Genomic DNA, 55,724 nt, shown 5'->3' with positions numbered 1-55,724 from the left:
CACGCCCACATCCCGATGAGCGGGCGATCGGAGACGGCGAGATGCTCGCGGAAGGAGGGGCTCAGATGAAGCGGCATTCGATCGTTCCCATCGGTCCGTAGTCGCACAGCACCTGATCGCCGCGAGACACCCACATCGGGCGTGTGAACGATCCTGCCAGGATGACCTCGCGGGCCTCGAGACGCGCGCCGTGCTGGTGGAACTTGTTCGCGAGCCAGGCGACGCCGGTGGCGGGGTGGCCCAGCACGCCGGCGGCGACTCCGGTCTCCTCGATCTCGCCATTGCGCGAGAGCACGCCGGGCACCCATCGCAGGTCGATCTCGTCCGGGCGCCTGTGCACATCGCCGAGGACCATGGCCCCGTAGGCGGCGTTGTCGCTGATCGTGTCGACGATCGTCCTGCCCTCGAGCTCGATGTGCGAGTTCAGCACCTCGAGCGCCGGCACGGCGTAGTCGATCGCGGCGAGGGCGTCGTCGAGCGTGCAGTCGGGCCCCTCGAGCGGATGCTTGAGCACGAACGCGAGCTCGACCTCGATGCGCACGTTCGAGAAGTGGTCGACCGGGATCTCGGCACCCGACTCGTAGACGGTGTCGTCGAACATCACCCCGTAGTCGGGCTCGGTGATGCCGGTGGCCTGCTGCATCGCCTTCGACGTCAATCCGATCTTGCGTCCGACGAGACGGCGTCCCGCGGCGATCTGCGAGTCGCGCCAGACCCCCTGGATCGCGTATGAATCCTCGACCGTCGCGTCCGGGTACCGGGCGGTGATCCGGGGGATCACCGAGTGGGTCCGGTCGGCCTCGGCGAGCTCTCCGGCGATCTGCGCGACGATGTCTGCTGACAGCATCCGTCTCTCCTCTGTGTGCGAACCTGCGTGCGAACCTGCGGATGAATCGATCAGAGCTGGTGGCCGAGCTTGTACTCGCCCTGCTTGTATTCCGGCATGGCCTCGTCGTCGCCGGGTCGCGTGTACGAGAAGCCGTCGGCACCGATCGTGACGGCCATCTCGGAGTCGTCGGTGCGGGCGACGACGGGCTGCGGGTTGCCGTCGAGGTCGAGCACGAGCGAGGCCTCGGTGTACCAGGACGGGACGACCGGGTTGCCCCACCAGTCGCGGCGCTGGTTGTCGTGCACATCCCAGGTGATGACGGGGTTGTCGGGGTCGCCCGTGTAGTAGTCCTGCGTGTAGACCTCGACACGGTGACCGTCGGGGTCGCGGAGGTAGAGGTAGAACGCGTTCGAGACGCCGTGACGGCCCGGGCCGCGCTCGATCGCGTCGGAGCGGCGGAGGGCTCCGAGCTTGTCGCAGATCGCCAAGATGTTGTGCTTCTCGTGCGTCGCGAAGCAGACGTGGTGCATGCGCGGACCGTCGCCGCCGGTCATCGCGGTGTCGTGCACGGTGGGCTTGCGACGCATCCACGCCGCATACACGGTGCCCTCATCGTCCTGGATGTCCTCCGTGACGCGGAACCCCAGATCCTGCATGAACTTCACGGCGCGGGGCACGTCGGGGGTGACCTGGTTGAAGTGGTCGAGTCGAACGAGCTCGCCCGGGATGTGCAGGTCGTAGCGCCACGACATGCGCTCGACGTGGTCGGACTGGTGGAAGAACTCGATGGGGAAGCCCAGCGGGTCGACCACGCGCACCGAGTCGCCGACGCCCTTGACGAAGCCCTCCGGGTTGCGGCGCACGTCGCAGCCGAGCTCGGTGTAGAACGCCACGGCGAGGTCGAGATCCTCAGCCGAGCGCACGCGGTAGGAGAACGCGGCGACAGCGGCGATCGGCCCCTTGCGCAGCACGAGGTTGTGGTGGATGAACTCCTCGGTCGAGCGGAGGTAGATCGCCTCGTCGTCCTCTTCGGTGACATACAGCCCCAGGACGTCGACGTAGAACACCCGCGAGGCCGCGAGGTCGGTGACGACCAGCTCCATGTAGGCGCAGCGCAGCACGTCCGGGGGAGTGCTCTCGGGCGTCGCGATCGGGTTGGCGGTCTCGATCGGAGCCTCCTGGCTCACGTAGTAGCCCGAGGAGGTCAGCGTCTTCGCAGTCTTGTCGGTCATGTCGGGTCCTTGCTCAGTTCTTGCCGAAGGTCGGGTTGTGCGCGCCGCCGAGCGTGATGTGCACGCTCTGCTGGTCGGTGTAGAAGTCGATCGAGCGGTAGCCGCCCTCGTGGCCCAGGCCCGAAGCCTTGACGCCGCCGAAGGGGGTGCGCAGGTCGCGCACGTTGTTGCTGTTCAGCCACACCATGCCCGCCTCCACGGACTGCGCGAAGTTGTGGGCGCGCTTCAGGTCGTTCGTCCAGATGTAGGCGGCCAGGCCGTACTTCGTGTTGTTCGCGAGCGAGAGCGCCTCGTCGTCGGAGTCGAACGGGGTGATGGCGACGACGGGGCCGAAGATCTCCTCCTGGAAGATGCGGGCATCGGGGGAGACGTCGGCGAACACCGTCGGCGCGACGAAGTTGCCCTCGTCGAAGCCCTCGGGGCGGCCGCCGCCGGCGACGAGGCGGCCCTCGGTCTTGCCGATCTCGACGTAGCTCATCACCTTGTCGTAGTGCTCGGGGTGCACGAGCGCGCCGACCTCGGTGGCGGGGTCGTGCGGGTAGCCGACCTTCACGCGCTTCGCCTGGGCGGCGTAGCGCTCGACGAACTCCTCGTAGATGGAGCGCTCGACGAGGATGCGGGAGCCGGCGGTGCAGCGCTCGCCGTTGAGGGAGAACACGCCGAAGATCGTCGCGTCGACCGCGGCCTCGATATCGGCATCGGCGAAGACGACGGCGGGGGACTTGCCGCCGAGCTCCATCGACAGGCCCTTGAGGAACGGTGCGGCGTTGCCGAAGATCAGCTGTCCGGTCGAGCTCTCGCCCGTGAACGAGATGAGCGGCACGTCGGGGTGCTTCACGAGGGCGTCTCCGGCGTCTTCGCCGAGGCCGTTCACGAGATTGAACACGCCCTGCGGCAGCCCGGCCTCCTCGAAGATGCCCGCCCAGAGCGAGGCGGAGAGCGGCGTGAACTCGGCGGGCTTGAGCACCACGGTGTTGCCGGTCGCGAGTGCGGGGCCGAGCTTCCACGACTCGAGCATGAACGGCGTGTTCCACGGCGTGATGAGGCCGGCGACGCCGATCGGCTTGCGGTTGACGTAGTTCATCTGCTTGCCGGGAACCTTGAAGGCGTCATCGGACTGGGCGACGATCAGGTCGGCGAAGAAGCGGAAGTTCTCGGCCGCGCGGCGGGCCTGGCCGAGCGCCTGGGTGATCGGCAGGCCGGAGTCGTACGACTCGAGCTCGGCGAGGCGGGCATCCCGCGACTCGACGATGTCGGCGATCCTGTGCAGCACCCGCGAGCGCTCCCGCGGCAGCATCCGCGGCCAGGGGCCCTCGTCGAACGCGCGCGTGGCAGCGGCGACGGCGAGCTCGATGTCGGCCTTCTTGCCGGCGGCTGCGGTCGTGTAGGTCTTGTTCGTCACCGGATCGAGCACATCGAACGTGTCACCGTCGACGGAGTCGACGAACGCTCCGTCGATGTAGTGCTGGATGTGGTCGGGCAGGTCTGCGGGGATGCGGGAATCGGTCATGACTCGTCTCCTGAGTTGTGGTGAGAACGGGTGTGCAGCGCGTCGAGGAAGGCGTCCCTCGTGCGCAGGCGGTGGTTGCGGGCGGCGAGCTCGATCTCGAGCGGGTCGGCGCCCGTTCGGATCAGCTCGAGGATCTGCGCGTGCTCCTCGACCGAGTGCTGAGCCCGGCCGGGCACGTAGGCGAAGGTCGAATCCCGGATGCCGGACAGCCGCGCCCAGCCGCGGTGCACGAGGTCGAGCAGGTGCGGATTCGGGCAGGGTTCGAAGAGCAGCGAATGGAACTGCCTGTTGAGCTCGGTGAACGCGTGGGCGTCGAGATGACCGAGCATCTGGATCATCCGCTCGTTCACCGCCTCCGCGGCGTCGAGCGCCTCGGCGTCGAGGAAGGGAGCGGAGAGGGCGGTGGCCGAGCCTTCGACCAGCCCGAGCGTCTGCATCGTGTGCGCGTATTCGCTCTCGTCGACGAGGGTCACCCGCGCGCCCACGTTGCGCTCGAACGTCACGAGGCCCTCGGCTTCGAGCCGGCGGATCGCTTCACGCACCGGCACGACGCTCATCCCGAGCTCTTCCGCCAACGATCCCAGCACCAGACGGTAACCGGGGCCGAAGACGTGTCCCGAGATCCGTGAGCGGATCCAGGCGTACGCCTGCTCCGACTTGCTGGAGTTCGCCACCGTCGTCATGAGCCGGCACCGGTGCCGGTGGCGGCTTCGTACTTCTCCCGCCACGCGGCGTTGAGCGGGAAGAGGCCGTCGACCGGATGTCCGGCGGCGACCTGCTCGGCGATCCACGCGTCCTCGATCTCCTGCGCGAGAGCATCGTCTGCGACCTGCTCGGCGAGCGAGGGAGGGATCACGATGACGCCGTCGCCGTCGCCCACGATGATGTCGCCCGGCTGGACCGTGGCGCCGCCGCACGAGATGGTGACGTCGGAGTCCCACGGCACGTGCCTGCGTCCGAGGACCGAGGGATGAGCGCCCTGCGAGAAGACCGGGAGGCCGATCTCGGCGACCGCATCGAAGTCGCGCACACCGCCGTCGGTCACGACTCCGGCGGCTCCGCGGGCGCGGGCGCGGAGCGCGAGGATGTCGCCCAGTGTTCCGGTGGTCGCGTCGCCGCGCGCTTCGATCACGATGATCTCGCCCTCGCCGACGGCGTCGAACGCCCGCTTCTGGGCGTTGTATCCGCCGCCATGGCTCGCGAACAGGTCTTCTCTGAACGGCACGAAACGCAGCGTCTTGGCCGTGCCGACGATCTTGCTGCCGGGGAGGTTCGCAGAGACGCCGTCGATGAAGCACGAGTGGTGTCCGCGCTTGCGCAGCTGCGACGAGAGGCCGGCTGTCGGAGCTTCCATCAGCTTGGCGCGGAGCTCGGGGGACAGCGCGGACGTGGCCTCAGGCGGCAGACCCGCGTCTTCGCGGGAGCCCCATGCCTCGGTGCGCTGCAGGTCGTCGACGGCGGGAAGCGAGCCGACCTCGGCGTCGAAGGGCACATCGCCCTGCGTGACGGTGGTCACCAGGCGTCCCGAGGAGGGGGAGCCCTCGGTATCCGGAGCATCCACCTCGATCTCGACCACATCGCCGGGGACGATCACGGAGGAACCCGCCGGCGTGCCGGTGAGGATGACGTCGCCGGGTTCGAGCGTGAAGTGCTGAGAGAGGTCGGCGACCAGCTGGGCGAGGGGGAAGATGAGGCCGGCGGTGGTGTCGTCCTGACGCAGGTCGCCGTTGACCCAGGCCCGGACACGCAGGGCCGCGGGGTCGATCGCGCGGGCGTCGATCAGCTCGGGGCCGAGAGGCGTGTAGCCGTCGCCGCCCTTGGAGCGCACGTTGGATCCCTTGTCGTTGGCGCGCAGGTCGTAGAGGCCGAGGTCGTTCGAGGCGGTGACCCAGCCGACATGGCTCCACGCGTCATCGAGCGAGACGCGGCGGGCAGGGGTGCCGATGACGAGCGCGATCTCGCCCTCGAAGGCGAGCAGCTCGGTGCCGGCCGGGCGCTCGACCGTGCCCCCGGAGACACCGACGGAACTCGCCGGCTTGAAGAAGTAGGAGGGAGCTGCGGGGCGCCGGCCGCGCTGGTCGGCACGGGACGCGTAGCTCAGATGGATCGCGATGATCTTGCCGGGGCGGGTCATGGATGCCGTCACGGGGCGCCTCCTCGCGCTTCACGTCGACGCCTTGTGCGTCGTATTCGAAATCATATATCATCGTGTCACCCCTCGGCAAGCAACTCGACACACCTCGGACGCGAGCCGTGACAATGCGGTCACAATCAAAGGAGACACCCCTATGAGCGGGCAGTCACAGGCTGGGTTCACACCCACCGGAACCATCGCGACACCGGCCGATCGGCGCCGGGTCGTGTTCGCCACCGTCGTCGGCACCACGGTCGAGTGGTACGACTTCTTCATCTACGCCACGGCGGTCGGGCTGGTCTTCGGGCAGCTCTTCTTCGAGCCGCTCGGCGCGAACAGCGCGTTGATCGCCTTCGCCACCGTCGGCGTCAGCTTCCTCTTCCGCCCGCTCGGAGCGTTCCTCGCGGGACACTACGGCGACAAGCTCGGGCGCAAGACCGTTCTCATGTGGACGCTGATCCTGATGGGAGCGGCGACCGCGCTCATCGGAGTCCTGCCGACCTACGACGCGATCGGGATCGCCGCACCCATCCTGCTGGTGCTGCTGCGCATCCTGCAGGGCATCTCGGCCGGAGGCGAGTGGGGCGGTGCGGTGCTGATGGCCGTCGAGCACGCCCCGAAGAAGAAGCGCGGGATCTTCGGCGCGTCGCCCCAGATCGGTGTGCCGCTCGGTCTGCTGCTCGCGTCGGGAGTGATGGCGCTGATGACGGCGATCGCCCCCGGAGACCAGTTCATCCAGTGGGGCTGGCGCATCCCGTTCCTGCTCAGCGTCGTCCTGATCCTGGTCGGCTACTACGTGCGCCGCAAGGTCGAGGAGAGCCCGGTGTTCATCGAGCTCGCCGAGCGCAAGGAGAAGGCGAGCATGCCGATCGTGCAGCTGTTCCGCAAGCACCTCCTGCTCGTCATCGTCGCCGCCCTCGTCTTCGCCGGCAACAACGCGGTCGGGTACATGACGACCGGCGGATACATCCAGGGCTACGCCACCAACCCCGAGGGCCCGATCGGTCTCGAGCGCGGACCGGTGCTGTGGGCGGTCACCGGCTCGGCCGTCACCTGGCTCATCACGACGCTCATCGCCGGGTGGCTGTCGGACCGCATCGGTCGGCGCACCACCTACATCATCGGCTGGGTGATGCAGCTCGTCGGTGTGTTCACGCTCTTCCCGCTCGTGAACACCGGCCAGGTCGGACTGCTGTTCGCCGGCCTCGCGATCCTCACGATCGGTCTCGGCTTCACCTACGGGCCGCAGGCGGCGCTCTACACCGAGCTCTTCCCCGCCAGCATCCGCTTCTCGGGCGTCTCGATCTCGTATGCGATCGGCGCCATCGCCGGCGGTGCGTTCGCGCCGACCATCGCGACCGCCATCGTGCAGGCGACCGGCTCGACGCAGGCCGTCACGTGGTATCTCGCCGGCATGACGCTGCTCGGCCTCGTGGCGACGCTGCTGCTGCGTGATCGCTCGGGCATCCCGCTGGGGCCGGATCACGAGGAGGAGCAGTCCGTGAGCCCGATCCGCGGGCTCGCCAGGGCCTGACCCGCATCCACGCACGAGCGCACGTCCGCCTGGCGGGCGTGCGTTCATGCGTGTGCAGGAGAGCGTCGGTCCGGTTCTCCGCCGCCGAGCGCTCAGCCGTCGAGCGCGTCGCGGATCGCGGATGCCGAGCGCCTCAGGCGGTCCGCGATCTCGGCGTCGTCGAGGGCGGTCGCGACGTGGACGACCGCGATCGCCGCGGGCCGCTGGCCGCGCAGCACGAGGGGCACGGCGACGGACTGCACGGTGGGGATGACCTCGTCATGGCTCGTCGCATATCCGCGGGCGCGAGCCCGGTCGACCTCTGCGCACAGTGTCGCCCCCGGTTCTCCGGGCCACTGGGGCACCGGGAGCTGCGTGAGGATCGCCTTGCCGGGCGCTCCGACCGTGACGGAGTGCCTGGCGCCCGGTCGCTGGGCGACGCTCGCGATCGCGTGGCGGGGCTCGATGCTCGCGAGCGTGATGCAGTCATCGCCGTCGAGCACGCCGAGGAAGCAGGTCATGCCGAGCTCGTTGGCGATCGCGGTCAGCTCGGGGATGGCCTCGGCCTGCAGATCGTGAGCCACGCCCGCTGCCAGCGCGGCCATGCGCGGTCCCAGGGTCACGGCGCCTGAGGCGTCCCTTCCGATGAGTCGGTGGTCTTCCAGGGTGCGCAGCAGGCGATAGGCGACCGAGCGATGCACGTCGAGTCGCGCGGCGATCTCGTCGATCGTGAGGGGGATCCGCGCATCGGCGAGAACCTCCAGGATGCGGATGCCGCGACTCAGGGTCTGCGAGGCCGGAGTGCCTTCGGGCATGCGTGCGCTCCCTTGCGTTTCGAGACGACCGTCCCTAAGCTGTGTTCAATAGTAGAACGTTGTGTTCGAATATAGAACACGCGCCGTTCGAAGGCAACACCTGACAGAGAAGTCCGGAAGGAATCGACGACGATGCAGTTCCACCACCACGGCTATGTCTCCGGAGACCCCCGCGTGAAGGACGCCGCGGGGCTCGGCGCGGACCGGCCCGCCGACCTCCCCGACGAGATCGATGTGCTGATCGTCGGCTCGGGTCCCGCCGGCATGCTGCTCGCGGCGCAGATGTCGCAGTATCCCGACATCTCCACGCGCATCATCGAGAAGCGCGAGGGTCGTCTGGTGCTCGGGCAGGCCGACGGCATCCAGCCGCGCAGCGTCGAGACGTTCCAGGCGTTCGGATTCGCCGAGCGCATCATCGCCGAGGCCTACAACATCGGCTGGATGAACTTCTGGGGTCCGAATCCCGAGAAGCCCGACGAGATCGTCCGCACGTCGCGGACGGCGGACTACGCCTACGACATCTGCGAGTTCCCGCACCTCATCGTCAACCAGGCACGCGTGCTCGACTACTTCGCCGAGGCGGCGTCGAACGGTCCCGGCCGCATCGCGCCCGACTACGGCATCGAATTCGCCGGACTCACCGTGCACGACGAGGGCGAGCACCCGGTCGAGGTCTCCCTGCGCTACGTCGCAGGGGAGCGGACCGGCGAAGAGCGCACGATCCGCGCGAAGTACGTCGTCGGCTGCGACGGCGCACGCAGCGGCGTGCGCCAGGCGATCGGCCGCACGCACGTCGGCGGCAGCGCTGCGCATGCCTGGGGTGTCATGGACGTCCTCGTGAACACCGACTTCCCCGACTGGCGCACCAAGTGCGCGATCAACTCGGAGGCGGGCAACATCCTGCACATCCCGCGGGAGGGCGGGTACCTCAGCCGGATGTACATCGACCTCGGCGAGGTCGCCGAGGACGACGACCACCGCGTGCGGCAGACGCCCATCGAGGACATCATCGCCAAGGCGAACGCGATCCTCAGCCCCTACACGCTGGACGTGAAGGAGGTCGCGTGGCACAGCGTCTACGAGGTCGGCCACCGGGTCACCGACGGGTTCGACGACGTGATCGACGGGTCGGGTCGCACGCCGCACGTGTTCCTCACGGGCGATGCCTGCCACACCCACAGCGCGAAGGCCGGCCAGGGCATGAACGTGTCGATGCAGGACGGATTCAACCTCGGCTGGAAGCTCGGATCGGTACTGACCGGTCGGGCGCCCGAGGCGCTGCTCGCGACCTACGGTGCTGAGCGTCGGCCGGTCGCGCAGCAGCTCATCGACTTCGATCGGGAGTGGTCGACCCTGATGGCGCGCAAGCCGTCGGAGATCACCGACCCCACGGACCTCGCGACGTACTACCTGGCGACGGCGGAGTTCCCCTCCGGCTTCATGACGCAGTACACCTCGTCGATGATCACCGGCTCGGACGCACATCAGGCACTTGCGGGCGGCTTCCCCCTCGGCAAGCGCTTCAAGTCGGCCGAGGTCGTGCGGGTGGGCGACGGCAACGCGATCCATCTCGGGCACCACGCCAAGGCGGACGGGCGCTGGCGCGTCTACGCGTTCGCGGGTCGCGATGCGGCGACGCTCGACGCGTGGGCCGAGTCGGCGGCTCCGGTGCTCTCCCGGTTCACGCCTGCGGATGCCGACACCGATGCCGTCTTCGACGTCAAGGCGATCTACCAGCAGCCGCACGAGGAGGTCGAGGTCACCTCGGCGCCTGCGCTGTTCCAGCCGAAGACCGGTCCGCTCGGGCTCACCGACTGGGAGAAGGTCTACGCGGCCGGCCCGTCGAAGTGGACCGAGACCGACATCTTCGAGGCGCGGGAGCTGTCGCGCGACGGTGTCATCGTCGTGGTGCGGCCCGATCAGTACGTCGCCGCGATCCTGCCCCTCGACGCGACGGACGAGCTGGCGTCGTTCTTCGAGGGGGCGCTGCTGCCGGCATCCTGAGCCTGCGATCCGGAGGGCATCTGCGATCGCAGATCTCCTCCCCATCGGGCGTCAGTGACGAGCGCAGACTGCTGCGGGCGAGAGTCTCTGGCGGGTGTCGGAGGCCCCGCGTACTCTGAGGGCCGATGGGCGAAGGCGCCCCGACAGGAGGAATGCGCGATGGAGTGGAAGATCGAATTGATCTTCGTCCCGGTCTCGGATGTCGACCGGTCGAAGGAGTTCTACGAGAGGATCGGCTTCCACGCCGATCATGATCAGGTGCCCTACGAGGGCCTGAGGTTCGTGCAGATGACACCGCCGGGGTCGGCCTGCTCGATCGCCTTCGGCACCAACCTGGGCGAGGGACTGCTCCCTGGGCAGCAGAACACGATCCAGGTGGTCGTTCCGGATGCCGATGAGGCGCTGGCGCACCTGAAGGGCCTCGGCGTCGAGGCGCAGGGGGTCGATGAGCAGGCGTGGGGCCGTTTCGTCACCTTCGACGACCCCGACGGCAACACCTGGACACTGCAGGAGCTTCCCGACTACGGCGCGCAGTCCTGACGTGCTGTGATCCGGACGCTCACCGGACGCGCTCGACGAGGGTGAGCAGCGCTTCCGGTGCGCCCTCGGGGAACAGGACGCGGGTGCCGGCACGGATGTCGTCGATCGGCACCCAGCGAACCGGGCTGCCCTCGTCGAGGATGTGAAGCTCGGCGTCGAGGGGCACCGCATCCAGCTCGGCGGATGTCACCGCGAACACATGGGCGATCTCGTGACCGGGCGCGCCTTCGTACGTGAAGATGTTCTCGAAGACGCCGAGTGGCTCGGCGCCCTCGAGAGTGACGCCGAGCTCCTCCATGAACTCGCGACCGAGAGCTTCTGCGGCGGTCTCACCGAATTCGATCCCGCCGCCGATCGCCCGGAGGAAGTCCAGGCCGCGCGAGGCGTCGTGCCCTTCGAGCGCGAGCAGGTGTCCGTCCTTGACGGGCAGGCCGACGGCGATGTTGCGGATGGCAGGCATCTCGGAAGGCTAACGCAGCGGGTGTGTGACGACGGGCTCAGGTCAGGAGGGACGCCCCGCCGGAGACCTCGATTCCGCCGGTCGGCGGGATCGTCACGGTCAAGAGGCTCGGACGACGCACGTGAGCGCCCTGATGGATGCGGACGGTCGTCGCCGGGTGTCCGAGGTCGCGCAGATACGCCCCGACCGATGCAGCCGCCGAGCCCGTCGCCGGGTCCTCGGTGATCCGTCCCACCGGGAAGAGGTTGCGGGCATCGAAGTCGGCGGTGCTCGCCGCGTGCAGCACTGTCGAGGTGCCGAACCACCCCTGCTCGCGCATGAGTGCGGCGACCTCGGCGGGCGAGAAGCGGAACTGATCGAACAGGTCCCGATCACGGAGCACGACGATCGGATGCCAGTTGCCGGCGAACGATTCCTTGGCGGGGAAGCGCTCATCGAGATCCGCCGGGGTGAGTCCGAGCAGCGCGAGGAACCGGTCGAGCACGTCGGAGTCGAGATCGCGCACCTGCGGCTCGACGCTCGTGAACGACACGGTCACCGCGCCATCCCGATCCACCGTCGAGCGCAGCGTCACAGCGCCCGCGTTCGTGTCGAACACGACATCGCCCGGCCCGTCGCGCTCGGCGAGGGCGACCGCCGTCGCGACGGTCGCGTGTCCGCAGAACGGCACCTCAGCCGACGGCGACCAGTAACGCGCCCGGTAGCGCGGCACACCGTCGCCATCGGTGCGTGCGACGAGGAAGGCGGTCTCGGAGAATCCGACATCCACGGCGATCCGCTGCATCTGCTCGTCGCTCAGATCTGAGCCATCGAGTACGACTCCCGCGGGGTTGCCGCCGTCGGGCGTCGCGGCGAATGCGCTGTATCGCAGGACTCCGGAATTCTCGGTCATGACGAGGAGCCTAGCGACTCGGCGAGGTCAGGAATTCACCCGGATGATCTCCTGCTGGTACGGCGCGATCACGTCACCCGAGATGCGCAGGTCGAGCAGCAGGAACCGCCGCGTCGCAGCATCCTCCTGCGTCCATGTGGCGAGTCGAGCGAGGTCTGCGAGCGTCTTCACGACGACGCCCTCCGCGCCCACCGCGGCGCCGAACGCCGCGAAGTCGACCTCGGGGATGCGCATCGGGCCCTCGGCGAGCCCCTTGAGCCCGTAGAGGTTGACCTCGGCACCGTAGGCGGCGTCGTTCCAGATCACGGCGATGCCTCGACCCGCTGCCGCGCGCACGGCCGACTCGAGGTCGGCGATCGCCATGAGTCCGCCGCCGTCGCCCGACGTCAGTACGACGGTCGACTCGCGGCGGGCGAGGGCCGCGCCGACGACACTCGGCCAGCCCTGCCCGATCGACTGGAAGGCGGTGCCGACCATCATCATGCGGTCGGGGGCCTCGACCGGCCAGTACATGTTCGCCCAGCCGATGAAGTGCCCGCCGTCGGAGACGACGACGCGATCGGAGGGCAGGAGCTCGGCGATGCGGCGGGCGGCGGAGCGGGGGTCGAGGCGTCCGTCGGGAGCGAGCTCGTCGCCCTCGTCGTACGCGCGTGCGGCCTCGACGTCGACCGTCTCGCGCCACGGCTGTGCGGGCACAGCGTCGGATGCCGGGTGCGACTCGCCGTGCTGGACAGTCGGAGTCTCGGTGCGGTGCGCCTCCGCTCCGAGGCCGTGCTCGGCAGAACCGCTCTCAGGGGCGGCGCCGGAGCCGAGCGAGCCGACCCGGGCGACGAGCTCCTCGGCCGCCACGCGAGCATCCGCACGCACGAAGCCGCCGACGTGCGGGTGCGTGGCTGCGGGCGCGATGTCGATCTGGAAGACCCTGGTGCCCGGTGCGAAGAGTTCGCCGAATCGCATCGTGAACTGGTTCAGGGAGGCGCCGAACACGACGGCGACATCGGCGGTGCGCACGAGTTCCATGGCGCCGTCGGCCCCGAATCCTCCCGTGACGCCGAGGTCGAACCGGGTGTCGGGGAAGACACCGCGCCCCAGCGCTGAGGAGGCCGTCAGAGCGCCGGTGAGGGTCGCCAGCTCGCCGAGCGCCGCACCGGCCCCCGCGAGCCAGGCGCCGCGACCCGCCAGCAGGAAGGGGCGCGATGCTCCGTGAAGCGCCTGGGCGATCTCGTCGAGCGTGCCCTCGGCGAACTCGCCGCGCGGCGCGAGCGGCGCGGGGATGCGCGGCAGCGGAGCCTCGGGCACCGGGCCGGCCTCGCGTGAGGCCACGTCGTAGGGGATCGCCAGCACGACGGGCACGCGGTAGGTCAGTGCGTGCTCGATCGCGATGACGGTGGTCGCTGCGGCATCCGCGTGCCCGACCGTATAGGTGCGGGCACCGACCGCCGAGGCCAGGGCGATCTGGTCGACGTCCCATGGACGAGGGCCGGACGTCGGCTCGTCGCCCACCACCAGCACGAGGGGGACATGCGCCTGCACGGCCTCGGCGAGTGCTGTGAGGGTGTTCGTGAAACCGGCGCCGTAGGTCGAGGTGCCCGCGGCGATCCTGCCGGACGCGCGGAAGTGCGCATCGGCGGCGACCACTGCGCCCTGCTCATGACGGACGGCCGTGAAGACGGCATTCGTCTGGGTCTCGATCGCGTCGAGGAAGTAGGCGTTGCCGTTGCCCATCACACCGAAGACGGCGTCGATGTGCTGGGCGAGAGTGAGTGCGACGTGCGCGGAGACGGAGGGCATGCGAAAGCCTTTCGAGACAGGGACGGAGAACGTTCGTATTCCGTATGTGTCTCGCCCCCGCGTCATCGTGGGGAGCTTCGTGCCTCTTTTTCAGGCACCGGCGTCGGAGAGCGCCGGACGCGTCGATCCTATCGCGCCCGTGCCGACGCGGCGCCGACTTGCGCGCGTAACACCGCCGAAACCGCGACACGGAAACATGCGGCCATGGAGTCACTGTTCGACGGATACACCTCGCGCCGGTCGCCGCAGCGAGCGGGGGCCGCGCCGTGGGACGAGATGTTCCCTGCCGATGCGCAGCCCGGTGGTGGGGGAGTGCGCCTGCCCTATCAGGACATGTATCCCGCGCTCGCGAGCATGGACGACGCCGAGCTGAGGGCACGGACCGACGCGCTCGCCAGCTCGTACCTCGCGCAGGGGGTGACGTTCGACTTCGCCGGGGAGGAGCGTCCGTTCCCGCTCGACGTGGTGCCTCGCGTGGTCGCCGCCGACGACTGGCGCTATGTCGAGTCGGGGGTGAAGCAGCGGGTGCGTGCGCTCGAGGCCTTCCTTGCCGACGTCTACGGTCGGCAGCACGCGGTGCAGGACGGCGTGATCCCCTCGTCGCTGATCAGCTCCTCCGCGCACTTCCACCGTCAGGCGGCCGGCATCGTCGGAGCGAACGGCGTGCGCATCCATGTCGCGGGGATCGACGTCATCCGCGACGAGCTCGGAGCCTGGCGCGTGCTCGAGGACAACGTGCGCGTGCCGAGCGGCGTCAGCTACGTGCTCGCGAATCGCCGGGTGATGGCGCAGACGCTCCCCGAGCTGTTCACCAGCCTGCGCGTGCGTCCCGTCGTCGACTACCCGGGCCGGCTGCTCCAGGCGCTGCGTGCGGCGGCGCCGGACGGCGTCGATGATCCGACCGTCGTCGTGCTGACCCCCGGGGTGCACAACTCGGCGTACTACGAGCACACCCTGCTCGCTCGCATGATGGGCATCGAGCTCGTCGAAGGACGAGATCTCTTCTGCTCGGGCGGTCGGGTGTGGATGCACACGACCTCGGGGCCGACGCGGGTGGACGTGATCTACCGCAGGGTCGATGACGAGTTCCTCGACCCGCAGCAGTTCCGTCCGGACTCGGTGCTGGGCGCGCCGGGGCTGATGCTCGCGGCGCGCCTCGGCACCGTGACGCTCGCGAACGCCGTCGGCAACGGCGTGGCCGACGACAAGCTCGTGTACACGTACGTCCCCGATCTGATCCGCTACTACCTGGGAGAGGAGCCGGTGATCCCGAACGTCGACACCTGGCGGCTCGAGGAGCCGGACGCGCTGGAGGAGGTGCTCGACAGGCTCGACGAGCTGGTGGTGAAGCCCGTCGACGGATCCGGCGGGAAGGGGCTGGTCGTCGGCCCCGACGCGTCGCGCGAGACGCTGGACGAGTTGCGTCGGTCGCTGCGGGCGGATCCCCGAGGCTGGATCGCCCAGCCGGTCGTGCAGCTCTCGACCATCCCGACGCTCGTGGAGGACGGATTCCGCCCGAGACACGTCGATCTGCGACCCTTCGCCGTGAACGACGGGCACGACATCTGGGTGCTGCCCGGCGGTCTCACTCGCGTCGCTCTGCCCGAGGGGCAGCTCGTCGTGAACTCGAGCCAGGGTGGAGGGTCGAAGGACACCTGGGTGTTGGATCCGTCGCTCTTCACCGGGCCGACGTCGACTCTGGACGGAGACCCGGACGCCGCCGCAGACGAGGTGTCGCTGGCGACCGGGGCGATCGCCGTGGTCGCTCCGGCGCGTGAGGAACCGCATCCGCCCTTCCTCTCGTCTCCGCAGGACGAGGACCTGGACCTGCGTCACCACCAGCAGCAACAGCAGCAACAGCAGCAGCAGCAGCAGGGAGGCGCAGGATGCTGAGTCGCATCGCCGAGGCGCTGTTCTGGATCGGCCGCTACGTCGAGCGCGCCGACGGCACCGCCCGCATCCTCGATGTGCACCTGCAGCTGCTGCTCGAGGATCCGTGGGTCGAGGAGGACACCGCATGTCGGGCGCTCCTGTCGGTGATGGGGACGACGGCGGATGCCGGCACCGTGCTGAGCCGGGACGACGTCGTGCGGCTGCTCGCGCTGGATCGTGAGCACTCCGCGTCGATCGCCCATTCGATCGCGGCGGCGCGGGAGAACGCTCGTCGAGCGCGCGAGATCATCTCGACGGACCTCTGGGAGACGCTGAACGAGTCGAACGCACGGATGCCGCGGCGGATCGCCTCGGACAAGACGCACCCGTTCTTCCGCTGGGTGCGTGATCGGTCGGCGCTGGCCTTCGGGGTCGTCGACTCCTCGACGAGCCGGGATGAGGCCTGGCACTTCTTCGTGCTCGGCCGCTCGATCGAGCGCGCGGACATGACGGCGCGGCTGCTGGCGACGCGGTCGCTGACCGAGGCAGGCGGGCCGAGCTGGACGACGCTGCTGCGCAGCTGCGGGGCGTACGAAGCCCATCTGCGCAGCCACCGGGCGGTGCCCACGGGAGCGTCCGCCGTGGAGTTCCTCCTGATCGACCGGCTGTTCCCCCGATCGGTGCTCTCGAGCATCCTCCAGGCCGAGGAGTGTCTGCGCGGTATCGATCCGGCGGGTGCGTTCGGCGTGCCCGATCGGGCGCATCGCGTCTTGGGACGCATGCGGTCGGAGCTCGAGTACCGACCGATCGGAGACACCGTGCATCGGCTGTCGGAGAGCATGGAGGAGGTCCAGGTGGGGATGTCGGTGGCGAGCGACGCGATCAGGGAGCGGTACTTCCCCTCGATCGCGATGCCGGTGTGGATCGGAGAGGCGCTGTGAGTCGGCTCAAGATCGTTCACCGCACCGGCTTCCGCTACGAGCAGCCGGCGACGGCGTCGTACAACGAGGCGCGGATGCTGCCGCACTCCCGGGACGGACAGTTCGTGCTGCAGGCGACGCTCGACATATCGCCGACCGCGACCCAGCACTCGTACACCGACTACTGGGACACCCGGGTCTCGACGTTCGAGCTGCTGACCCCGCATCAGATGCTCTCGGTCACCGCGACGAGCGTGGTGGATGTGAGGCCGCTGCCGACGGGAGAGGCGGACATCGACTGGGACGAACTGGCAGCCCGGATACCCCAATCGCTCGAACTCGCGGAATGCGTGGCGCAGACGCCTGCCACCGCTCCGGATGACGAGATGCGCGACCTCGCCCTGCACATCGAAGCGGAGGGTGGTGGCGTCGACGAGACGGCCCGGGAGATCTGCCGCACCGTCGGGGAGGCCATGGAGTATCGCAGCGGCGTCACCGGCGTGAGCTCGACCGCCCGCGACGCGTGGCCCACCCGGTCCGGCGTCTGCCAGGACATCGCTCATGTGGCGCTGGGCGTGCTGCGCGCCGCGGGGATCCCGGCGCGCTACGTGTCGGGGTACCTGCATCCCGATCCGACGGCGGCGATCGGACAGGCTGTGACGGGGGAGTCGCACGCCTGGGTCGAGTGGTACTCCGGCGAGTGGCGCGGATACGACCCCACCAACCTCGTCGACATCGGCGAATCGCACGTCTATGTCGGCCACGGTCGGGACTACGCCGATGTCGCACCGCTGCGCGGGGTGTACGCGGGACCCAGCGCCTCCGAGCTGTTCGTCTCGGTCGAGGTCACGCGCCTCGGCTGAGGCGACGGCGTGGCGGGAGTTCGAGTGGTGGTGCAGGAGAATGAGACGATGACGGATGCATCGATCGAGCGCGAGACGCTCACCTGGGACGGCTTCGGATCCGCGACGCGAGACCTCGCGCGCCGGATCCTGGACAGCGGCTTCATGCCCGAGGTCGTGGTGGCCATCGCGCGGGGCGGTCTGCTGCCTGCCGGTGCCATCGCCTACGGTCTCGGAGCGAAGAACTGCGGTGCGATCAACGTCGAGTTCTACACCGGCATCGGCACGGTGCTCGACGCGCCGGAGGTGCTGCCGCCCGAACTCGACATGGCGTATCTCGAGGGTCGACGCGTGCTGCTGGTCGACGACGTCGCAGATTCGGGTCGCACGCTCGCCCTCGCCGTGCAGCTGCTGAAGGACAAGGGTGCCGACGTGCGCTCGGTCACGATCTACACCAAGCCGTCGACGATCATCCAGCCCGACTACGCCTGGAAGGACACCGACCTGTGGATCAACTTCCCCTGGTCGTTCCAGGGCACGGTGCGCGAAGAGGACCTCGGTCTCGCTCCGTCGGCCTGACGGGAATCACCCGCGCAGCAGCGCCCGCAGGGTCTGGATCGTGTCGGCGTCGGCGGGGTTCTTGTCGGGTCGATAGCCCTTGACTCTCGCGAACCTCAACGCGATGCCTCCGGGGTATCGCGGCGAGCGCTGCACGCCGTCGATCGCGATCTCGACCACGAACTCCGGTCTCAGGAACACCGCGCCCTGCGTGCGCCTCGTCTCGAGCGGCGGGAAGTTCTCCGTCTGCCAGCGCAGCAGCTCGTCGGTGAGCCCCTTGAACGTCTTGCCGACCATGACGAGACCGCCGGGCTCGCCGAACTCGCCGGTCGGGTCGAGTGCGCCGAGGTGCAGGTTCGACAGGAGCCCCTGGCGCCGACCCGACCCCCATTCGGCGGCGAGCACGACCAGGTCGTACGTGAGCACGGGCTTGACCTTGACCCAGGACTTGCCGCGGCGTCCCGCCGAATAGGGCGCATCGATCCCTTTGACGAGCACCCCCTCGTGGCCCGCGGCGAGAGCCTCGCGCGACAGCTGCTCGGCCGCTTCGGCGTCGTCGGTGACGATGCCCGGCATACGCCATTCGCCGACGACCCTCTCGAGTTCGGTCAGGCGGGTGGACAGGGGCTCGTCGAGCAGATCGCGTCCGTCGACGTGCAGGATGTCGAAGAACCAGGGCCGCAGCACGAGCTCGCGCGAGACGTCCGCCCCGAACCGCGACATCGTCTGCTGGAACGGCCGAGGGCCGCCGTCTTCGTCGAGTGACAACGTCTCACCGTCGAGGATCAGATCGTGTGCGGGGAGCGCGCGCACGATCTCGACGATCTCCGGCACCCGGTGGGTGATGTCGGCGAGGCTGCGGGTGTAGACGCTCACATCGTCTCCCTGGCGATGCACCTGGATGCGCGCGCCATCGAGCTTGTACTCGACGGACGCGGTGCCGGTGATGTCGAGCGCGGCGGTCGGGGTGGCCGCGGTCGATGCGAGCATCGGCAGCACGGGGCGACCGACCACCAGGCCGACCGCATCGAGTTCGTCCTCCGTGCCGGTGAGTGCGAGCACGGCGGTCTCGCCCAGGTCGCCGGAGAGCATCGCTGCTCGTCGCACCGATGCCGCCGGGCGATCCGCGGCACGGGCGATGGCATCGAGCAGGACGCCGCCGAGCGCGCCCGTGCGCAGCTCGCCGAGCATGGCCCGCGACAGGAAGTCCCATTCGGGAGCCGTCGCTCGCGACGCGAGAGCCGAGAGGATCGCGGAACGCGCCGCGGCCGACCCCGACCCTGACGAGCCGGTCAAGGCCTCGAACGCGTCATCGACATCACGGATCGACAGCGAGGGCTCGGCAGCGTGCTGCACGTCGAGCGCCGCCACTCCGCGCCAGCCGACACCCAGCCGTCCCTGTCGCGGCGTCGCGAGCAGCAGCCCGACGAGGGCGGGCACGTCGGCAGCGTCAGCGCGTGCGAGCAGCCGGGACACGGCGTCGATCTTCGCCAGGCGCGATGCGGTGGCGGTGACCTCTTCGGCGGTGGAGACGAGCTCCGAGAGCAACATGCAGGCAGTCTCGCATCCGCATCCGACATCGGCGACGGCCTTGCGTCCGTCCGTCCTGCCGCAGTAAGCGGATGCGACTCAGCGGCCGCGGAACTCCGGCGTGCGCTTCTCCTGGAACGCCGCGAACCCCTCGCGGTAGTCGTCGGTGTCGCACAGGGCGGCCTGGGCGGCGTTCTCGAGATCGATCGACTCCCACAGCGCCAGGCGCTCGTCGCGGATCCTGGCGACCAGTAGCTTGCTCGCCAGGAAGGCGGCGGTGGCGCCACGCGCAGCGGTCGCCGCGGCATCCGTCGTCGCCTGCACGACCTCGTCGTCGGGCAGCACCCGGGAGAAGAGCCCCGATGACACGGCCTCGGTGCCGCTCATCAGCCGACCGGTGTAGATGAGGTCGAGTGCCCGGTGCGCCCCGAGACGTTCGACGAAGAGGGCGTGGCCGCCGGAGTCGAGAGTGGCACCGAGCGCGGCGAACGGTGACCCGATCTTGGCCGACTCTGCGACGTACACGACGTCGGTGGCGATGAGGAGTCCGAGGCCGACGCCGAGACAGGCGCCGTGCGCCACCGCGAAGGTCGGGGCGGGGAACCGTGCCATCCGCTGCAGCAGCGGGGTCACGAGCCCGCCGAGATACCCGATCACGTCGTCGTCACGGGGGTCGACGCCCGAGATGTCGCGACCGGCGCAGAAGGCCCGGCCCTCGCCCCGCAGCACCAGCGCGCGCACTCCCGCGGCATCCGCCTCGTCGTAGGCGCGGCCGAGATCGCGGAGCGCCTGCTCGTCGAGTGAATTCCGTTTCGTCGGCGCATTCAGGACGACGGTGGCGACGTCGCCGGCGACGGTCAGATCGATCATCCGATGCTCCTCAGACGTCGTAGTCGACCACGATGCGGTCGCTCGTGGGGTGGGATTGGCAGGTGAGGACGTAGCCGCGCTCGAGCTCGTCGGGCTCGAGCGCGTAGTTCTCCGTCATCGTCACGCTGCCCTCGATGACCCTCGCACGGCAGGTTCCGCAGACGCCGCCCGCACACGCGAACGGCGCATCGGGTCGCACCCGCAGAGCGGCATTGAGCACGGACTCGTGCGCGTCGACCGGACTCTCGACGGTCGACGAGACGCCGTCGAGATTCACCTCGATGCGGATCGTCTTCTCGCCCGCGCGCACCTCGACAGGGCGGGCGGCGCGCGCCGGCTCGTCACCCGTCGTGAAGAGCTCGAAGCGGATGTGCTCACGCGGCACACCGACGTCGGCGAGCACCTCTCGGCACAGGTCGACCAGCGAGAGCGGTCCGCACAGGAACCATTCGTCGACGTCGGTCGGATCGATGAGCGCCCCCAGGATGGTGCGCAGCTTCTCCTCGTCGATGCGTCCGGAGAGCACGGGGGCCGTGCGCTGCTCGCGGGACAGCACATGGTGCAGCGTCAGGCGCGTCGGGTAGCGATCCTTGAGGTCGGCGAGATCCTCGAGGAACATCACGTCGAGCGTCGAGCGGTTCGTGTAGAGCAGGGTGAAGCGGGAGGTGTCGGAGCGCGTCAGCACGGTGTGGGCGAGAGCCATCAGCGGCGTGATGCCGGAGCCCGCAGCGATGCCCACGACGTGACGCTGATCGAGATCGTCGAGCCCGGAGGTGAACGTGCCCTGCGGACTCATCACGTCGATCTCGAACCCGGGGTGAAGGCCCGTCTGCGCCCAGGTCGAGAAGAGCCCGCCCTCGTCGCGCTTCACGGCGACGCTGAGCCGGGTCGGGACACCGGCGGCGATCTGCTCGGCCGTGCGGTGCTCGGGTGCGCGGCACAGCGAGTACGACCGGCGCACCTCCGTGCCGTCGAGCGACGTGCGCAGGGCGACATACTGGCCGGGCAGGTGGTCGTAGTCGTCGGCGAGGTCGGCGGGAACCGAGAAGGTCACCTCGACCGAGTCGTCGGTCAACGGCCGCACCTCCTCGACGGCGAGGGTGTGGAAGCGCGCGCGCTTCTTCGTCGGCGCGGCGGCTCGACGAGGCGACGGCGCGGGCGCGGGACCGGAGAGGGCGAACAGCGACATCAGTGCACCTTGAAGTGGTCGAAGGGTTCGAGGCAGGCGCGGCATTCGAACAGCGCCTTGCACGAGGTGGATCCGAAGCGCGAGACCTCGCGGGTGTCCAGCGAGCCGCACCGAGGGCACCGCACGCTGATCGCGAGGCGGATCGGGCCGGACGAGATCGCCGAGCGCCCGGTCGGAGGCGCGATGCCGTACTCGGCGAGCTTCTGCCTGCCGGCATCCGACATCCAGTCCGTCGTCCATGCGGGGGAGAGCACGAGCCGGACCTCGACCCGTGAGTATCCCGCGGCGGTCAGGGCGAGGATGACGTCGTCGCGGATCGTGTCCATCGCCGGGCACCCGCTGTAGGTCGGGGTGATGTCGACGCGCACCACGTCGCCGTCGACGGTGACCGCGCGCAGCACGCCGAGGTCCTCGATCGTCAGCACGGGCACCTCGGGGTCGGCCACGGCCGCGGCGATCCGCCAGGCGGTCGACCGGGGCGCGGTCTGCAGCGTGCCGGTCACCATGACGCTCCCGGATGCCGTCGCGCCAGGACCTGCATCTCCGCGAGGACATGGCCGAACGGACTCGCGTGCGCTCCTCGCCGTCCTCCGGCCGAGGATGCCGCGACGGCGGGAAGCGTCAGCTCGGCCTCGGCGAAGACGGCGGCGACGACGGCGTCGAAGCCCGCTCGCAGCGTCGACGGACGCGCCGCGGCGTCCCCGAGGCGGTCGATCAGGGGCTCGTCGCGGAAGAGCTCGTCGGCATACGGCCAGACGTCGCCCAGCGCGCGGATCATCCGTCGCCGGGATTCGTCGGTGCCGCCGGCGAGCCGCAGCACCCATTGCACCGCGTGGTCTCGGTGGTAGTCGACCTCTTTGAGGGACTTCTCGGCGATCGCCGCGAGGGTCGGGTCGCTGCTCGCCCGCAGGGCCGAGTACAGCTCGAACATGTAGGTCGACACGACGAACTGGCGGGCGATGGTCTGCGCGAAGTCGCCGTTGGGCTGCTCGACGATCCAGGCGCAGCGGAACTCCGGTTCGTCGCGGAAGTACGCGAGATCGTCTTCGGAGCGTCCGTCGAAAGACCCCGCGAAGTGCAGGAACGAGCGGGCATGCCCGAGCAGGTCGAGCGCGATGTTGCCGAGGGCGACGTCCTCTTCGAGTTCGGGCGCGCGGGAGATCCACTCACCGAGCTGCTGCGACAGGATCAGTGCATCGTCGCCGAGCCAGAGCGCGTACTCGGCGATGTCGGCGGATGCCGCCGCGGAGCCGGTTCCGGTGAGCTCGTCACCGAGCCGCAGCTCGTCGACCGAGACGTCCCCGTGCGGGTCGCCGTGGATATCACCCTGGATGTGGCTCACAGGTGCGGCACCCCCTCGGACGCCGTGTAGTACACGGCGTGCCGATAGTTCTTGCCGGCGGGGCTCTCGAAGTAGGCGCCCTTGGCGTCGGGGTCGCTGGTCGTGATCGCCTCGGCGGGCACCGCCCAGATCGACACGCCCTCGCCGCGTCGCGTGTAGAGATCCCGGGCGTTGCGGATGGCCATGTCGGCATCCGGGGCGTGCAGCGACCCGACGTGGACGTGGCTCAGGCCGCGGTTCGCGCGGACGAAGACCTCCCAGAGCGGCCAGGGCTCGCGGGCGTCGGCACCGGGCGTCGCCATCACGCCACCGCCTTCGTCTTCAGCGCCTGCTTGCGGGCGTACTCGGCCGCAGCCTCGCGCACCCACGCGCCGTCATCATGGGCCGTGCGGCGGCGTTCGAGACGCTCGGCATTGCAGGGGCCGTTGCCGCGCAGCACCTCGAAGAACTCGTCCCAGTCGATCTCGCCGATCACGTACTGGCCGGTCTCGTCGTCGAAGCGCAGATCAGGGTCGGGCAGGGTCACGCCGAGGATCTCGGCCTGGGGCACGAGCATGCTGACGAAGCGCTGACGCAGCTCGTCGTTCGTGAAGCGCTTGATCTTCCACTTCATCGACTGCGCGGAGTTGGGGGACTGGTCGTCGGGCGGACCGAACATCGCCAGACTCGGCCAGTACCAGCGGTTCACGGCATCCTGCGCCATCTTCTTCTGCTCGTCGGTTCCCTGCATCAGCGACAGCAGGATCTCGAATCCCTGGCGCTGATGGAACGACTCCTCCTTGCAGACGCGCACCATCGCGCGGCCGTAGGGCCCGTAGGAGGCGCGGCACAGCGGCACCTGGTTGCAGATGGCGGCTCCGTCGACGAGCCACCCGATCGCCCCCATGTCGGCCCAGGTGGGTGTCGGATAGTTGAAGATCGACGAGTACTTGGCCTTGCCGCTGATGAGCTGATCCATCATCTCGTCGCGCGAGATGCCGAGCGTCTGTGCGGCGGAGTAGAGATAGAGTCCGTGCCCCGCCTCGTCCTGGACCTTGGCCATCAGGATCGCCTTGCGCTTGAGGCTCGGCGCCCGGGTGATCCAGTTGCCCTCCGGCTGCATGCCGATGATCTCGGAGTGCGCGTGCTGCGAGATCTGACGGATCAGCGTCTTGCGATAGGCATCGGGCATCCAGTCGCGAGGCTCGATGCGCTGCTCGTTCGCGATGAGCTCGTCGAACAGGCGCTCGTCGTCGGATAGCTCTCCGTCGACGAGGGAGAGATCTGCGGGGCTGGTCATCATCGACTCCTCGGTTTCCGATCCGCTTTACTGACCGGTCGTTAGGTAATTCTGACACGGAGGTCGTCGCGGCGCAAGGAAGACCCCCGATGCGGCGCTCGGCGAGATGCTCGGAGAGTTGCTCAGCGAGAGCGGGAGACGAGGTCGAGGAGGGCTCTGCCGCACGCCTCGGAGGGATCCGGATGCTCGAAACGCAGGGTCTCGCCGGCGATCTCGACCTCGACCACGAAGGTGTCGGAGAGGCGGCTCAGCGCCCGGAAGGTGCCGCGCAGCAGCTCACGCAGCTGATCCTCGCGGGGGAGCCACACCGCGTCCGCGAGGGTCACGGCGTCGAGCGCCCACTCCGTCGTGCCGTTGAAGGCGAGGTCCGTGCCGCTCGGGGTCTGGCGGGCCTCGATCGTCATCTCGCTGACCGTGAAGACATCGGCTTCGGCCTCGAGCTCGACATCGTTCGGAAGATCGAGCTGAAAGCGGTCGCCCTCGGCGGGATGCCACACGAGTCCGGCGTCGCGCAGGGATACGGCCAGTTCTCGGGTGATCATCGTCCCACGCTAGACGACGTCGCCGAGGCTCGGCTCGAATCCGCCTGTGGATGGTGGCGCACCGGGTGTCGGAGGCATCGGGCAGAGTGGAGACATGACTTCTCCCGCCTCTGTCGACACCCGCACTGCTGCGCTCTCGGCTCTGCGCGAGCTGGTCGGCCGCCCGGACGCCGACTTCCACGACGGTCAGTACGAGGCGATCGAGGCTCTGGTCGAGGGGCGCCGCCGCGCGCTGGTCGTGCAGCGCACCGGGTGGGGCAAGTCGGCTGTGTACTTCGTCGCGACGCTGCTGCTGCGCCGCCAGGGGGCAGGGCCGACCGTCCTCGTCTCGCCGCTTCTCGCGCTGATGCGCGATCAGATCGCCGCGGCCGAGCGGGCAGGCGTTCGAGCGGTGGCGATCAACTCGACCAATGCGCACGAGTGGTCGGAGGTCATGGAGCAGCTCGACCGAGACGAGGTCGATGTGCTGCTCGTCTCTCCCGAACGACTCAACAATCCCGCGTTCCGCGAGCAGCAGCTGCCGGCGCTGGTTCGACGGATCGGCATGCTGGTGGTCGACGAGGCGCACTGCATCAGCGACTGGGGGCACGACTTCCGCCCCGATTACCGGCGGCTGCGCGACCTCATCGAGCAGATGCCGCCCGAGGTGCCCGTGCTCGCGACGACGGCGACCGCGAACAGCAGGGTCGTGGCCGACGTCGCCGAGCAGCTCGGCACGGAAGGGGCGTCGGATGCCGCCGGCTCCGAGGTGCTCACGATCCGCGGCCCGCTCGCGCGCACCTCGCTGCGTCTCGGCGTCCTGCGTCTGCGCGACTCCGCCAGCCGGCTCGCATGGCTGCTCAGTCATATCGACGACCTGCCCGGTTCGGGCATCATCTACACCCTGACGGTCGCGGCCGCGGTCGACACCGCCCGGCTGCTGCGCGATCACGGGCACGACGTGCGCGCGTACACCGGACAGACCGACACCGACGAGCGCACCGAGTCGGAAGGGATGCTGAAGCGCAACGAGGTCAAGGCCCTCGTCGCCACGAGCGCGCTCGGGATGGGCTTCGACAAGCCGGACCTCGGTTTCGTGCTGCACCTCGGCGCGCCGTCGTCGCCGGTCGCGTACTACCAGCAGGTCGGCCGTGCCGGTCGTGCGAGCGAGAGCGCCGACGTGCTCCTGCTGCCCGGCGTCGAAGACCGCGACATCTGGCACTACTTCGCGACCGCGTCGATGCCGGATCGGGAGCGCGCCGAGCGGGTGATCGCCGCCCTCGGCGATCAGCCCATCTCGACGCCCTCGCTCGAGGCGATGGTCGACATCCGGCGTACTCCGCTCGAACTGCTGCTCAAGGTTCTCGACGTCGACGGCGCGGTGCGCCGGGTGCAGGGCGGGTGGGTCGCGACGGGACAGCCGTGGCCCTACGACGCCGAGCGCTATGAGCGCATCGCGGCCGAGCGTCGCGCCGAGCAGCAGCACATGATCGACTACGAGCAGACCGACGGATGCCGCATGGAATTCCTCCAGCGCTCACTCGACGACGACACGGCTGCGCCCTGCGGGAGATGCGACAACTGCGCCGGCATCTGGTTCCCGAGCGAGATCGGCGAATCGGCGACGACGCAGGCCGCGGAATCGCTCGATCGCGTCGGTGTCCCGGTCGAGCCTCGTCGCGCCTGGCCGACCGGAGCCGACAAGCTCGACGTGCCGGTGAAGGGGCGCATCCCCGCGGGGGAGCAGGCCGGAGAAGGGCGCGCACTCGCCCGTCTCACCGACCTCGGCTGGGGCGGCACGCTGCGCGAGCTCTTCGCGGCGGGAGCCCCTGACGCGGTGGTGACGCCCCAGGTCCTCGGCGGCTGCGTGCGCGTGCTCGCCGACTGGGGGTGGACCGAGCGCCCCGTCGCGGTCGTCGCCATGCCGTCGCGATCGCATCCGCTGCTCGTCGACTCACTCGCCCGCGGGATCGCCGAGATCGGCCGCCTGCCGTATCTCGGTGCGCTCGACCTCGTGAACGGCGGGCCGACGGGCCAACCCGGTGGCAACAGCGTGTTCCGGCTGGCAGGTCTGTGGGACAGATTCAGCGCGCAGGGCCTCGACGTGCCGACCGGTCCCGTGCTGCTCGTCGACGATCTCGCCGACAGCCGCTGGACGCTCACGGTCGCCGCGCGCACGCTGCGCCAGGCGGGGGCGAGCGACGTGCTCCCGTTCGTGCTCGCGCTGCGCGGCTGACGGCGGGGACACCCGGCTCGAGCCCTACCGCAGGTCGTAGACCCGCTGGTATTTGCCCTCGCTCCGGGGCAGCGTGCCCGGCTCCTCGACCGTCACGTCGACGCTGGTGCCGATGTGCATCTTGATGCGGTGGGTGAGCACCGCAGCGGCGGCATCGCAGTCCTCGGCACTCAGCGACGGGTGTCGCTCGATGCGCACGGTCATCGTGTCGAGCTGCCCGACGTGGTGCAGCTCGAGCACGAAATGCGGGGTGAGCGTCTCGATGCCCATCACCAGCTCCTCGATCTGGGTGGGGAAGAGGTTCACGCCGCGCAGGATGATCATGTCGTCGTTGCGGCCGGTGATCTTCTCCATGCGTCGAAGCGCCGGAAAGGTGGTTCCCGGCAGCAGGCGCGTCAGATCGCGCGTGCGATACCGGATCACAGGAAAAGCCTCTTTGGTCAGCGAGGTGAAGACGAGCTCGCCGAGCGCATCGTCCGGCAGCCGTTCCCCGGTCTCTCCGTCGATGATCTCGGGCAGGAAATGGTCCTCCCAGATGTGCGGGCCGTCTTTCGTGAGCACGCTCTCGCTCGCGACCCCCGGCCCCATCACCTCGCTGAGCCCGTAGATGTCGACGGCATCGATGTTCAGTCGCCGCTCGATCTCACGACGCATCTCGTTCGTCCACGGCTCGGCGCCGAGCACCGCGACGCGCAGCGACGTGGTCGTCGGATCGATGCCCGAGGCTTCCATCGCGTCAGCGATCGTGAGCAGATAACTCGGCGTGCAGAGGATGGCATCCGGTTCGAAATCCGTGATCAGCTGCACCTGCCGGGCGGTCTGCCCTCCCGACACCGGGATCACGGTCGCTCCGAGACGCTCGATCCCGGCATGCGTGCCGAGTCCGCCGGTGAAGAGCCCGTAGCCGTAGGCGTTGTGCACCTTCATCCCCGCGCGGATGCCCGCGGCGTGCAGCGACCGCGCCACCAGGTCGCTCCACCGGTCGAGGTCTCCTTCGGTGTACCCGACGACGGTCGGCCGCCCCGTCGTGCCCGACGACGCGTGGACGCGTCGCACGTCGGCCATCGGCACGGCGAACATGCCGAACGGATAGCTCTCGCGCAGGTCGGCCTTGGTGGTGAACGGCAGACGCCGCACGTCGTCGAGGGTGCGCACATCGTCGGGGTGCACGCCGTGCTCGTCGAACTTGCGGCGATAGGTCGGCACGTTCTCGTAGGCATGCCGGACGGTCCACTGCAGGCGCTGCAGCTGCAGCCGCGCCAGTCGTTCAGGCGAATGAAGCTCGGCCTCGGCACCGATCTCGGCATGTGTTGCGGTCATCGTCGACTCCTTCGTCGGGGACAGAGCAGTGAGCGTGCGTGCGCTCAGGCGGGGTGCGACCGGTTCGTCGTGAGCGAGCGGCCGCGGACCTCGGCGACGACATCGCCCGATTCGTCGGTCACCGTCACGTCGTACAGGCCGTTGCGTCCGCTGACGACACGGCGCACCGCGCGCGCTGTCAGTCGCTGGCCGGCGGTCGTGGATTTCAGGAAGGTGATGTCGGCACCACCCGCGACCGTGACGCGATCGTCCTCGTTGCAGGCGATCGCGAAGGCGGTGTCGGCGAGGGTGAACACCAGTCCGCCATGCGTGATGGCGAACCCGTTCAGCATGTCGTCGCGCACGGTCATCGAGACGACGGCCTCTCCGGGGGCGTCCTCCTCGACGGTCATGCCGAGCATCTGCGATGCGGCATCGCGCTGCATCATCTCTCTCATGCGGCGACGACCTCGGGTGTCGGCTGCTTGTTCACCAGCGTGAGCACGTCGTAGGTGGCGACGAGCTCGTCGCTCTGATTGCGGATCACCGCGTCCCAGCGCACCTCTCCGTACTCGTCCGTCTCACGCGGCGTGATCTGCTTCGCGGTCAGCTCGACGCGGATCGTGTCGCCGGGGGAGACCGGCGTGACGAATCGCAGGTTCTCCAGACCGTAGTTCGCGAGCACGGGTCCGGGCTCCGGATCGACGAAGAGACCGGCGGCCCACGAGACGAGCAGGTAGCCGTGCGCGACCCGTCCGGGGAAGAACGGGTTCGCGGCGGCGGATGCCTCGTCCATGTGGGCGTAGAACGTGTCGCCCGTGAAGTGCGCGAACGTCTCGATGTCGGCGAGGGTCACCTCGCGCGAGCCGGAGACGATCTGGTCGCCGATGCGGAGTTCCGCGAGCGACTTGCGGAACGGATGCCGACCGTCGCTGCGCGCGGCCGCCCCCGCGTGCCAGACACCCGTCAAGGCAGTCAGCATCTCGGGTGAACCCTGCACTGCCGTGCGCTGCATGTGATGCAGCACCGCGCGGATGCCGCCGAGCTCCTCACCGCCGCCGGCTCGACCGGGGCCGCCGTGCACGAGGTTGGGCAGGGGCGATCCGTGCCCGGTCGACGATCGTGCATCGTCGCGGTCGAGCAGCAGCATCCGGCCGTTGAACGGTGCGATGCGCGTGGCGAGCTCCACGGCCTGCGCCGGGTCATGCGTGGCGATGCTGGTGACCAGCGAGCCGCCACCTCGGGCGACGAGCGCTGCGGCCTCGGCGATGGTGTCGTACGTGAGCAGCGACGACACGGGGCCGAAGGCCTCGATCGAGTGCGCCGCATCGGACTGCGAGTCCTCGAAGCGCAGCAGCAGCGGCGACACGAAGGCTCCGTCGGGTGCGGTGCCGGTGCTGCCGTCTGCGCGGCGGACCTCGGGAGCATCCGTCGTCCCGACGACGACCTGCCCGCCCGCCGCCTGCAGGCGATCCACCTGGCGCAGCACCTCATCGCGCTGCCCCGTCGAGGCCAGGGGACCCATGGTGACGCCCTCGGCGCGGGGGTCGCCCAGCACGGTCTTCTCAGCGAGGCGCGCCTGCACGGCGCCGATGATCGCGTCGGCCGAGCCCGCCGGCACGATCGCACGCCGGATGGCCGTGCACTTCTGGCCGGCCTTGCTCGTCATCTCGGTGACGAGCTGGCGCACGTAGGCGTCGAACTCCGGGGTGCCCTCGATCGCGTCTGTGCCGAGCACCGAGGCGTTGATCGAGTCGGTCTCGGCGGTGAACCGCACACCGCCGGTCTGCACCGCGGCGTGGGCTTTGAGGCTCTCCGCGGTCGACGCGCTGCCGGTGAACCCGACGATGTCGCCGAGCCGCAGGTTCTCGAACAGGTCAGGCACGCTGCCGCTGACGAGCTGCAGCGATCCGTCGGGCAGCAGTCCCGATTCGACGAGGATGCGCACCATCGCCTCGGCGACGTAGCCCGTGGGCGTCGCGGGCTTCACGAGCGTCGGCATGCCGGCGAGGAACGCGGGTGCGAACTTCTCGAGCGAACCCCACACCGGGAAGTTGAACGCGTTGATCTGCACAGCGACCCCGGGGAGCGTCGTGTAGACATGACGACCCAGGAACGACCCGTCCTTCGACAGCGGCTCCACGGGGCCGTCGACATGCACGCGGCTGTTCGGCAGCTCGCGGCGGCCCTTGCCCGAGTACGAGAAGAGCACGCCGATGCCGCCGTCGATGTCGACCCACGAGTCGGCCTTCGTGGCGCCGGTACGGGCGGACAGCGCATACAGCTCGTCCTTGCGCTCGGTGAGAGCGAGGGCGAACTGCTTCAGCAGCACGGCCCGCTGGTGGAACGTGAGCGCACCGAGGCTCTTCTGCCCGACGGAGCGGGCGTACTCCAGTGCCCCGGCCAGGTCGAGGCCCACGGACGACACGACGGCGACGACGTCGCCGGTGGACGCATCGCGGACCTCTGTGGATCGCGTGGGTGACGACGGCGTCCACCACTCGCCCTGGACGTAGCTCGGCAGATACTCGGTCATCTCTCCTCGTTCCATGCGTAGAACCCTTCGCCGCTCTTGCGGCCCAGCTTTCCCTCGGCGACCATGCGGCGCAGCAGTTCCGGTGCAGCGAATCGCTCGCCGAGCGTGCGCTCCAGCTCTTCGGCGATGCCGAGGCGCACATCGAGCCCGACGATGTCGGTGGTGCGCAGCGGACCCATCGGATGCCGATACCCGAGCGTCATCGCGGCATCGATGTCGGCGGCCGAGGCGACGCCCTCCTCGAGCATCCGGATCGCCTCGAGGCCCAGCATCACGCCCAGCCGCGACGACGCGAAGCCCGGGGAGTCGCTGACGACGATCGGCGTCTTGCCGAGGGCGGCCACCCAGGCGGTGGCGCTCTCGACGACCGCCCGGTCGGTCGCTGCGCCGCGCACGACCTCGACTAGGGCCGACGCGGGCACCGGATTGAAGAAGTGCAGGCCGAGGAATCGCTCCGGATGCCTGCGGCCCGCAGCGAGATCGTCGATCGAGATCGACGAGGTGTTGCTCGCCAGAACCGCCGACGGGGGCAGCACGGCTTCGGCCCGCGACAGTGCGTCCTCCTTGAGGGCCCGGTCTTCGGGAACCGCCTCGATCGCGAGGTCGACCGCGGCGAAGGCTCCGGGATCGACGCCGGTCGTGATGCGCGCGGTCAATTCGGCCTCGTCGAGAGAGGGGTCGCGGTCGACGGATCTGCGGATGCTGCCGCCGATGCGGGTCAGCGCCGCATCGGCGCTCGCCGCATCGCGCTCGATCACGCTGACGTGAGATCCGGCGAGCAGGAACGCATGTGCGATGCCGGCTCCCATGCGGCCGCCTCCGAGCACGCCGACCCGATTCGGGGCGCTGCCGATGTCGCTCATCGTCTCTTCTCCAGGAAGTCGGTCATGCGGCGGATCTTCTCGGGCGACTCGAACAGCTCGGCCTGCAGTTCGACCTCGATCGCCGGGTGGCCTGCTCGCGGAGTGCGCAGAGCGCGTTTGGTGTGCTGCGTCGCGAGGGGATCGTTCGCCGCGATGCGATCGACGATCCGGTGTGCGGCCGCGAGCAGCTCGTCGGCCGGATGGAGCGACGACACGAGTCCCCACCTCAGCGCCTCTTCGGCATCCAGAGCTCGGCCGGTGAGGAGCAGCTCGCTCGCCCTCGCGTCTCCGGCGATCTCGGGCAGGCGCCAGGTCGCGCCGGCTGCGGCGATGATGCCGAGCCCGGTCTCGGGGTTGCCGATGCGGAGGGACGGCGTCGCGATGCGGATGTCGGCGGCGTAGGCGAGTTCGGCTCCGCCCCCGAGCGCGTATCCGTCGAGTGCGGCGATCACCGGCATCGGGAGATCATGGATGCGGATGAATGCGGTCGCATTGATGGCGCGTCGGGCGTCGTCGGCGGTGCGATCGCGCAGCTGGGCGATGTCGGCGCCCGCCGCGAAGACGCCGTCGGTGCCGGTGATGATCAGCGTGCGCGGCGTCCGCTCGAGCAGCGCGCAGAGGTCGTGCAGCGCGTCGATCGTCGCCTGGTCGATGGCGTTGCGCTTCTCGGGCCGGTCGAGCGTGGCGACCACCCGGTCTCGATGCTCCTCGATGCGCAGAGTCATGTCAGACGCTCCACGATCATCGCGGTGCCCTGACCCACGCCGACGCACATCGTGGCCAGACCGTAGCGCGCGTTCTCGCGCTCGAGTCGGCCGAGCAGTGTGACGATGAGGCGGGATCCGCTGGAGCCGAGGGGATGGCCGAGCGCGATGGCTCCGCCGTCGGCGTTGACGATCGACGGGTCGAGTCCGAGGCGGCGGATGCAGGCGAGGGACTGCGTGGCGAAGGCCTCGTTGAGCTCGACGGCTCCGAGGTCGCCGACCTGTAGGCCCGCCTTCGCGAGCGCTTTCTGCGTTGCCGGCACGGGACCCAGGCCCATGATCTCGGGGGCGAGCGCGGCGGTCGCCGAGGCGACGATCCGTGCGCGCGGACGAAGGCCATGTCGCTCGACCGCCTCGGCGCTCGCCACGATGATCGCCGAGGCTCCGTCGTTCAAGGAACTGGAGTTGCCCGCCGTGACGACCTGGCCGCCTGCGACGACCGGACGGAGTGCGGCCAGCGCGTCGAGCGTGCTGTCCCTGCGCGGGCCTTCGTCGGTGTCGACGAGTCCGCGGCCCGTCTCGACGCCCACGATCTCCGGGGCGAGGCGTCCCCCGTCGATCGCCGAGATGGCGCGCTGATGGCTCAGAAGCGCGAAGGCGTCGGCATCCGCTCTGGTGATCCCGTCGATGCGTGCGACCTCTTCGGCGGTCTCGGGCATCGAGAACGTGGCTTTGTCGCGGGCGCTCAGCCGCGGGTTCGTGAAGCGCCAGCCGATCGATGTGTCAAAGGCCGCGCCGGGCTTGGCCCATGCCCGCTCGGGCTTTGCCTGCACCCAGGGCGCGCGTGTCATGGACTCGACGCCACCGGCGACGATGAGGTCGGCGTCCCCTGCGCGTACGGCGTTCGCGGCGAGTGCGATGGCTGACATCCCCGAGGCGCAGAGGCGGTTGACGGTCAATCCGGGGATCGAATCGGGGAGGCCCGCGAGCAGCACGGCCATCCGTGCGACGTTGCGGTTGTCCTCGCCCGCCTGATTCGCGGCGCCGAGGATCACCTCGTCGATGTCGTCCGCGGGGATGGTGGCTCGCGAGACTGTGGCGGCGACGACGAGGGCCGCCAGATCGTCCGGACGGATGCCGGCGAGTGCGCCTCCGTAGCGACCGACGGGGGTGCGGACCCCGTCGACGAGATAGGCCTCGGACATCGTCATCCTCTCGAACGCCCACGCTGGCGATAATTTCAGACCGATCGGTCAGGAATACGATCTCAGATCCTTCCGCGAATGGCAACTCATCCGGACTGACAGACTGGGCCCATGGCAGAGCCCGGAATCCAGGCGCCGGCCCCCAAGCGCGGCCGGCCAGGTTATGACCGCGAGCAGGTGCTCGCGGTCGCCGTCAAGGTCTTCAACGAGCACGGCTACGACGCGACGAGCGTGGCCGACCTCAGCGCGACGCTGGGGCTGACGAAGTCGGCGCTCTACCATCACTTCGAATCGAAGTCGGCGATCCTCGAGCTCGCGCTGAACGATGCGCTCGATGCGCTCGAGGCCGTCGTCGATGATGCGACCGCGCAGCACTCGCTGGCCTCCGACCGGCTGCGGGCGATCATCCGCGGCGCGGTGCGGGTGCTCACCGAGAAGCTCCCCTCGGTGACGCTGCTGCTGCGCGTGCGGGGGAACGGCGATGTCGAGACCTCCGCGCTGGTGCGCAGACGTGCGTTCGACCAGCGCGTGACCGCGATCGTGTCGGAAGCGCAGACCGAGGGGCTGATCCGTGACGACGTCGATGCGGCGGTCGCCACCAGGCTCATCTTCGGAATGATCAACTCGGTCGTCGAGTGGTATCGACCCGGGGGTCCCGTCGATCCCGACGAGCTGGGGGAGGACATCCTGCGGGTGAGCCTCGACGGGCTGCAGTCCCGCTGAGCGGGCTCAGTCGTCGGCCGGCGCCACGCGGGGAGGCCAGCTGGTCGCTCCGAGCTCGCGGGAGATGTTGCGCGCCGTCTCGCGCAGCGCGTTGAGCACCGCGTCCGAGGCGGGCGCCTGCGATGTGGGCATCACGACGGCGACCGCGGCGACGATGTCGTTCGACGCGTCGGCGACCGGCGCGGCGACGGACGACTCTCCGAGCACGGCCTCATCGGTCTCCGAGGCGCTGCCCCGCTCGGCGATGGCCGGCAGGTCGAGCAGCAGTCGGGCGACGTCGGTGATCGTGTCCCCGGTGAGGCTGTGCAGCGGCCGCTCGAAGACGGTGCGCTGGAAGCCGAGGTCGTGCGCCAGCAGGACCTTTCCCATCGCGGAGGCATGCGCGGGGATCGCCACGCCGGTCTCGAGCATCTGCTGGCTGTCGTCCGGACGCAGGTCGTGGTGGATCACGAGCACCTCGTGGAAGTGCGGCGCCCCGAGGCGCACCGGCAGGTTCGTGCGGCGTGCGAGCTCCTGCGTCCACCGCATGGCTCTGGCCCGGACGTCGAGGGTGTCGAGGTAGACGTTGCTCAGCCGCAGCAGGGTGGGACCGAGCATGTAGCGCTGCCCGCCGCGCTCCTTCGCGACGAGTCCGTGCTCGCGCAGGGACTTGACGATCCCGTGCACGGTCGACGGGGGAAGGCTCAGGGCGAGCGCGAGATCCGTGATGCCGAGATGGCGCGCACCCTGCAGCAGCTCGAGCACTTTCGCTGCGCGATCGATGGCTTGGATCATCGCGGCTCCTCTCTCCGGATCGTCGTCGAGCCGGGCGGTCGCATCGGTCGTCAGGTCGATCTTGACAACTCGACTGCGCCCGAGCATATTCGACATTGACGAATAACTTTCCAATATTGCGAAAGAGCGCCGCCGTAGAGATCAAAGGAGATCGAACGATGAAGAAGCTCATCAACAACCCCGCCGATGTGCTGGTCGAGTCGCTGCGCGGCGTCGAACTCGCGCATCCGGAGCTCTCGGTCGACCTCGAGACGCACGTGATCACCCGCTCGACGCCGAAGGCGGAGGGGAAGGTCGCGATCGTCTCGGGTGGAGGGTCCGGCCACGAACCGCTGCATGGGGGATACGTGGGCCTCGGCATGCTCGACGCCGCCGTCGCCGGCGAGGTCTTCACCTCGCCCACCCCCGATCGAGTGCAGGCCGCCACGAAGGCCGTCGATCGCGGGGCAGGCGTGCTGCACATCGTGAAGAACTACACGGGAGACGTGCTCAACTTCGAGATGGCGGCGGAGCTCGCCTCGATGGAGGGCATCGAGGTCGGCACCGTGATCGTCGATGACGATGTCGCCGTGCAGGACTCGCTCTACACGGCAGGGCGTCGTGGCGTCGGACTCACGGTGCTGCTCGAAAAGCTGGTCGGCGCCGCGGCTGAGGAGGGGCAGGATCTCGATGCCGTCGTCGCCATCGCGAAGCGCATCAACGGACAGGGGCGGTCGATGGGCATGGCGCTCACCAGCTGCACGGTTCCCGCAGCGGGCAAGCCGACGTTCGATCTGCCCGAGGACCAGATGGAGATCGGCATCGGCATCCATGGCGAGCCCGGTCGGCACCGGGAGCCACTGGCGCCGGCATCCGAGATCGCCCGGCAACTCGTGGAGCCGATCCTCGCCGATCTCGACGTCTCAGGTCCCGCCATCGTGATGCTCAACGGCATGGGCGGATCCCCGTTGATCGAGCTGTATCTGATGTACGGCGAGGTGGCCGCGCTGCTCGAGCAGGCGGGAGTGCAGATCGCCCGCAACCTGGTCGGCGACTACATCACCTCGCTCGACATGGCCGGCTGCTCGCTCACGGTGCTGAAGGCCGACGACGAGCTGCTCAGGCTGTGGGACGCACCCGTCAACACCCCCGGACTGCGGTGGGGGGCATGATGGCGGCGATCGACACCGCGGCCCTGGCCGACTGGATCCGGCGGTTCCGCGACGTCATCGCCGAGAAGCGCGAATGGCTCACCGAGCTGGACTCGGCGATCGGAGACGCCGACCACGGCGCGAACATGGCCCGTGGCATGGATGCGGTCGTGGCGAAGCTCGACTCGGGTGTGCCCGACACGGTCGACGAGCTGCTCAAGACCGTCGGCATGACTCTCGTGAGCTCGGTCGGAGGCGCCAGCGGGCCGCTCTACGGCACGCTGTTCCTGCGGATGGGGATGGCTGCAGGGCCCGTGACCGAGCTCGATGGCGCCGGACTCGGCGGCTCGCTGCGTGCCGGACTCGATGGCATCGTCGCTCGCGGCAAGGCCGAGGCCGGCGACAAGACCATGTTCGACGCCATGGCGCCCGCGGTGGACGCGTTCGACGCCGCGATCTCCGGAGGGGGAGACCTGTCTGCCGCGACGGCGGCGGCCGCAGAGGCGGCAGCGTCCGGTCGGGATGCCACCGAACCGCTCGTCGCCCGGAAGGGACGTGCGAGCTATCTCGGGGAACGCAGTGCCGGCCATCTCGACCCCGGTGCGGCGTCGACGACACTGCTGTTCGAGTCCCTCGCCCAGGCGACCGCGGAATCCTCCTGATGATCGGCATCGTCGCCGTCTCCCACAGTGCTCGACTCGGGGAGGCGGCGCTGGAGCTCGCCCTGCAGATGGTGCAGGGCGGGGGAGCGCGAGTGAGAGTCGCCGCAGGCGCCGGAACGGATGCCGACGGCGCGCCCGTCCTCGGCACGGATGCCGTCGCTGTCGCCGCGGCGATCGACGAGCTGGCCGCCGACTGCGACGGTGTCCTGGTGCTTATGGATCTCGGCTCCGCAGTGCTGAGCGCCGAGCTCGCGCTGGAGCTGCGGACGAGCGATGTGCCGGTGCGCCTCGCCCCCGCGCCGTTCGTGGAAGGGCTGCTGGCGGCCGTCGTGTCGGCCGCTGCCGGCGCATCGCTGGACGTCGTCGCGGGGGAGGCGTCGATCGCGCTCGCCGCCAAGAGCAGCCAGCTCGAGGACCCGTCGACGGAAGCCGCTCCGATCGAGTCCGCATCGACCGACCGGTCGGGTGCCGTGACGCGGACGGTGGTCGTGCGCAATGCGCTCGGTATCCACGCGCGACCGGCGGCTCTGATCGCCGAGGCATCTGCGGGCATCGATGTGCGACTGCGTCGACTGCCCGACGGGGCTGAGGCGTCGGGTGCGAGCCTGTCACGCCTGCTGATCCTCGGTGCCAGGCAGGGCGACCGGATCGAGCTGTCGGCACTCGGGCGCGACGCCGAAGGGGCGCTCGACCGACTGGTGGCCCTGTTCGACGACGGATTCGGTGAAGGCACGGACGTCGACGCCGTCGCCTCGGGGTCGGTCGGGGCGCACGCTGCAGAGGCGGCCCCCGAGTCCCCTCCCGTCCGGGCAGGCGACGTGCTGCGTGGTCGCGGCGTGAGCTCGGGCAGGGTCGCCGCCGAGGCCGTGCTCCTCGCCGCGCCCGTGCGCGAGCCGGACGAGAGCACCGTCGTCGCGCCTGGTGATCGGGAGGCCGAGGCATCTGCGATCGAGTGGGCCGCAGTGGCGGTGGCAGACCAGCTGCGGGCGCGCACGAGGGCGGCGACCGGCGAGGCTCGGGCGATCCTCGACGCGTCGCGTCTGCTGGCCTCCGACCCCGAACTGGTGGCCGAGGCGGCGGACCTCGTGCGGTCGCGGGGTCGAACGGCCGCGCGGGCGATCTGGGAGACATCGGCGGCGCACGAGAGAGGACTCGCGGCTCTCGGTGGGCGGATGGCCGAGCGAGCGGCCGACATCCGCGACGTCCGTGATCGGATGATCGCGGAGATCCTCGAGGTCGAGATGCCGGGCGTTCCCGAGCGTGAGGAGCCTTTCGTGCTGGTCGCGTCGGATCTCGCCCCCGCGGACACGGCAGCCTTGGAAGGGGGCAACTGCGTCGCGCTCGTGACGGAGCAGGGTGGCCCCACCTCGCATACGGCGATCATCGCCCGGTCGCTCGGAATCCCCGCAGTGGTCGGAGTCATCGGCGCGACCGGGATCCCGCGCGGTGCGGTCGTGCTCGTCGACGGCGATCGGGGCACGGTCGAGATCGACCCGAGCAGCTCTCGAGTCACCGAGGCGAAGGCCGCGTCGCTCGTGGTGCCGTTCGACGGCGAGGGGGTGCTCGCCGACGGACGGCGCATCCCGCTCCTCGCCAATGTCGGGGGAGCGGCCGAGGCCGTCGTGGCCGCTGCCTCGAAGGCCCAGGGCGTCGGTCTCTTCCGCACCGAGTTCTGCTTCCTCGACCGCGCCGACGCACCGACGATCGAGGAGCAGGTCGACGCCTACCGAGGTGTCCTCGCCGCGTTTCCGGGGCAGAGGGTCGTGGTGCGCACGCTCGATGCCGGCAGTGACAAACCGCTGCCTTTCGCGAACTCCGACGCGGAGGACAATCCCGCTCTCGGCGTGCGGGGACTCCGGATCGCGCGACGGGCTCCGAAGCTGCTGGACGATCAGCTCAGGGCACTGGCGCTCGCCGCGGGGGCGGAGTCGGCACTCGTCGAGGTGATGGCTCCGATGGTGGCCACGGTCGATGAGGCACGCGACTTCGCGGAGCGTGCGCGAGAAGCCGGTCTGGAGACTGTGGGGGTGATGATCGAGACGCCCTCCGCCGCGCTCCTCGCGTCGGAGATGCTCGAGGTCGTCGACTTCGTGAGCATCGGGACCAACGACCTCGCCCAGTACGCGCTCGCGGCTGATCGACTGCTCGGAGAGCTGGGCGATCTGAACGATCCGTGGCAGCCGGCCGTGCTGCGACTGATCGGGCAGGCGGGTGCGGCCGGACGCCGGTGGGGCCTGCCGGTGGGGGTATGCGGCGAGGCCGCTGCCGATCCCGCTCTGGCCGCCGTGCTCGTGGGGCTCGGCGTCACGTCGCTGTCGATGACACCCCGTGCGCTGGGTCGAGTCGCGGCGGCGCTCGCGGGCGTCACGGGCGAACAGTGCGATGCCGCTGCGCAAGCGGTCCTGAGAGCAGCGACGGCTGTCGATGCCCGCGCCGCCGCAGCCGCCGTACTCAACGGAGAGTGACGCGGTCGTCGCGTCGACGACATATGCGCTCTCCGGCATCATTCTGATCTCGACATGGGCGGGCTCCTGGTCGAGGTCGTCCCAGCGCGCCTAGGCTCCAGGAGGGGACGTCTGCATCGGCGAATGACGAGGTCGGAGGATTCAATGGCTGTCTTCATCACGGGTCGAGCGCGAGTGACGCTCGCCTTGATCGGGATCGGTGCCGTGGCCGCCGTGAGCGCCTGCGCCCCGAGTCCCCAGACGTCATCGCCTCCGTCGCCATCGCCGTCCCGGACGACCGCCGCGCCCGAGCCGTATGCCGGACCGATCGTGTTCGTCGGCGACGAGCTCGACGCATTCGCGCTCGCCCCCGAGGAGATCGTGGGGATCGTTCCGGACGCCACGGACGTCGGCGATCCGTCGCCGGTCCTCGAACAGATATCGGACGGAGGAAGCCTCCCTGCGGATCCGCCGATCTGTGACGCTCTCTACGCCGAGCAGTCACTCGGCAGCGTCGGGGCGAGGACGATCGAGTGGCAGGTGCCGACGGATCCCACGAACGGCTTCGGCCGGATGACGATCATGCAGTTCGCCGACGAGGCTCACGCCGAGGGCCGCATGGATCAGCTGCTCCAGGCGGCCGAGCAGTGCGCCGAGTTCGTCAAAGAGGGAACCGTCTCCTTCGATGCCGTGATCCCCGAAGCGTCCGAGAACACCCGGGCCTTCGCGGGCTCGCTGATCGATGCGGCGCTGGACTGGCGGTCGTTCAGCGCGTTCGCCTCGACCGGGAACGTGATCGTGCAGCTGTGGCAGCCTTTCAGCGGCGATCGCGACTTCGACGCCGAGGCGGCGGCGCTGCTGCTTCGGGAACGCGCCGAGGAGGCCCGGTCCGGGCTGGTCGAGGAGCTCACCGAGAACCCGCCCATCGCCGAGACAGACCCGTCCGGCGATCCCGGAACCGCGTGGAGTGACTGGCAGGTCGGAGTCGGCGGCGTGGGTCCGCTCCGACTCGGCGACTCGGTCGAGTCCGCGATCGCCGCCGCCGGCGAGGACGCGCAGGTCGTCGAACCCGAGTACGACGGTGGCCCGTGGAAGCTCATCGCCCCCGCGGAGGCGGGGACGATCCTGGTGCGCCCCGTCGAGGCCGGCGATGCCGTCTGGTCGATCACCGTCGGGAGCGACCGCAGCCTCGGCGACACCGTCGGTGACGGAGCCGCGCTGCCGTCGCGAGGTGATATCCGCCTCGGCGCCCCCGTCGCGGATGCGATGGCTGCATACCCCGGAGGCACCGTGGTCGAGGTCGTGTCGTCGAGCGATCACTTCTACGCCGTCACGACGCGCGACGGGCAGGTCTTCCGTTTCCAAGCCGATCGCGAGGTGCTCGAGGAGGGGGCGACGATCGTCGGCATCACGGTCGAGGACGCGACGGCACGCACGCCGCTGGTCTTCGGCTGACTGCGGGCCGGTCGGATGACCGACCGGCCCGCAGCATGCCGGGAAGACGATGATCAGGCGTGCAGATCCACGCCCTTGGTCTCCTTCACCATCGACACGGCGATGAGGGAGATCACCGCCGTGATGGCGATGTAGACGCCGATCGTCCAGGCCGCCTGGAACTGGTTCATCAGAGCCTCCGCGATCATCGGTGCGAACGCCCCGCCGAGGATGGCACCCAGCGCGTATCCGATCGAGACGCCCGAGTAGCGGACGTTGGCCGGGAACATCTCGGCATAGAGAGCCGCCTGCGGGCCGTACGAGAGCCCGAGCGCGAACGTCATCACGAACAGCGCCACGAAATACCAGAAGATGTTCGCCGTGTCGATCAGGAACCACATCGGCACCGCCCACAGCGCGAGCGCGATGTACCCGATCTGGAAGGTGCGGACGCGTCCGAGACGATCGGAGAGGTGGCCGCCCCAGAGCGTGAAGATGAGCCAGCCGAACGACGCGAGCGTCGTCGCCAGCAGCACGGGAGGACGCTCCATGCCGAGGGCGGTGACGGCGTAGGTGGCGAAGAACGCGATGAGCAGGTACCCGGCGGCGTTGTTGCCGATGAAGATCAGGGCAGTGAGCACGACCTGCTTGGTGTTCTTGCGGAACAGGCGACCCAGCGGCGCGGAGGCCTCCTGACGACGACGACGGAGATCCTCGAAGACGGGGCTCTCGTCGACGGCGCGCCTGATCACGTAGCCGACGGCGATCAGCACGATCGACATCAGGAACGGGATCCGCCAGCCCCACTCGAGGAACGCCTCGGGGGACATCGAGCTCGTCAGCACCCAGAGCGTGGCTGTGGCGAGGATCATGCCGATCGGGACGCCGATCTGCGGGAAGGCGCCGAAGAGCCCCCGGCGGGCCGTGGGGGCGTGCTCGACGGCCATCAGTGCCGCTCCGCCCCACTCGCCGCCCGCCGAGAACCCCTGCAGGATGCGGAGCACGATGAGAAGGATCGGAGCGGCGACGCCGATCGCGGCGTAGGTCGGCAGCACGCCGATCAGCGAAGTGGAGAGTCCCATCATCACGAGCGTGAAGACGAGCATCTTCTTGCGACCCAGCTTGTCGCCCAGGTGCCCGGCGACGATGGCTCCCAGGGGACGGAAGAGGAAGGAGATCCCGATCGTGGCGAAGGAGAGGATCTGCGCGAACCCCTTGTTCTCCTCAGCGATCGGGGCGAGGAAGAGCGGCGCGAGCACGAGGCCGGCTGCTTGCGCGTAGATGAAGAAGTCGTACCACTCGATCGAGGTGCCGACCAGGGTGCTGGCGAGGACTCGCCGCTCCTCGGCGGGCATTCGCGCCGTCGAGGTGCGCGCGGATACTGCTGACGTCATGAAGAACTCCATTGTTCTGCGGGTGCGGAGGAGCGACGCTGCGTCACCCCGAGCTACTTACCGAATGGTCGGTCAGTAATTGACGAGAGTAGCGCACGGTGGTCGGGCGACCCAAGCCCCACATCTGCGACCGCGCGACTCAGACGCCCTCACACCTTGCCGAACGCGCGCAGCGGATGCTCGATGAGCTCCGTGACGCGGCGGAGGAAGCTCGCCGCATACCCGCCGTCGCACACGCGGTGATCGAACACCAGTGACAGTTGAGCGACGCGGCGGGCGACGATCTGACCGTCGATCACCCACGGGCGCTCGATGATGCGACCGATGCCGAGGATCGCGACGTCGGGGTGGTTGATGATCGCGGCCGAGCCGTCGACCCCGAGCCCGCCGTAGTTGTTGAGGGTGAACGTCGACCCCCGCAGCCGCTCCGGAGGCATCGCCCCCGAACGCGCCGTCGCCGACAGCTCGCGCAGCGCGACATCGAGCTGTTCGACGGTGAGCTCGTGCGCCCGCGGGATGACGGGCACCAGGAGGCCGCGCTCAGTGTCGGCGGCGACGCCGAGGTTGAGGCCGTCGAAGGAGATGATCTCCGATCCGTCGTCGCTCAGGCGGGAGGCGAGCACCGGATGCTCCGCGAGCGCGAGCACGACGAAGCGTGCCACGAGGGCAGTGATCGACGGTGCCCTGCCGCCGGCCGGTACCATCTCGGAGCGCAGATTCCAGAGCTCGGTGGCATCGACGTCGACCCAGACCGTGGCCTCGGGGATCTCGGAGCGGCTGCGGGTCAGCCGTGCGCTGACCGCCTTGCGCAGCGGGGACATCCGCTCACGGGAGACGACGGCGAGGCCATCGAGACGTTCGGCGTTCGCGGACTGCGGCTGGTGATCATCGCGGCGATGCTGCGCCGCTGCCCCGTCGACGGCGTCGTCGACAGCGGCCGCCAGCACGTCGGCGCGCGTGACGGCGCCGTCATGGCCGGTCGGGGTGATGGCGTGGACGTCGAGTCCGAGGTCGCGGGCGAGTCGTCGCACCAGGGGAGAGCGGACGGCCACGGGCCGCCGTTCCGAAGCATTCGCGTCCGGCTTCTCGCGTGGCATCTCGGATGCCGCCGTCGCCTTCGGGCGCCGTCGGCCGGTCGCGCCGCGCTCCGTGGTCCCATAGCCGATCAGGACGTTGCCGGACCCTGCGCGCTCCTCTTCGCGGTACGCCTCCTGCTCCGGATCGCCGGCATCCGCACGGAGATCTCCTCCCGCATCCGTGTCCGGAGCGTCCGCCGAGGAAGGATCCGCAGAAGAAGAAGAGGCGCCGTCGGCGACCTCGAGCACCGGCGCTCCGACGTCGATGGTCTCGCCCGGTTCTCCGTGCAGTGCGGTGACGACGCCGGCGAAGGGCGAGGGCAGCTCGACCACGCTCTTCGCCGTCTCGACCTCGGCGATCGCCTGGTCGGTGACGATCGTGTCGCCGACGCAGACGAGCCACTGCACGAGTCCGGCCTCGGTGAGTCCCTCGCCGAGGTCCGGCAGCCGGAAGACGTGGGTGGTCAGCGCCGTCATGACTCGTCCTCCCAGTGCAGCGAGTCGATCGCGTCCAGCACGCGGTCGACGTCGGGCAGGTACCAGTGCTCGAGCTTGGGCGGGGCGTAGGGGGTGTCGAATCCGGTGACGCGGCGCACCGGAGCCTCGAGGTACTCGAAGCAGCGCTCGAAGACGCGCGCCTGGATCTCGGAGGCCACGCTGGCGAATCCGGGAGCCTCGGCGATCACGACCGCTCGTCCGGTCGCGCGCACGGCGGCGGTGACCGTGGCGTCGTCGAACGGGGACAGCGAACGGATGTCGACGACCTGCACGCTGCGCCCCTCGGATGCCGCCACATCGGCGGCCTCGAGCGCAAGCGGCACCGAGGCGCCGTAGGCGAGCAGGGTGACGTCAGTGCCCTCGCGGGCGATGCGGGCGGAGCCGATGTCCGCCGTCGCCGAGGTGTCGACCTCTCCCTTCGTCCAGTACAGCTTCTTCGGTTCGAGGAAGATCACCGGGTCGGGCGAGGCGATCGCCGCCCGGAGCAGCGAATAGGCGTCCTGGGGAGTCGACGGGCTCACGACGGTGAGGCCCGGGGTGTGCGCGTAGTACGCCTCGGAGGAGTCGCAGTGGTGCTCGACCCCGCCGATGCCGCCGCCGAACGGGATGCGGATCACGAGCGGCATCCGCACCGCACCGCGCGTCCGGTTGCCGAGCTTCGCGACGTGACTGACGATCTGCTCGAATGCCGGCAGTGCGAAGGCGTCGAACTGCAGCTCGACGACGGGATGCATGCCGTTCATGGCCATGCCGACGGCTGTGCCGACGATGCCGGATTCGGCGAGCGGGGTGTCGAAGCAGCGGTCCTCGCCGAACCGCGCCGTGAGTCCGTCGGTGATGCGGAACACGCCGCCGAGCGCTCCGACGTCCTCGCCGAAGACGACGACCTCGGGATCGCTCTCGATCGCATCCGCGAGGGCGAGGTTCAGTGCGGCGGCCATGCTCATGGTCGACACGGACAGTGCGCCGGTGTCGACCCGGATGTCGTCGTGGGCGATGGTCATCGTGCACCTCCGGCTGCTGCGTGGTTGCGTGCGATCTCGTCCCTCAGCATCTGCCACTGCTCCTCGCGCTGGGGAGAGCGGGTCTCTGTGACGAAGCGGAACAGATCCTCGGGATCGATCTCGGCATCGACGTTGAGCGCCTCTCGCATCGCCGCGGCGGTCTTCTCGGCCTCCGCCGCATACTCGGCTTCACGGTCGGCCGTGAGGACGCCGGCGCTCGTCAGGTGTGCTCGCAGTCGCGTCAGCGGGTCGCGCTCGACCCACGCCTGGACTTCGGCGCGCTCGCGATAGCGCGTGTCGTCGTCGGCGTTCGTGTGCGCCTGCATCCGATAGGTGTGCGCCTCGATGAGCGTCGGACCGTCGCCCGAGCGGGCATGTGCGATGGCCTCGCCGAGAACGGCCAGCACGGCGGCGACGTCGTTGCCGTCGACGCGCTGCCCCGGCATCCCGTATCCCATCGCCTTGTGGGCCAGCGACGGCGCGGCGGTCTGGCGGCTGAGCGGCACCGAGATCGCGAACTCGTTGTTCTGCACGAGGAAGACGACCGGCACACGGAAGACGGCGGCGAAGTTCAGCGCCTCGTGGAAGTCGCCCTCACTGGTCGCACCGTCGCCGCACAGTGCCAGGACGGCCGTCTGCTCTCCGCGCTTCTTCGCGGCATACGCGAAGCCGACCGCGTGCAGCAGCTGTGTGGCGAGCGGAGTGGCCTGAGGCGCGACGTGGTGCGCTCGCACGTCGTAGCCCGAATGCCAGTCGCCCTTCAGCAGCACCATCGCCTCGGCCGGTGCGACACCCCGGGCGATGACCGCGACCGAGTCCCGATACGTGGGGAAGAGCCAGTCGCCGGCGTCGAGGGCGAGGGCCGCTCCGATCTGGCACGCCTCCTGACCGTGCGACGACGGGTAGACGGCGAGGCGGCCCTGGCGGACGAGAGCGCTGGCCTGATCGTTGATGCGGCGTCCCTCGACGAGACCGCGATAGGCGGCGAGCAGGGTGTCCGTATCCGGCAGCGGGAAGTGCGGGTCGTCGACGACACGGCCCTCTGCGTCGATGAGCTGCACCGCCGTGTCGCGCGGGAGCAGGTGTGCGTGTTCCATCCGTTCGCCCTCCTTGCCGAACTCGATGACGCCAGCATGCTCTCCTCGCGACAGACGTCCAAGAACATTCGGCGCATCGTGGACGAATGCGATCTACTTGCTCACCTCCGTGACGAAATGTCAGAATTCAGGCAGAGGACGAAGGGGTTCCATGATCACGCTGGACGACACCGATCACGCGATTCTCGAGCAGCTGCGCATCGACGCCCGGGCGTCGATGACCGCCATCGCCGAGGCCGTGCACATCTCGAGAGCGGGCGCTCACGCACGGATCAAGCGGCTGACCGATGCGGGCATCATCACCGGCTACTCGGTGCGCACCGACCCCGTGCTGCTCGGCCACCATGCGAGCGCCTATGTGACACTCGCCATCGAGCAGGCCACCTGGCAGGAGGTCAGCGCCAGGCTGCGGATGATTCCCGAGATCGAGCACATGGCGCTCGTCGGCGGTGACTTCGACGTCATCCTGCTCGTGCGGGCGAGCGACGCGCGCGACCTCCGCCGCATCGTCTTGGAGGACATCCAGGCGATCCCCTCGATCCGCTCCACACGCACGACCCTCATCTTCGAGGACTTCACCCTGATCTGAGCGGGTGGGGAGGTCATCCCTTCGCACTCGGACATCTGCGGCGCGCTCCGCGACAAGTGGGTTGTCGCATCGCGTTCGACAATGAGACGACCCGCCAGATCCTTGGCATGCGTCTCGCTCGAAGGAGAGTCCCGATGTCCGAATCCGCCGCATCCGCAGCCGCCGCGCTGCTCGACCGCATCCAGGCGCCGGAGGGCGCGGGGCGAGACATCCCGGATGCCGCCACACGCGAGGTCATGGGTCGTGCGCCCGAGCACTCGGTCAGCGACCTCGACGATGCGATCGCGCGAGCGCGAGCCGCTCAGCCCGGCTGGGAGTCCCTCGGCCACGCGAAGCGCAGCGAGCTGCTGATCGCTGCGGCCGATGCGATCGACGCGAACGCCGAGGCGCTCGCGCACCTGCTCTCGCGCGAACAGGGCAAGCCGTTGAACGGCCCCAACGCGCGCTTCGAACTGGGTGCGTGCTCGGCCTGGCTGCGCACCAATGCGTCGATCCCGCTCGAGTCGCAGGTGCTCGTCGACGACGAGACCCTGCACGCCGAGCTCGTCTACAAGGCCGCCGGAGTGGTCGGCGCGATCGGTCCGTGGAACTGGCCGCTCATGATCACCATCTGGCAGATCGGTCCGTCGCTGCGGATGGGCAACACCGTCGTCGCGAAGCCGAGCGAGTACACGCCCCTGAGCGTCCTCGCGATGCTGGCGGTGATGAACGACGTGCTGCCCGCCGACGTTCTGATCGGTGTCTCCGGCGATCGCGAGGTGGGTGCGCGCCTCGCCTCGCACCCCGACATCGACAAGATCATGTTCACCGGATCCACCGCCACCGGGCGACGCATCATCGAGAGCTCGGCCGGCAACCTCGCCCGCCTCACCCTCGAGCTCGGCGGGAACGACGCCGGGATCGTGCTGCCGGGCACCGATGTGTCGGCGATCGCGCAGGACCTCTTCTGGGGCGCCTTCATCAACACCGGTCAGACCTGCGCCGCGATGAAGCGCCTCTACGTGCACGACTCCGTCTACGACGAGGTCGTCACCGCGCTCGCCGAGATCGCGGCATCCGTCCCGATGGGTAACGGGCTCGATGAGGACAACGTGCTGGGTCCGCTGCAGAATCGCGCCCAGTTCGACATCGTGTCGCGCCTGGTCGACGAGGCGAAGGGACGCGGCGCCCGTGTCGTCACGGGCGGCGAGGCGGCTCCTGAGCTCGGCGAGCTCTTCTATCGCCCCGCGATCGTCGCCGACATCGACAACGACGCGGCCCTCGTGCAGGAGGAGCAGTTCGGCCCGGCGCTGCCGGTGATCCGGTACAGCGACGTCGACGAGGCGTTCGCGTTCGCCAACTCGGTCGACGTCGGTCTCGGCGCATCGGTATGGTCGAGCGATCCGGACGCCGCCCGCGAGGCCGCGACGCGCATGGAGTCCGGCACGGTGTGGATCAACTCGCACGGCGGGCTGCACCCGATGGTGCCGTTCGGCGGCGTGAAGAGCTCGGGCTACGGCCTGGAGTTCGGTGTCGAGGGGCTCAAGTCCGTCGCCGTGACGCAGGTCGTGTCGGGGCCGGGCCGCAAGGCGCAGGCATGAGAACCGCGATCGTCGTCGGGGCCGGGACCTCGGGCGCGATCGTCGCGCGACGCCTGGTGGACGCCGGCGTCGAGGTGACGCTGATCGAAGCCGGAGGATACGACTCGAATCCGGCGATCCACGACCCGTCGAGGGCGGGGGAGCTGTGGCACTCCGCCGACGACTGGGACTTCTTCACCGTTCCGCAGAAGCACGCCGGCGGACGCCGACTGCACCTGCCGCGCGGGAAGGTCACCGGAGGCTCGCATGCGCTCAACGCCATGATCTGGGTGCGCGGCGCCGCCTCCGACTACGACGCCTGGGAACGCGCGGGCGCGACGGGGTGGGGCTGGAACACGGTCGAACCCGTCTTCGCCGCGCTCGAGCACGATGTGCTGCCCGTCACCGACGACTACGAGCTCTCGCCGATCCAGGCCTCGATCATCGACGCAGCCGTCGAAGAGGGGCTGCCCCGCAACCCGGACTACAACGGCGGCACCCTCGACGGCGTCTCGCAGCAGCAGGTGACGATCCGCGACGGCCGGCGGGTGAACACGTGGATGGCCTACGCGCAGCCGGTCGTCGACAGGCTCACGATCCTCACCGAGCGCGAGGTGCATTCGGTGATCGTCGAGGAGGGCCGCGCCGTCGGAGTCCGACTCGGCTCGGGCGCCGACTCCGAGGAGGTCTTCGCCGACGAGGTCGTGCTGTCGGCCGGTGCGATCGGATCACCCGTGATCCTCCTGCGCTCGGGCATCGGCCCCGCCGACGAGCTCGCCGCGCTCGGCATCCCCGTCGTGCTGGATGCACCGGGCGTCGGCAAGAACCTGCACGACCATCTGCTCTCACCGGTCATCTTCACGACCGAGAGGCCGGTCGGACCGCCGCGGCCGGGCGTCTCGGTCACGCAGTCGCACCTGTTCTGGCGCAGCCGCGACGACCTCGCCGAGCCCGACACTCAGCCCATCCACTTCTCGGTGCCGATGTGGGGCGAGCTCGAACCTCGAGGGGATGACGGATTCACCCTCATGGCCGGTCTCGTGACGCCGTACAGCCGCGGTGGGCTCACCCTGTCCGGTCCGGATCTCGCGGACCCGCCTCTGATCGACCTCGCCGCGCTCGAAGACGACAGGGACGTGGCAGCGCTCGCGGCATCGGTTCGTCAGTGCCGCCGGATCGGCGCGCAGCCGGCGCTCGCCGAGGAATGGGGAGCGACCGAGGTGTACCCCGGCCCCGACGTGTCGGACGACGGGATCGACGACTGGGTGCGCCGCACGGCCATCACCTACCACCACCAGGTCGGCACCTGCCGGATGGGATCGGATGCCGAGGCGGTGGTCGACCCGCTGCTGCGGGTGCGCGGTCTCGAGGGACTGAGCGTGATCGACGCGTCGGTGATCCCCACCGTTCCGACGGGCAACACCAACGCCCCCGCGGCGATGATCGGCGAGCTGGGGGCGAGGTTCCTGCTCGGACGCTGACGTCGACGCTCGCGATGCCCCCTCCTGCCGAGTAGGTGGAAGGGGGCATCAGCGTCTCATCCGGCGTGCGAGGTCCTGCGTGTCGTCCCGCATGCGGGGTCACCAACGCATCCGAATCGCTGCTGAGCGGTGCGTCATCGACCCCGCAGGGAAAGACGCGCACGGCATGCGACGTGATCAGCCCGCGGAGTACACCTCGCGACCGGCGAACCACGTCGACCGCACGGGAGTGTGCACGATCTCGTCGGCCGGGCCGGCGATCGCATCCCGGGCGAGCACCACGAAGTCCGCGGACTTGCCCGGCGTCAGCGATCCGGTCTCCGCGCCGAGGCCCATCGCGGTCGCGGCATTGATCGTGAAGACCTGCAGGGCCTCCTCCGCCGTGATCGCCTGCTCGGGCCAGAGGACGCCGGGCGCTCGGCCGAGAGGATCGGCGCGCGTGACGAGACCCTGCAGCCCCTCGAGGGTGTTCGGCGATTCGCTCACCGGCCAGTCCGAGCCGCCGGCGACGAGCGCGCCGGCGTCGAGCAGGGCACGGTTGGGCTGCGAATGCTCGGCGCGGTCGCCGAGGACCTCGGCCAGCGCCTGCGGGATCACGCCCGGGAACCAGATGAACGGCGAGATGTCGGCCGAGACGTCGAGGGCTCGCAAGCGCGGGATGTCGTCGTCGGCGAGGAACTGGCCGTGCGCGATCTGGATCGGGGTGGTGAAGCCGTCGGACCGGATGCGCTCGGCGACGTCGAGCACGAGACGCGCCGATCCGTCTCCCGTGCAGTGCACCTTGGCGCCGAGTCCGCGCTCGGCCACCGACCGCAGCCAGGTGTGCAGCTCGTCGAAGTCCATCGTCGTCTCGCCGTGGAAGTGCGCACCGTGCACGGCATCCGCGATATACGGCTCGAGGAACGACGCCGTGCGCGCGGGTGGTACTCCGTCGAGGAAGATCTTCACGAAGTCGGGCCGGTGGTGCGGGGTGCGGAACTGCTCACCGAGGTCGATGAGCGGGGTGCCGATCGGATCGAACCCGAAGATCTCATCGTTGATCAGCAGCGACGAGACGACCCAGGCGGTGAGCTCGTGCGACCGGTCGAGGGTCGCGAGGGCGGCGAGGATGTCGGTCGACACTCCGGCATCCTGGAAGGTCGTGATGCCGTAGGAGTTGAGGATCTCGACGCCGCGGCGCGACGCGGCCACGTGCTGCTCGCCCGTCAGCCCACCGCTGCGATCGTAGGCCTCCTGCACGGGGATTCCCGCTGCCTCGAACAGCACCCCGGTCGGCGTGCCGTCATCGGGATCGAGCACGGTGACTCCACCGGAGGGGATGCTGTCGGCGGTGATCCCGGCGAGCTGCAGCGCCCGCGTGCTCGCCCACCTGTTGTGCCTCGAGTCCTCGACCAGGACGACGGGGCGACCGCCGGCCGCCTCATCGAGACGCTGCCTGATCGCGCTGTTCGCGAGGCTGGGCAGCAGAGTGGTCGACACCGGGCCGCCCACGATCCACGCGTCGGGCGGCAGCGCGCTGGCCTTCTCGCGCACGAGGTCGAGGATGTCGTCGAGGCCCAGCGAGGGCGGCAGCGAGAGCTCGAACAGCTCGGTGCGCCCGGCGAGAGCGTGGTGGTTGTGCACGTCGACGAAGCCGGGGTAGACCGCGGCATCGCCGACATCCAGCATCCTCGTGTCCGGGCCGCGGTAGGCGTCCATCTCGGCCCGCGTGCCGACGTCGAGGATCCGCCCGTCGCGCACCGCGAACGCCTCGACGATCGGTGCTCGGTGATCCGCCGTGCGGATCACCGAGCCCGTCACGATGAGCTCGGCCGTCGTCATCTCAGAGGGTTCCGAACAGCGCCGGCTCGAGGCCGTTCGCGTGATGGGTCGTCGAGAGCAGTCGGCCGTGAGCGCCGAACGTGAAGTGCGTGGGCACCTCACCCGACTCGTCGAGCCCGAAGAGAACCCCGTGCGAGCGGATCGCGTTCACGTCCCGATGGTCGGCGATCGTGACCGATGCGCAGGGGATGACCTTCTCGCGCCACGCGAAGACGTAGATCCCGGGGCGCACCTCCCACACGCTGTTCTCGTCGGTGTCTGCGAGGCCGCGCTCGGGGCCGGCGAGGCACTGCCATGAGTACCAGCGCTCCGAGAGGTACACGTGCTCGTAGGCGTGCTCTTCGCTGTAGATCCACTCGACCCGGCGACCGATGAGCGTCGTCGTCGGCGCCGGCTCTGCGCCCGTCACGGTCGCTCCGTCGATGATGCTCGGCGCGAAGACGTGCTGCACGCGGGTGCGTCCCTGCTCGGGCGCGGGCAGGATCACCGAGATGACGGCGAGGGCGCGGCCGTGGCGCAGGTCGACGATCAGAGACACTGCTTCGTTCGGCAGGTAGTTGTGATGGAACTGCACGAAGTACAGGTCGTCGTCGACCTCGAACGCCTCGTAGTCGTCGGTGTCGGAGGCGGGTGCTGTCGTGTCGTCGGCACCGGGCCGGTAGTCCCACGCGACTGTGGTGTCGGCGAACCGGTGCGAGATGCGGGTTCCGCGGGCGTCCACGACGGTGATCTCCCGACCGCTCAATGCGGCCGTGTGCGGAGCCTTGTTCGCGTCGAAGCCGGGAGCCAGGCCCTCGAGCGGGAGCCAGGTGGAGGTGTCTGCGGGGTTCAGGGTCGTCATGTCTCTCCTCAGGTGAGTGGGGTTGCGGGAGCGTCAGCGGTCGCTGAAACGCTCGAGGTCGGATGCGAGGCCCTCGTACACGGCGGGCCGGGAGCGCTTGAGATAGGCGCCGTAGACGATGCCGCCGATCAGCGCCACCACGAGCAGCAGCGGCATGAGACGGATGGCGAGCTCCTCGGATCCGGCGACGATGTTGAAGTTCACGATCGCCAGCACCGCGATCGCGGCGATGCCGAGGAATCCGATCCCCGGAGCGATGAACGTGCTCCACCATCGTGGATCGCCGGCACGGCGGAAGTACACGACGATCGAGATCGCGGCGAGCCCCTGCAGGATCAGCACGCTCAGGGTGCCGAAGCCGAGCATCGCCGGCACGAGCGTGAGGATGGGGTCGGCACCGGCGATCGCGAAGATGATCGCCACGAGCGCCGCGAACGATGCCTGCACGATTCCTGCCAGCTGCGGGGCGCCGTTGCGGCGCGTGCGGGCCAGAGCGTGCGGCAGGATCCGCGAGCGCCCGAGGGAGTAGAGATAGCGCGTCGCGGAGTTGTGGAACGCGAGCATCGCCGCGAACAGACTGACCAGCAGCAGGATCATCATCACGGTCGTCAGCGGGCCCCCGAGGTACTGCTGCGACAGCATGAAGATCAGGTCGCCCGTCGGCAGGTGCTCGAGAGCGGTTGCCTGCGCCTGCGCGACGCCGGTCGCGCTCACCACCGCCCAGGTGGTGACGCCGAGGATCACGCCGATCGCGATGATCGAGGTGTACGTCGCCCGCGGGATCGTGCGCAGCGGCTGCTTCGCCTCTTCGCTGAACAGGGCGGTCGCCTCGAAGCCGAGGAAGCCCGTCGCGGCCAGGAGGAGGCCGATCGGCAGCGACCCCGAGAACACGGCTTCCGGGCTGAACGCGGCCACGTCGTATCCGGTCTGCACGAGCACCGACACGTCGAACACCACGAGCATCAGCACCTCGAGCACGAGGCACACACCGAGGATCTTCGACGAGAAGTCCACCCCGACCCGTGCGAGCACGAAGCACACGACGATCGACAGCAGACCCCAGATGAGCCAGTGCACGTCGAGGCCGGTGAGGTCGCGGATGATGTTCTGCATGAAGAAGCCGCTGGTGCCGATCGTGCCGACGACGAAGAAGTTGTAGCCGAGCGTGGCGATGAGGCCGGCGACCAGACCGCCGGTGCGACCGAGGCCCTTCACGACGAAGGCGTAGAAGCCGCCGGCGTTGACCAGCTGCTTCGACATCTGCGCGTATCCCACGGCGAACAGCAGCAGGATCGCGGCCACGATGAAGAAGGCCATCGGCGTGCCGCCGCCGTTTCCGAGGGCGATCGCCAGCGAGGCGACCACGACGATGCCGGTCAGTGGTGCGACGGCGGCGAGCACGAGGAAGACGATCCCGGCGACGCCCAGCGCGCCGGGTCGAAGAGAGGTGTGGTCCTGCTGCGTCGTGGACGCAGATATCGGGTCTGCCACGTCGGCTCCTTTGCTCGGTGACGGCCGTGTCGGCACGGCATCGACGACGAGGGGTTCGTCGATACAGCGAGTCTGCTCGTGCCGGGAGCGCGGCGGTTGACCCTGAGCGAAGGACGATGGTGCCAGCGCGCACAGCCGTCCTGGTCGTGTTCCCGGCCCGGATCCGGCGGAGCAGGATGACGGTGATGACACCGCCGTCCTCGCGGAGCGCCGCTGGCGCCGCGGCGATGTCTCGAGGAGATCATGGACCTGCAGCTGACGGGCACGACCGCGCTGATCACCGGCGCCGCGAGCGGTATCGGCCGCGCGACCGCCCGCGCGCTCGCCGCGGAGGGGGTGCGCGTGGCGCTCCTCGATCGGGATGCCGTTGCGCTCGCAGAGACGGCACGCGGATGCGGTGACGCTGTGGTCCGGGTGGTCGATGTCACCGACGAGACACAGGTCGCGCTGGCGGTCTCCACGTCCGTCGAGGAGCTCGGCGGGGTGGATGCGGTCGTGTGCTGCGCGGGGATCTCGGGTCCGGTCGGATCGACGATCGAGCAGATCTCGCTTCACGACTGGAACGCCGTGTTCGCGGTCAATGTCACGGGGGCGTTCCTGGTTCTCGCGCAGGTCCTTCCCGCGTTGCGGGCGTCGGCTTCGGCATCCGTCGTGCTGCTCGCGAGCGACTCGGCGTTCGTGTCGTCGCCCGGCATGGCGGCCTATTGCGCATCGAAGGCCGCGCTCGTGCAGCTGGGTCGATCGTTGTCGGTGGATCTCGCCGGCACTGATGTCCGGGTGAACACGGTGGCGCCGTCGATCGTCGACACCCCGATGAGCCGTGGAGACCTCGGGGAGCACGCGTTCGTCTCCCCGACTTTCGAGGTGCAGTCGCCCGAGGACGTCGCTTCACACGTGCTGTATCTGGTGTCGCCGCGCAGCAGAGCGATCAACGGCACGACCATCCTCAGTGATTTCGGGTACTCGGCCCGATCAGGATTCCCGGCCTGATGGTCACGGGGACGACGGACCCGCGCACGAGCGCGGCGAGAGCGCGTGAGCGCGGCGAGAACAGGAGCGAACATGGGTAGTGCAGTGGGATCGACGGTCTCCGGGCGGGTCATCGTGATCACCGGCGGGGGTACCGGCATCGGGGCGGCGATCGCCGAACGGTATGCCGCTGAAGGGGCGCACGTCGTGGTCGTGGGGCGTCGGCCCGATCCGCTGCGCGCCGTGGCCGACGCCGTCGGCGCGCATCCGATCATCGCGGATGCCGCGGACACCGCATCGGCGCAGGCAGCGGTGGCGGAGGTGCTCGCGACATTCGGGCGCCTCGACGTGCTGGTGGCGAATGCCGGCGGACACGGCTTCTCGCCGGTCGCCGACACCGACGACGACAGCTGGGATGCGGCGATCCGCGCGAACCTCACCACGGCGTTCGTCATGGCGCGAGAGGCGTTGCCTGCGCTGATCGAGGCGAAAGGGCAGATCGTGATCGTGTCGTCTCTCGCAGGTCTCTTCGCGGGTCCGTCGGTGGCGGGATACACCGTGGGCAAGCACGCGCTGATCGGGCTGACGCGGACCCTCGCCCGCGACTACGGACGGCAGGGTGTGCGCGTCAACGCGGTGTGTCCAGGGTGGGTGCAGACGCCGATGGCCGACGACGAGATGGACGAGTTCGCCACCCATGCCGGGCTGGGCTCGCGGGAAGAGGCGTATGCGACCGTCACGGCGGATGTGCCGCTGCGGCGCCCGGCTCGGCCGGCGGAGATCGCGTCGGTCGTGCGGTTCCTGGGATCGGGGGAGTCGTCGTACGTCACCGGTGCCGTGATCGTGGCGGATGGCGGGTCACACGTCGTGGATGTGCCGACGATCGCCTTCGACCGGGCGGGGATGTAGGAGGCGGTCGCTCGGGTGCATGGTCGGTCGTCCCCGGTGTGGGCGCTCTCGTTCCCGGTTCGGTCGTTCGCGCTCCGATGACGCCTCTGTGTTCTCCGTTCTCACGTATCCCGTCTTTCGCCTCTTCCCCGCTTCCTCCTGTCGGTCGCGCCTCTTGGGGTTTCCCCGCATCTCGCGCGCGATCTGGGCGCCTGCGCTGTGCCATTCCGGGAGAGTGGAATACGGATCTGATCTGGGGTAATTCGAGGTCGTTTCGGGTCTCGGATGTCGGTGGCCCGGGGTTGACTGGGGGTATGAACAGCACTGCGGAGCTTCTGGATCGGGTCATCGCCGACCTCGACA

Annotated in this window: 50 protein-coding genes (1 of these 50 running past the window's edge); 18 read left to right on the top strand and 32 right to left on the bottom strand. The window is 69.4% G+C overall.

Annotated elements, in window-relative coordinates; translation table 11 throughout:
- The 6 genes in view from LQZ85_RS15740 to LQZ85_RS15715 are tightly spaced (at most 50 nt apart) and all read right to left on the bottom strand, a layout consistent with a single transcriptional unit that may run on beyond the window.
- Positions 1–77, bottom strand: partial view of an HpcH/HpaI aldolase/citrate lyase family protein gene (locus tag LQZ85_RS15740; protein ID WP_230101190.1) — the 5' end (the start) only. The gene continues 727 nt to the left of window position 1, outside the view; only the first 77 of its 804 coding nucleotides appear in the window; it begins with the start codon at positions 75–77; the stop codon falls past the left edge of the window.
- Complete coding sequence (locus LQZ85_RS15735) at positions 62–847, bottom strand: fumarylacetoacetate hydrolase family protein (RefSeq protein ID WP_230101189.1); 786 nt, start codon at positions 845–847, stop codon at positions 62–64. The genes LQZ85_RS15740 and LQZ85_RS15735 overlap by 16 nt, the downstream gene beginning before the upstream one ends.
- Before the next feature lie 50 nt (positions 848–897).
- Positions 898–2,061, bottom strand: a complete 1,164-nt coding sequence (hpaD, locus tag LQZ85_RS15730; protein WP_053095410.1) for a 3,4-dihydroxyphenylacetate 2,3-dioxygenase — start codon at positions 2,059–2,061, stop codon at positions 898–900.
- Positions 2,062–2,074: 13 nt separating this feature from the next.
- Positions 2,075–3,571, bottom strand: a complete 1,497-nt coding sequence (gene hpaE, locus LQZ85_RS15725) for a 5-carboxymethyl-2-hydroxymuconate semialdehyde dehydrogenase (RefSeq protein WP_053095411.1) — start codon at positions 3,569–3,571, stop codon at positions 2,075–2,077.
- Positions 3,568–4,254: a GntR family transcriptional regulator gene (locus LQZ85_RS15720; RefSeq protein ID WP_053095412.1), complete on the bottom strand. Its 687-nt coding sequence runs from the start codon at positions 4,252–4,254 to the stop codon at positions 3,568–3,570. The genes hpaE and LQZ85_RS15720 overlap by 4 nt, the downstream gene beginning before the upstream one ends.
- Positions 4,251–5,705 carry a fumarylacetoacetate hydrolase family protein gene (locus LQZ85_RS15715; RefSeq protein ID WP_230101202.1) on the bottom strand — a complete coding sequence of 485 codons (1,455 nt, stop codon included), beginning with the start codon at positions 5,703–5,705 and terminating at the stop codon, positions 4,251–4,253. The genes LQZ85_RS15720 and LQZ85_RS15715 overlap by 4 nt, the downstream gene beginning before the upstream one ends.
- Before the next feature lie 154 nt (positions 5,706–5,859).
- Here LQZ85_RS15715 and LQZ85_RS15710 point away from each other — a divergent pair, with 154 nt between their 5' ends.
- Positions 5,860–7,239 (top strand): MFS transporter, encoded by a 1,380-nt coding sequence (locus LQZ85_RS15710; RefSeq protein WP_053095414.1) that lies wholly within the window; start codon positions 5,860–5,862, stop codon positions 7,237–7,239.
- 92 nt (positions 7,240–7,331) lie between these two features.
- On the opposite strand, the gene LQZ85_RS15705 is transcribed toward LQZ85_RS15710, so the two are convergent.
- Positions 7,332–8,033: a helix-turn-helix domain-containing protein gene (locus tag LQZ85_RS15705; RefSeq protein WP_230101188.1), complete on the bottom strand. Its 702-nt coding sequence runs from the start codon at positions 8,031–8,033 to the stop codon at positions 7,332–7,334.
- 132 nt (positions 8,034–8,165) lie between these two features.
- Here LQZ85_RS15705 and LQZ85_RS15700 point away from each other — a divergent pair, with 132 nt between their 5' ends.
- Both LQZ85_RS15700 and LQZ85_RS15695 read left to right on the top strand, forming a co-directional pair.
- Positions 8,166–10,037 carry an FAD-dependent monooxygenase gene (locus tag LQZ85_RS15700; protein ID WP_072590903.1) on the top strand — a complete coding sequence of 624 codons (1,872 nt, stop codon included), beginning with the start codon at positions 8,166–8,168 and terminating at the stop codon, positions 10,035–10,037.
- 159 nt (positions 10,038–10,196) lie between these two features.
- Positions 10,197–10,577 carry a VOC family protein gene (locus tag LQZ85_RS15695; RefSeq protein WP_072590904.1) on the top strand — a complete coding sequence of 127 codons (381 nt, stop codon included), beginning with the start codon at positions 10,197–10,199 and terminating at the stop codon, positions 10,575–10,577.
- A gap of 19 nt (positions 10,578–10,596) precedes the next feature.
- Here LQZ85_RS15695 and LQZ85_RS15690 read toward each other — a convergent pair whose 3' ends face one another.
- Genes LQZ85_RS15690 through LQZ85_RS15680 form a run of 3 tightly spaced genes read right to left on the bottom strand, consistent with a single transcriptional unit; the run spans position 10,597 to position 13,720 of the window.
- On the bottom strand, positions 10,597–11,037 hold the full coding sequence (locus LQZ85_RS15690) for an NUDIX domain-containing protein (RefSeq protein ID WP_072590905.1): 441 nt from the start codon (positions 11,035–11,037) through the stop codon (positions 10,597–10,599).
- A 37-nt stretch (positions 11,038–11,074) separates the two neighbouring features.
- Positions 11,075–11,929, bottom strand: a complete 855-nt coding sequence (locus tag LQZ85_RS15685) for a PhzF family phenazine biosynthesis protein (protein WP_230101187.1) — start codon at positions 11,927–11,929, stop codon at positions 11,075–11,077.
- 27 nt (positions 11,930–11,956) lie between these two features.
- On the bottom strand, positions 11,957–13,720 hold the full coding sequence (locus LQZ85_RS15680; protein WP_230101186.1) for a thiamine pyrophosphate-binding protein: 1,764 nt from the start codon (positions 13,718–13,720) through the stop codon (positions 11,957–11,959).
- A 204-nt stretch (positions 13,721–13,924) separates the two neighbouring features.
- On the opposite strand from LQZ85_RS15680, the gene LQZ85_RS15675 reads away from it, so the two are divergent.
- Genes LQZ85_RS15675 through LQZ85_RS15660 form a run of 4 tightly spaced genes read left to right on the top strand, consistent with a single transcriptional unit; the run spans position 13,925 to position 17,933 of the window.
- The gene (locus LQZ85_RS15675; protein ID WP_053095421.1) at positions 13,925–15,613 is read left to right on the top strand and encodes a circularly permuted type 2 ATP-grasp protein; all 1,689 of its coding nucleotides are present in this window, start codon (positions 13,925–13,927) and stop codon (positions 15,611–15,613) included.
- Positions 15,607–16,533: an alpha-E domain-containing protein gene (locus tag LQZ85_RS15670; protein ID WP_053095422.1), complete on the top strand. Its 927-nt coding sequence runs from the start codon at positions 15,607–15,609 to the stop codon at positions 16,531–16,533. Before LQZ85_RS15675 ends, LQZ85_RS15670 begins: the two co-directional genes overlap by 7 nt.
- Entirely contained in the window at positions 16,530–17,375 is an 846-nt protein-coding gene (locus LQZ85_RS15665; RefSeq protein ID WP_053095423.1) for a transglutaminase family protein, read from the top strand. The genes LQZ85_RS15670 and LQZ85_RS15665 overlap by 4 nt, the downstream gene beginning before the upstream one ends.
- 48 nt (positions 17,376–17,423) lie before the next feature.
- Complete coding sequence (locus LQZ85_RS15660) at positions 17,424–17,933, top strand: phosphoribosyltransferase (protein WP_230101185.1); 510 nt, start codon at positions 17,424–17,426, stop codon at positions 17,931–17,933.
- 6 nt (positions 17,934–17,939) lie between these two features.
- Here LQZ85_RS15660 and LQZ85_RS15655 read toward each other — a convergent pair whose 3' ends face one another.
- From LQZ85_RS15655 to LQZ85_RS15620, 8 genes are all read right to left on the bottom strand, one after another.
- A complete protein-coding gene (locus LQZ85_RS15655) occupies positions 17,940–19,463 on the bottom strand; it encodes an ATP-dependent DNA ligase (RefSeq protein WP_230101184.1) in 1,524 nt (507 codons plus the stop codon).
- Between the two features lie 78 nt (positions 19,464–19,541).
- Positions 19,542–20,312, bottom strand: a complete 771-nt coding sequence (locus LQZ85_RS15650; protein ID WP_230101183.1) for an enoyl-CoA hydratase/isomerase family protein — start codon at positions 20,310–20,312, stop codon at positions 19,542–19,544.
- A gap of 10 nt (positions 20,313–20,322) precedes the next feature.
- The gene (gene paaE, locus LQZ85_RS15645; RefSeq protein ID WP_230101182.1) at positions 20,323–21,501 is read right to left on the bottom strand and encodes a 1,2-phenylacetyl-CoA epoxidase subunit PaaE; all 1,179 of its coding nucleotides are present in this window, start codon (positions 21,499–21,501) and stop codon (positions 20,323–20,325) included.
- On the bottom strand, positions 21,501–22,007 hold the full coding sequence (paaD, locus tag LQZ85_RS15640; RefSeq protein WP_056277465.1) for a 1,2-phenylacetyl-CoA epoxidase subunit PaaD: 507 nt from the start codon (positions 22,005–22,007) through the stop codon (positions 21,501–21,503). The genes paaE and paaD overlap by 1 nt, the downstream gene beginning before the upstream one ends.
- A complete protein-coding gene (gene paaC / locus LQZ85_RS15635) occupies positions 22,001–22,783 on the bottom strand; it encodes a 1,2-phenylacetyl-CoA epoxidase subunit PaaC (protein ID WP_230101201.1) in 783 nt (260 codons plus the stop codon). Before paaC ends, paaD begins: the two co-directional genes overlap by 7 nt.
- Positions 22,784–22,839: 56 nt before the next feature.
- Positions 22,840–23,145, bottom strand: a complete 306-nt coding sequence (gene paaB, locus LQZ85_RS15630; protein WP_056277472.1) for a 1,2-phenylacetyl-CoA epoxidase subunit PaaB — start codon at positions 23,143–23,145, stop codon at positions 22,840–22,842.
- Positions 23,145–24,122: a 1,2-phenylacetyl-CoA epoxidase subunit PaaA gene (gene paaA, locus LQZ85_RS15625; protein WP_230101181.1), complete on the bottom strand. Its 978-nt coding sequence runs from the start codon at positions 24,120–24,122 to the stop codon at positions 23,145–23,147. The genes paaB and paaA overlap by 1 nt, the downstream gene beginning before the upstream one ends.
- A 122-nt stretch (positions 24,123–24,244) precedes the next feature.
- Positions 24,245–24,664: a pilus assembly protein CpaE gene (locus tag LQZ85_RS15620; RefSeq protein ID WP_230101180.1), complete on the bottom strand. Its 420-nt coding sequence runs from the start codon at positions 24,662–24,664 to the stop codon at positions 24,245–24,247.
- Positions 24,665–24,758: 94 nt separating this feature from the next.
- Between LQZ85_RS15620 and LQZ85_RS15615 the strand changes: the two genes are divergently transcribed.
- Positions 24,759–26,879, top strand: coding sequence for a RecQ family ATP-dependent DNA helicase (locus tag LQZ85_RS15615; RefSeq protein ID WP_230101179.1), 2,121 nt, complete (start codon positions 24,759–24,761; stop codon positions 26,877–26,879).
- 24 nt (positions 26,880–26,903) lie between these two features.
- Here LQZ85_RS15615 and paaK read toward each other — a convergent pair whose 3' ends face one another.
- From paaK to LQZ85_RS15585, 6 genes are read right to left on the bottom strand one after another with little or no spacing between them, the layout of a single operon-like run.
- Complete coding sequence (paaK, locus tag LQZ85_RS15610) at positions 26,904–28,199, bottom strand: phenylacetate--CoA ligase PaaK (RefSeq protein WP_230101178.1); 1,296 nt, start codon at positions 28,197–28,199, stop codon at positions 26,904–26,906.
- 44 nt (positions 28,200–28,243) lie between these two features.
- Positions 28,244–28,636: a hydroxyphenylacetyl-CoA thioesterase PaaI gene (gene paaI, locus LQZ85_RS15605; RefSeq protein WP_053095433.1), complete on the bottom strand. Its 393-nt coding sequence runs from the start codon at positions 28,634–28,636 to the stop codon at positions 28,244–28,246.
- Complete coding sequence (paaZ, locus tag LQZ85_RS15600) at positions 28,633–30,714, bottom strand: phenylacetic acid degradation bifunctional protein PaaZ (RefSeq protein ID WP_230101177.1); 2,082 nt, start codon at positions 30,712–30,714, stop codon at positions 28,633–28,635. Before paaZ ends, paaI begins: the two co-directional genes overlap by 4 nt.
- The gene (locus LQZ85_RS15595; protein WP_230101176.1) at positions 30,711–31,577 is read right to left on the bottom strand and encodes a 3-hydroxyacyl-CoA dehydrogenase family protein; all 867 of its coding nucleotides are present in this window, start codon (positions 31,575–31,577) and stop codon (positions 30,711–30,713) included. Before LQZ85_RS15595 ends, paaZ begins: the two co-directional genes overlap by 4 nt.
- A complete protein-coding gene (locus LQZ85_RS15590) occupies positions 31,574–32,302 on the bottom strand; it encodes an enoyl-CoA hydratase/isomerase family protein (protein ID WP_230101175.1) in 729 nt (242 codons plus the stop codon). The genes LQZ85_RS15595 and LQZ85_RS15590 overlap by 4 nt, the downstream gene beginning before the upstream one ends.
- On the bottom strand, positions 32,299–33,486 hold the full coding sequence (locus LQZ85_RS15585; protein ID WP_230101174.1) for an acetyl-CoA C-acyltransferase: 1,188 nt from the start codon (positions 33,484–33,486) through the stop codon (positions 32,299–32,301). The genes LQZ85_RS15590 and LQZ85_RS15585 overlap by 4 nt, the downstream gene beginning before the upstream one ends.
- A 111-nt stretch (positions 33,487–33,597) precedes the next feature.
- On the opposite strand from LQZ85_RS15585, the gene LQZ85_RS15580 reads away from it, so the two are divergent.
- Positions 33,598–34,209 (top strand): TetR/AcrR family transcriptional regulator, encoded by a 612-nt coding sequence (locus LQZ85_RS15580; protein ID WP_053095438.1) that lies wholly within the window; start codon positions 33,598–33,600, stop codon positions 34,207–34,209.
- A 6-nt stretch (positions 34,210–34,215) separates the two neighbouring features.
- Here the strand turns inward: LQZ85_RS15580 and LQZ85_RS15575 are convergent, their stop codons facing one another.
- Complete coding sequence (locus LQZ85_RS15575; protein ID WP_053099028.1) at positions 34,216–34,983, bottom strand: IclR family transcriptional regulator; 768 nt, start codon at positions 34,981–34,983, stop codon at positions 34,216–34,218.
- A gap of 158 nt (positions 34,984–35,141) precedes the next feature.
- Between LQZ85_RS15575 and dhaK the strand changes: the two genes are divergently transcribed.
- The 4 genes from dhaK (at position 35,142) to LQZ85_RS15555 (ending at position 40,674) form a co-directional block, all read left to right on the top strand.
- Entirely contained in the window at positions 35,142–36,134 is a 993-nt protein-coding gene (gene dhaK, locus LQZ85_RS15570) for a dihydroxyacetone kinase subunit DhaK (RefSeq protein WP_230101173.1), read from the top strand.
- On the top strand, positions 36,134–36,775 hold the full coding sequence (dhaL, locus tag LQZ85_RS15565) for a dihydroxyacetone kinase subunit DhaL (RefSeq protein WP_056277501.1): 642 nt from the start codon (positions 36,134–36,136) through the stop codon (positions 36,773–36,775). Before dhaK ends, dhaL begins: the two co-directional genes overlap by 1 nt.
- Entirely contained in the window at positions 36,775–39,240 is a 2,466-nt protein-coding gene (ptsP, locus tag LQZ85_RS15560; RefSeq protein WP_230101172.1) for a phosphoenolpyruvate--protein phosphotransferase, read from the top strand. Before dhaL ends, ptsP begins: the two co-directional genes overlap by 1 nt.
- 144 nt (positions 39,241–39,384) lie before the next feature.
- The gene (locus tag LQZ85_RS15555) at positions 39,385–40,674 is read left to right on the top strand and encodes a hypothetical protein (protein ID WP_230101171.1); all 1,290 of its coding nucleotides are present in this window, start codon (positions 39,385–39,387) and stop codon (positions 40,672–40,674) included.
- 53 nt (positions 40,675–40,727) lie between these two features.
- Here the strand turns inward: LQZ85_RS15555 and LQZ85_RS15550 are convergent, their stop codons facing one another.
- The 4 genes from LQZ85_RS15550 to pdhA all read right to left on the bottom strand — a co-directional run bounded on the left by LQZ85_RS15550 (position 40,728) and on the right by pdhA (position 45,722).
- Positions 40,728–42,047 (bottom strand): MFS transporter, encoded by a 1,320-nt coding sequence (locus LQZ85_RS15550; protein WP_056277770.1) that lies wholly within the window; start codon positions 42,045–42,047, stop codon positions 40,728–40,730.
- A 149-nt stretch (positions 42,048–42,196) separates the two neighbouring features.
- Positions 42,197–43,600, bottom strand: a complete 1,404-nt coding sequence (locus tag LQZ85_RS15545) for a dihydrolipoamide acetyltransferase family protein (RefSeq protein WP_230101170.1) — start codon at positions 43,598–43,600, stop codon at positions 42,197–42,199.
- Positions 43,597–44,625 (bottom strand): alpha-ketoacid dehydrogenase subunit beta, encoded by a 1,029-nt coding sequence (locus LQZ85_RS15540; RefSeq protein WP_230101169.1) that lies wholly within the window; start codon positions 44,623–44,625, stop codon positions 43,597–43,599. The genes LQZ85_RS15545 and LQZ85_RS15540 overlap by 4 nt, the downstream gene beginning before the upstream one ends.
- Positions 44,622–45,722, bottom strand: coding sequence for a pyruvate dehydrogenase (acetyl-transferring) E1 component subunit alpha (gene pdhA, locus LQZ85_RS15535; RefSeq protein WP_230101168.1), 1,101 nt, complete (start codon positions 45,720–45,722; stop codon positions 44,622–44,624). Before pdhA ends, LQZ85_RS15540 begins: the two co-directional genes overlap by 4 nt.
- Before the next feature lie 151 nt (positions 45,723–45,873).
- Here pdhA and LQZ85_RS15530 point away from each other — a divergent pair, with 151 nt between their 5' ends.
- From LQZ85_RS15530 to LQZ85_RS15520, 3 genes are all read left to right on the top strand, one after another.
- The gene (locus LQZ85_RS15530; RefSeq protein ID WP_187250130.1) at positions 45,874–46,311 is read left to right on the top strand and encodes an Lrp/AsnC family transcriptional regulator; all 438 of its coding nucleotides are present in this window, start codon (positions 45,874–45,876) and stop codon (positions 46,309–46,311) included.
- A gap of 134 nt (positions 46,312–46,445) precedes the next feature.
- Complete coding sequence (locus LQZ85_RS15525; protein WP_230101167.1) at positions 46,446–47,891, top strand: aldehyde dehydrogenase family protein; 1,446 nt, start codon at positions 46,446–46,448, stop codon at positions 47,889–47,891.
- Positions 47,888–49,351: an FAD-dependent oxidoreductase gene (locus LQZ85_RS15520; RefSeq protein ID WP_230101166.1), complete on the top strand. Its 1,464-nt coding sequence runs from the start codon at positions 47,888–47,890 to the stop codon at positions 49,349–49,351. The genes LQZ85_RS15525 and LQZ85_RS15520 overlap by 4 nt, the downstream gene beginning before the upstream one ends.
- A gap of 177 nt (positions 49,352–49,528) precedes the next feature.
- On the opposite strand, the gene LQZ85_RS15515 is transcribed toward LQZ85_RS15520, so the two are convergent.
- Genes LQZ85_RS15515 through LQZ85_RS15505 form a run of 3 tightly spaced genes read right to left on the bottom strand, consistent with a single transcriptional unit; the run spans position 49,529 to position 53,504 of the window.
- The gene (locus LQZ85_RS15515; protein ID WP_230101165.1) at positions 49,529–51,172 is read right to left on the bottom strand and encodes an amidohydrolase; all 1,644 of its coding nucleotides are present in this window, start codon (positions 51,170–51,172) and stop codon (positions 49,529–49,531) included.
- Between the two features lies 1 nt (position 51,173).
- On the bottom strand, positions 51,174–52,013 hold the full coding sequence (locus tag LQZ85_RS15510) for a molybdenum cofactor biosynthesis F family protein (protein WP_056277520.1): 840 nt from the start codon (positions 52,011–52,013) through the stop codon (positions 51,174–51,176).
- Between the two features lie 33 nt (positions 52,014–52,046).
- Positions 52,047–53,504, bottom strand: a complete 1,458-nt coding sequence (locus LQZ85_RS15505; protein ID WP_230101164.1) for an APC family permease — start codon at positions 53,502–53,504, stop codon at positions 52,047–52,049.
- Positions 53,505–53,747: 243 nt separating this feature from the next.
- Here LQZ85_RS15505 and LQZ85_RS15500 point away from each other — a divergent pair, with 243 nt between their 5' ends.
- Together LQZ85_RS15500 and LQZ85_RS15495 are read left to right on the top strand one after the other, a co-directional pair.
- The gene (locus tag LQZ85_RS15500; RefSeq protein ID WP_056277525.1) at positions 53,748–54,494 is read left to right on the top strand and encodes an SDR family oxidoreductase; all 747 of its coding nucleotides are present in this window, start codon (positions 53,748–53,750) and stop codon (positions 54,492–54,494) included.
- A 72-nt stretch (positions 54,495–54,566) separates the two neighbouring features.
- Positions 54,567–55,382, top strand: coding sequence for an SDR family oxidoreductase (locus LQZ85_RS15495; RefSeq protein ID WP_056277529.1), 816 nt, complete (start codon positions 54,567–54,569; stop codon positions 55,380–55,382).
- Positions 55,383–55,724 lie beyond the last annotated feature (342 nt).

The organism is Microbacterium sp. Bi98 (assembly GCF_918698045.1).
Lineage (GTDB): Bacteria > Actinomycetota > Actinomycetes > Actinomycetales > Microbacteriaceae > Microbacterium.
Note: the sequence above shows the minus strand (reverse complement) of the source record. Positions and strands in the feature narration are given on the sequence as shown.

Excerpts from the sequence above, each read along its gene's own strand:
- LQZ85_RS15735 (WP_230101189.1), bottom strand. The coding sequence starts at position 847 with ATGCTGTCAGCAGACATCGTCGCGCAGATCGCCGGAGAGCTCGCCGAG.
- hpaD (WP_053095410.1), bottom strand. The coding sequence starts at position 2,061 with ATGACCGACAAGACTGCGAAGACGCTGACCTCCTCGGGCTACTACGTG.
- hpaE (WP_053095411.1), bottom strand. The coding sequence starts at position 3,571 with ATGACCGATTCCCGCATCCCCGCAGACCTGCCCGACCACATCCAGCAC.
- LQZ85_RS15720 (WP_053095412.1), bottom strand. The coding sequence starts at position 4,254 with ATGACGACGGTGGCGAACTCCAGCAAGTCGGAGCAGGCGTACGCCTGG.
- LQZ85_RS15715 (WP_230101202.1), bottom strand. The coding sequence starts at position 5,705 with ATGACCCGCCCCGGCAAGATCATCGCGATCCATCTGAGCTACGCGTCC.
- LQZ85_RS15710 (WP_053095414.1), top strand. The coding sequence starts at position 5,860 with ATGAGCGGGCAGTCACAGGCTGGGTTCACACCCACCGGAACCATCGCG.
- LQZ85_RS15705 (WP_230101188.1), bottom strand. The coding sequence starts at position 8,033 with ATGCCCGAAGGCACTCCGGCCTCGCAGACCCTGAGTCGCGGCATCCGC.
- LQZ85_RS15700 (WP_072590903.1), top strand. The coding sequence starts at position 8,166 with ATGCAGTTCCACCACCACGGCTATGTCTCCGGAGACCCCCGCGTGAAG.
- LQZ85_RS15695 (WP_072590904.1), top strand. The coding sequence starts at position 10,197 with ATGGAGTGGAAGATCGAATTGATCTTCGTCCCGGTCTCGGATGTCGAC.
- LQZ85_RS15690 (WP_072590905.1), bottom strand. The coding sequence starts at position 11,037 with ATGCCTGCCATCCGCAACATCGCCGTCGGCCTGCCCGTCAAGGACGGA.
- LQZ85_RS15685 (WP_230101187.1), bottom strand. The coding sequence starts at position 11,929 with ATGACCGAGAATTCCGGAGTCCTGCGATACAGCGCATTCGCCGCGACG.
- LQZ85_RS15680 (WP_230101186.1), bottom strand. The coding sequence starts at position 13,720 with ATGCCCTCCGTCTCCGCGCACGTCGCACTCACTCTCGCCCAGCACATC.
- LQZ85_RS15675 (WP_053095421.1), top strand. The coding sequence starts at position 13,925 with ATGGAGTCACTGTTCGACGGATACACCTCGCGCCGGTCGCCGCAGCGA.
- LQZ85_RS15670 (WP_053095422.1), top strand. The coding sequence starts at position 15,607 with ATGCTGAGTCGCATCGCCGAGGCGCTGTTCTGGATCGGCCGCTACGTC.
- LQZ85_RS15660 (WP_230101185.1), top strand. The coding sequence starts at position 17,424 with ATGACGGATGCATCGATCGAGCGCGAGACGCTCACCTGGGACGGCTTC.
- LQZ85_RS15655 (WP_230101184.1), bottom strand. The coding sequence starts at position 19,463 with ATGTTGCTCTCGGAGCTCGTCTCCACCGCCGAAGAGGTCACCGCCACC.
- LQZ85_RS15650 (WP_230101183.1), bottom strand. The coding sequence starts at position 20,312 with ATGATCGATCTGACCGTCGCCGGCGACGTCGCCACCGTCGTCCTGAAT.
- paaE (WP_230101182.1), bottom strand. The coding sequence starts at position 21,501 with ATGTCGCTGTTCGCCCTCTCCGGTCCCGCGCCCGCGCCGTCGCCTCGT.
- paaD (WP_056277465.1), bottom strand. The coding sequence starts at position 22,007 with ATGGTGACCGGCACGCTGCAGACCGCGCCCCGGTCGACCGCCTGGCGG.
- paaB (WP_056277472.1), bottom strand. The coding sequence starts at position 23,145 with ATGGCGACGCCCGGTGCCGACGCCCGCGAGCCCTGGCCGCTCTGGGAG.
- paaA (WP_230101181.1), bottom strand. The coding sequence starts at position 24,122 with ATGACCAGCCCCGCAGATCTCTCCCTCGTCGACGGAGAGCTATCCGAC.
- LQZ85_RS15620 (WP_230101180.1), bottom strand. The coding sequence starts at position 24,664 with ATGATCACCCGAGAACTGGCCGTATCCCTGCGCGACGCCGGACTCGTG.
- LQZ85_RS15615 (WP_230101179.1), top strand. The coding sequence starts at position 24,759 with ATGACTTCTCCCGCCTCTGTCGACACCCGCACTGCTGCGCTCTCGGCT.
- paaK (WP_230101178.1), bottom strand. The coding sequence starts at position 28,199 with ATGACCGCAACACATGCCGAGATCGGTGCCGAGGCCGAGCTTCATTCG.
- paaI (WP_053095433.1), bottom strand. The coding sequence starts at position 28,636 with ATGAGAGAGATGATGCAGCGCGATGCCGCATCGCAGATGCTCGGCATG.
- paaZ (WP_230101177.1), bottom strand. The coding sequence starts at position 30,714 with ATGACCGAGTATCTGCCGAGCTACGTCCAGGGCGAGTGGTGGACGCCG.
- LQZ85_RS15595 (WP_230101176.1), bottom strand. The coding sequence starts at position 31,577 with ATGAGCGACATCGGCAGCGCCCCGAATCGGGTCGGCGTGCTCGGAGGC.
- LQZ85_RS15590 (WP_230101175.1), bottom strand. The coding sequence starts at position 32,302 with ATGACTCTGCGCATCGAGGAGCATCGAGACCGGGTGGTCGCCACGCTC.
- LQZ85_RS15585 (WP_230101174.1), bottom strand. The coding sequence starts at position 33,486 with ATGTCCGAGGCCTATCTCGTCGACGGGGTCCGCACCCCCGTCGGTCGC.
- LQZ85_RS15580 (WP_053095438.1), top strand. The coding sequence starts at position 33,598 with ATGGCAGAGCCCGGAATCCAGGCGCCGGCCCCCAAGCGCGGCCGGCCA.
- LQZ85_RS15575 (WP_053099028.1), bottom strand. The coding sequence starts at position 34,983 with ATGATCCAAGCCATCGATCGCGCAGCGAAAGTGCTCGAGCTGCTGCAG.
- dhaK (WP_230101173.1), top strand. The coding sequence starts at position 35,142 with ATGAAGAAGCTCATCAACAACCCCGCCGATGTGCTGGTCGAGTCGCTG.
- dhaL (WP_056277501.1), top strand. The coding sequence starts at position 36,134 with ATGGCGGCGATCGACACCGCGGCCCTGGCCGACTGGATCCGGCGGTTC.
- ptsP (WP_230101172.1), top strand. The coding sequence starts at position 36,775 with ATGATCGGCATCGTCGCCGTCTCCCACAGTGCTCGACTCGGGGAGGCG.
- LQZ85_RS15555 (WP_230101171.1), top strand. The coding sequence starts at position 39,385 with ATGGCTGTCTTCATCACGGGTCGAGCGCGAGTGACGCTCGCCTTGATC.
- LQZ85_RS15550 (WP_056277770.1), bottom strand. The coding sequence starts at position 42,047 with ATGACGTCAGCAGTATCCGCGCGCACCTCGACGGCGCGAATGCCCGCC.
- LQZ85_RS15545 (WP_230101170.1), bottom strand. The coding sequence starts at position 43,600 with ATGACGGCGCTGACCACCCACGTCTTCCGGCTGCCGGACCTCGGCGAG.
- LQZ85_RS15540 (WP_230101169.1), bottom strand. The coding sequence starts at position 44,625 with ATGACCATCGCCCACGACGACATCCGGGTCGACACCGGCGCACTGTCC.
- pdhA (WP_230101168.1), bottom strand. The coding sequence starts at position 45,722 with ATGGAACACGCACACCTGCTCCCGCGCGACACGGCGGTGCAGCTCATC.
- LQZ85_RS15530 (WP_187250130.1), top strand. The coding sequence starts at position 45,874 with ATGATCACGCTGGACGACACCGATCACGCGATTCTCGAGCAGCTGCGC.
- LQZ85_RS15525 (WP_230101167.1), top strand. The coding sequence starts at position 46,446 with ATGTCCGAATCCGCCGCATCCGCAGCCGCCGCGCTGCTCGACCGCATC.
- LQZ85_RS15520 (WP_230101166.1), top strand. The coding sequence starts at position 47,888 with ATGAGAACCGCGATCGTCGTCGGGGCCGGGACCTCGGGCGCGATCGTC.
- LQZ85_RS15515 (WP_230101165.1), bottom strand. The coding sequence starts at position 51,172 with ATGACGACGGCCGAGCTCATCGTGACGGGCTCGGTGATCCGCACGGCG.
- LQZ85_RS15510 (WP_056277520.1), bottom strand. The coding sequence starts at position 52,013 with ATGACGACCCTGAACCCCGCAGACACCTCCACCTGGCTCCCGCTCGAG.
- LQZ85_RS15500 (WP_056277525.1), top strand. The coding sequence starts at position 53,748 with ATGGACCTGCAGCTGACGGGCACGACCGCGCTGATCACCGGCGCCGCG.
- LQZ85_RS15495 (WP_056277529.1), top strand. The coding sequence starts at position 54,567 with ATGGGTAGTGCAGTGGGATCGACGGTCTCCGGGCGGGTCATCGTGATC.